Annotated in this window: 55 protein-coding genes, 2 pseudogenes and 1 riboswitch (1 of these 58 running past the window's edge); of the genes and pseudogenes, 29 read left to right on the forward strand and 28 right to left on the reverse strand. The window is 75.5% G+C overall.

Translation table 11 applies throughout. The features are described from left to right. Positions 1 to 1456 (reverse strand): MFS transporter (locus ACI79I_RS15790; RefSeq protein WP_456993266.1); only part of this gene is annotated, 1456 nt, incomplete at its 3' end. 548 nt (positions 1457 to 2004) lie between these two features. Here ACI79I_RS15790 and ACI79I_RS15795 point away from each other — a divergent pair. The 3 genes from ACI79I_RS15795 (at position 2005) to ACI79I_RS15805 (ending at position 4626) form a co-directional block, all read left to right on the forward strand. After that, positions 2005 to 2760, forward strand: a complete 756-nt coding sequence (locus ACI79I_RS15795) for a 3-hydroxybutyrate dehydrogenase (RefSeq protein ID WP_456993267.1) — start codon at positions 2005 to 2007, stop codon at positions 2758 to 2760. Positions 2761 to 2893: 133 nt separating this feature from the next. Continuing rightward, positions 2894 to 3799: a 3-methyladenine DNA glycosylase gene (locus ACI79I_RS15800; RefSeq protein ID WP_456993268.1), complete on the forward strand. Its 906-nt coding sequence runs from the start codon at positions 2894 to 2896 to the stop codon at positions 3797 to 3799. Then, positions 3796 to 4626, forward strand: coding sequence for a tyrosine-protein phosphatase (locus ACI79I_RS15805; protein WP_456993269.1), 831 nt, complete (start codon positions 3796 to 3798; stop codon positions 4624 to 4626). The genes ACI79I_RS15800 and ACI79I_RS15805 overlap by 4 nt, the downstream gene beginning before the upstream one ends. A gap of 13 nt (positions 4627 to 4639) precedes the next feature. Here the strand turns inward: ACI79I_RS15805 and ACI79I_RS15810 are convergent, their stop codons facing one another. Beyond that, a complete protein-coding gene (locus tag ACI79I_RS15810) occupies positions 4640 to 6700 on the reverse strand; it encodes a diguanylate cyclase domain-containing protein (protein WP_456993270.1) in 2061 nt (686 codons plus the stop codon). Between the two features lie 213 nt (positions 6701 to 6913). Between ACI79I_RS15810 and ACI79I_RS15815 the strand changes: the two genes are divergently transcribed. After that, the gene (locus tag ACI79I_RS15815; protein ID WP_456993271.1) at positions 6914 to 7405 is read left to right on the forward strand and encodes a DUF4396 domain-containing protein; all 492 of its coding nucleotides are present in this window, start codon (positions 6914 to 6916) and stop codon (positions 7403 to 7405) included. A gap of 97 nt (positions 7406 to 7502) precedes the next feature. On the opposite strand, the gene ACI79I_RS15820 is transcribed toward ACI79I_RS15815, so the two are convergent. Then, positions 7503 to 7643: a hypothetical protein gene (locus ACI79I_RS15820; RefSeq protein WP_456993272.1), complete on the reverse strand. Its 141-nt coding sequence runs from the start codon at positions 7641 to 7643 to the stop codon at positions 7503 to 7505. 404 nt (positions 7644 to 8047) lie between these two features. Between ACI79I_RS15820 and ACI79I_RS15825 the strand changes: the two are divergent. Together ACI79I_RS15825 and ACI79I_RS15830 are read left to right on the forward strand one after the other, a co-directional pair. Further along, positions 8048 to 8203 (forward strand): annotated as a pseudogene (locus ACI79I_RS15825) (D-cysteine desulfhydrase family protein); the annotation flags it as partial. Positions 8204 to 8312: 109 nt separating this feature from the next. Beyond that, positions 8313 to 8939 carry a pyridoxal-phosphate dependent enzyme gene (locus ACI79I_RS15830; protein WP_456993402.1) on the forward strand — a complete coding sequence of 209 codons (627 nt, stop codon included), beginning with the start codon at positions 8313 to 8315 and terminating at the stop codon, positions 8937 to 8939. Between the two features lie 96 nt (positions 8940 to 9035). On the opposite strand, the gene ACI79I_RS15835 is transcribed toward ACI79I_RS15830, so the two are convergent. Continuing rightward, on the reverse strand, positions 9036 to 10748 hold the full coding sequence (locus ACI79I_RS15835; protein ID WP_456993273.1) for a putative PEP-binding protein: 1713 nt from the start codon (positions 10746 to 10748) through the stop codon (positions 9036 to 9038). Positions 10749 to 10898: 150 nt separating this feature from the next. On the opposite strand from ACI79I_RS15835, the gene ACI79I_RS15840 reads away from it, so the two are divergent. Genes ACI79I_RS15840 through ACI79I_RS15855 form a run of 4 tightly spaced genes read left to right on the forward strand, consistent with a single transcriptional unit; the run spans position 10899 to position 15180 of the window. Further along, entirely contained in the window at positions 10899 to 11666 is a 768-nt protein-coding gene (locus tag ACI79I_RS15840; RefSeq protein WP_456993274.1) for a DeoR/GlpR family DNA-binding transcription regulator, read from the forward strand. Continuing rightward, positions 11663 to 12712: a 1-phosphofructokinase family hexose kinase gene (locus ACI79I_RS15845; RefSeq protein WP_456993275.1), complete on the forward strand. Its 1050-nt coding sequence runs from the start codon at positions 11663 to 11665 to the stop codon at positions 12710 to 12712. The genes ACI79I_RS15840 and ACI79I_RS15845 overlap by 4 nt, the downstream gene beginning before the upstream one ends. 21 nt (positions 12713 to 12733) lie before the next feature. Continuing rightward, entirely contained in the window at positions 12734 to 14869 is a 2136-nt protein-coding gene (locus ACI79I_RS15850; protein ID WP_456993276.1) for a PTS fructose transporter subunit IIABC, read from the forward strand. Positions 14870 to 14919: 50 nt separating this feature from the next. Then, positions 14920 to 15180 carry an HPr family phosphocarrier protein gene (locus ACI79I_RS15855; protein ID WP_456993277.1) on the forward strand — a complete coding sequence of 87 codons (261 nt, stop codon included), beginning with the start codon at positions 14920 to 14922 and terminating at the stop codon, positions 15178 to 15180. Between the two features lie 128 nt (positions 15181 to 15308). Here ACI79I_RS15855 and ACI79I_RS15860 read toward each other — a convergent pair whose 3' ends face one another. From ACI79I_RS15860 to pdhA, 4 genes are all read right to left on the reverse strand, one after another. Beyond that, positions 15309 to 15776 (reverse strand): SRPBCC family protein, encoded by a 468-nt coding sequence (locus ACI79I_RS15860; protein WP_456993278.1) that lies wholly within the window; start codon positions 15774 to 15776, stop codon positions 15309 to 15311. 122 nt (positions 15777 to 15898) lie between these two features. Further along, positions 15899 to 17371: a dihydrolipoamide acetyltransferase family protein gene (locus tag ACI79I_RS15865; RefSeq protein ID WP_456993279.1), complete on the reverse strand. Its 1473-nt coding sequence runs from the start codon at positions 17369 to 17371 to the stop codon at positions 15899 to 15901. Between the two features lie 4 nt (positions 17372 to 17375). Then, positions 17376 to 18356, reverse strand: a complete 981-nt coding sequence (locus ACI79I_RS15870; protein WP_456993280.1) for an alpha-ketoacid dehydrogenase subunit beta — start codon at positions 18354 to 18356, stop codon at positions 17376 to 17378. Beyond that, positions 18356 to 19495 carry a pyruvate dehydrogenase (acetyl-transferring) E1 component subunit alpha gene (gene pdhA, locus ACI79I_RS15875; RefSeq protein WP_456993281.1) on the reverse strand — a complete coding sequence of 380 codons (1140 nt, stop codon included), beginning with the start codon at positions 19493 to 19495 and terminating at the stop codon, positions 18356 to 18358. Before pdhA ends, ACI79I_RS15870 begins: the two co-directional genes overlap by 1 nt. Before the next feature lie 215 nt (positions 19496 to 19710). Between pdhA and ACI79I_RS15880 the strand changes: the two genes are divergently transcribed. Continuing rightward, positions 19711 to 20184: an Lrp/AsnC family transcriptional regulator gene (locus ACI79I_RS15880; protein ID WP_456993282.1), complete on the forward strand. Its 474-nt coding sequence runs from the start codon at positions 19711 to 19713 to the stop codon at positions 20182 to 20184. Positions 20185 to 20251: 67 nt separating this feature from the next. On the opposite strand, the gene ACI79I_RS15885 is transcribed toward ACI79I_RS15880, so the two are convergent. Further along, a complete protein-coding gene (locus ACI79I_RS15885; protein ID WP_456993283.1) occupies positions 20252 to 20503 on the reverse strand; it encodes a DUF3253 domain-containing protein in 252 nt (83 codons plus the stop codon). A gap of 125 nt (positions 20504 to 20628) precedes the next feature. Between ACI79I_RS15885 and ACI79I_RS15890 the strand changes: the two genes are divergently transcribed. Genes ACI79I_RS15890 through ACI79I_RS15900 form a run of 3 tightly spaced genes read left to right on the forward strand, consistent with a single transcriptional unit; the run spans position 20629 to position 22797 of the window. After that, positions 20629 to 21144: a hypothetical protein gene (locus ACI79I_RS15890; protein ID WP_456993284.1), complete on the forward strand. Its 516-nt coding sequence runs from the start codon at positions 20629 to 20631 to the stop codon at positions 21142 to 21144. Positions 21145 to 21178: 34 nt separating this feature from the next. After that, complete coding sequence (locus tag ACI79I_RS15895) at positions 21179 to 22252, forward strand: M42 family metallopeptidase (protein ID WP_456993285.1); 1074 nt, start codon at positions 21179 to 21181, stop codon at positions 22250 to 22252. A 26-nt stretch (positions 22253 to 22278) separates the two neighbouring features. After that, positions 22279 to 22797: a hypothetical protein gene (locus ACI79I_RS15900; RefSeq protein ID WP_456993286.1), complete on the forward strand. Its 519-nt coding sequence runs from the start codon at positions 22279 to 22281 to the stop codon at positions 22795 to 22797. Between the two features lie 10 nt (positions 22798 to 22807). On the opposite strand, the gene ACI79I_RS15905 is transcribed toward ACI79I_RS15900, so the two are convergent. From ACI79I_RS15905 to ACI79I_RS15915, 3 genes are read right to left on the reverse strand one after another with little or no spacing between them, the layout of a single operon-like run. Next, positions 22808 to 24133: a serine hydrolase domain-containing protein gene (locus ACI79I_RS15905; RefSeq protein WP_456993287.1), complete on the reverse strand. Its 1326-nt coding sequence runs from the start codon at positions 24131 to 24133 to the stop codon at positions 22808 to 22810. Between the two features lie 31 nt (positions 24134 to 24164). Continuing rightward, entirely contained in the window at positions 24165 to 24491 is a 327-nt protein-coding gene (locus ACI79I_RS15910; RefSeq protein WP_456993288.1) for a DUF3817 domain-containing protein, read from the reverse strand. Further along, positions 24488 to 24673, reverse strand: a complete 186-nt coding sequence (locus tag ACI79I_RS15915) for a hypothetical protein (RefSeq protein ID WP_456993289.1) — start codon at positions 24671 to 24673, stop codon at positions 24488 to 24490. The genes ACI79I_RS15910 and ACI79I_RS15915 overlap by 4 nt, the downstream gene beginning before the upstream one ends. Before the next feature lie 27 nt (positions 24674 to 24700). On the opposite strand from ACI79I_RS15915, the gene ACI79I_RS15920 reads away from it, so the two are divergent. Next, entirely contained in the window at positions 24701 to 25246 is a 546-nt protein-coding gene (locus ACI79I_RS15920; RefSeq protein ID WP_456993290.1) for a hypothetical protein, read from the forward strand. Here ACI79I_RS15920 and ACI79I_RS15925 read toward each other — a convergent pair. After that, entirely contained in the window at positions 25224 to 25601 is a 378-nt protein-coding gene (locus ACI79I_RS15925; RefSeq protein ID WP_456993291.1) for a YrdB family protein, read from the reverse strand. The two genes, ACI79I_RS15920 and ACI79I_RS15925, sit on opposite strands and share 23 nt — an antisense overlap. 174 nt (positions 25602 to 25775) lie before the next feature. Next, on the reverse strand, positions 25776 to 26819 hold the full coding sequence (locus ACI79I_RS15930; RefSeq protein WP_456993292.1) for a C40 family peptidase: 1044 nt from the start codon (positions 26817 to 26819) through the stop codon (positions 25776 to 25778). A 15-nt stretch (positions 26820 to 26834) separates the two neighbouring features. Then, positions 26835 to 26979: riboswitch (cyclic di-AMP (ydaO/yuaA leader) on the reverse strand. Positions 26980 to 27183: 204 nt separating this feature from the next. On the opposite strand from ACI79I_RS15930, the gene ACI79I_RS15935 reads away from it, so the two are divergent. From ACI79I_RS15935 to ACI79I_RS15945, 3 genes and pseudogenes are all read left to right on the forward strand, one after another. After that, entirely contained in the window at positions 27184 to 27360 is a 177-nt protein-coding gene (locus tag ACI79I_RS15935) for a hypothetical protein (RefSeq protein ID WP_456945775.1), read from the forward strand. A 28-nt stretch (positions 27361 to 27388) separates the two neighbouring features. After that, positions 27389 to 28945 (forward strand): phytoene desaturase family protein, encoded by a 1557-nt coding sequence (locus tag ACI79I_RS15940; protein WP_456993293.1) that lies wholly within the window; start codon positions 27389 to 27391, stop codon positions 28943 to 28945. 72 nt (positions 28946 to 29017) lie between these two features. Continuing rightward, positions 29018 to 29800, forward strand: a pseudogene (locus ACI79I_RS15945) (YhjD/YihY/BrkB family envelope integrity protein); the annotation flags it as partial. Between the two features lie 23 nt (positions 29801 to 29823). Here the strand turns inward: ACI79I_RS15945 and ACI79I_RS15950 are convergent. Together ACI79I_RS15950 and ACI79I_RS15955 are read right to left on the reverse strand one after the other, a co-directional pair. Continuing rightward, positions 29824 to 32316, reverse strand: a complete 2493-nt coding sequence (locus ACI79I_RS15950; protein WP_456993294.1) for a transglycosylase domain-containing protein — start codon at positions 32314 to 32316, stop codon at positions 29824 to 29826. A gap of 103 nt (positions 32317 to 32419) precedes the next feature. After that, the gene (locus ACI79I_RS15955) at positions 32420 to 34444 is read right to left on the reverse strand and encodes a HelD family protein (RefSeq protein WP_456993295.1); all 2025 of its coding nucleotides are present in this window, start codon (positions 34442 to 34444) and stop codon (positions 32420 to 32422) included. A 45-nt stretch (positions 34445 to 34489) separates the two neighbouring features. Here ACI79I_RS15955 and ACI79I_RS15960 point away from each other — a divergent pair, with 45 nt between their 5' ends. Continuing rightward, a complete protein-coding gene (locus ACI79I_RS15960; RefSeq protein WP_456993296.1) occupies positions 34490 to 35500 on the forward strand; it encodes a zinc-binding dehydrogenase in 1011 nt (336 codons plus the stop codon). 75 nt (positions 35501 to 35575) lie between these two features. Here the strand turns inward: ACI79I_RS15960 and ACI79I_RS15965 are convergent, their stop codons facing one another. Continuing rightward, complete coding sequence (locus ACI79I_RS15965; protein ID WP_456993297.1) at positions 35576 to 36244, reverse strand: acVLRF1 family peptidyl-tRNA hydrolase; 669 nt, start codon at positions 36242 to 36244, stop codon at positions 35576 to 35578. Between the two features lie 128 nt (positions 36245 to 36372). On the opposite strand from ACI79I_RS15965, the gene ACI79I_RS15970 reads away from it, so the two are divergent. Further along, entirely contained in the window at positions 36373 to 37422 is a 1050-nt protein-coding gene (locus ACI79I_RS15970; RefSeq protein WP_456993298.1) for a nitronate monooxygenase, read from the forward strand. A gap of 7 nt (positions 37423 to 37429) precedes the next feature. Here the strand turns inward: ACI79I_RS15970 and ACI79I_RS15975 are convergent, their stop codons facing one another. From ACI79I_RS15975 to ACI79I_RS15995, 5 genes are all read right to left on the reverse strand, one after another. After that, entirely contained in the window at positions 37430 to 37834 is a 405-nt protein-coding gene (locus tag ACI79I_RS15975) for a rhodanese-like domain-containing protein (protein ID WP_456993299.1), read from the reverse strand. Beyond that, positions 37831 to 39045 (reverse strand): MFS transporter, encoded by a 1215-nt coding sequence (locus tag ACI79I_RS15980; protein ID WP_456993300.1) that lies wholly within the window; start codon positions 39043 to 39045, stop codon positions 37831 to 37833. Before ACI79I_RS15980 ends, ACI79I_RS15975 begins: the two co-directional genes overlap by 4 nt. Positions 39046 to 39258: 213 nt before the next feature. Further along, positions 39259 to 41073 carry a phosphoenolpyruvate carboxykinase (GTP) gene (locus tag ACI79I_RS15985; protein ID WP_456993301.1) on the reverse strand — a complete coding sequence of 605 codons (1815 nt, stop codon included), beginning with the start codon at positions 41071 to 41073 and terminating at the stop codon, positions 39259 to 39261. A 241-nt stretch (positions 41074 to 41314) separates the two neighbouring features. Continuing rightward, positions 41315 to 41836, reverse strand: coding sequence for an SRPBCC family protein (locus tag ACI79I_RS15990; protein WP_456993302.1), 522 nt, complete (start codon positions 41834 to 41836; stop codon positions 41315 to 41317). Continuing rightward, positions 41833 to 42189: an ArsR/SmtB family transcription factor gene (locus ACI79I_RS15995; RefSeq protein WP_456993303.1), complete on the reverse strand. Its 357-nt coding sequence runs from the start codon at positions 42187 to 42189 to the stop codon at positions 41833 to 41835. Before ACI79I_RS15995 ends, ACI79I_RS15990 begins: the two co-directional genes overlap by 4 nt. Before the next feature lie 73 nt (positions 42190 to 42262). Here ACI79I_RS15995 and ACI79I_RS16000 point away from each other — a divergent pair, with 73 nt between their 5' ends. Beyond that, positions 42263 to 42481, forward strand: a complete 219-nt coding sequence (locus tag ACI79I_RS16000; RefSeq protein WP_456993304.1) for a hypothetical protein — start codon at positions 42263 to 42265, stop codon at positions 42479 to 42481. Between the two features lie 76 nt (positions 42482 to 42557). Further along, a complete protein-coding gene (locus tag ACI79I_RS16005; protein WP_456916527.1) occupies positions 42558 to 42800 on the forward strand; it encodes an acyl carrier protein in 243 nt (80 codons plus the stop codon). Between the two features lie 93 nt (positions 42801 to 42893). On the opposite strand, the gene ACI79I_RS16010 is transcribed toward ACI79I_RS16005, so the two are convergent. The 4 genes from ACI79I_RS16010 to ACI79I_RS16025 all read right to left on the reverse strand — a co-directional run bounded on the left by ACI79I_RS16010 (position 42894) and on the right by ACI79I_RS16025 (position 46709). Beyond that, positions 42894 to 43586, reverse strand: a complete 693-nt coding sequence (locus ACI79I_RS16010; protein WP_456993305.1) for a DsbA family oxidoreductase — start codon at positions 43584 to 43586, stop codon at positions 42894 to 42896. A gap of 30 nt (positions 43587 to 43616) precedes the next feature. Continuing rightward, complete coding sequence (locus ACI79I_RS16015; RefSeq protein ID WP_456993306.1) at positions 43617 to 44621, reverse strand: cation diffusion facilitator family transporter; 1005 nt, start codon at positions 44619 to 44621, stop codon at positions 43617 to 43619. Positions 44622 to 44929: 308 nt separating this feature from the next. Beyond that, on the reverse strand, positions 44930 to 45307 hold the full coding sequence (locus ACI79I_RS16020; protein WP_456993307.1) for an FKBP-type peptidyl-prolyl cis-trans isomerase: 378 nt from the start codon (positions 45305 to 45307) through the stop codon (positions 44930 to 44932). A gap of 88 nt (positions 45308 to 45395) precedes the next feature. Further along, positions 45396 to 46709: an MFS transporter gene (locus ACI79I_RS16025; RefSeq protein ID WP_456993308.1), complete on the reverse strand. Its 1314-nt coding sequence runs from the start codon at positions 46707 to 46709 to the stop codon at positions 45396 to 45398. 131 nt (positions 46710 to 46840) lie between these two features. Between ACI79I_RS16025 and ACI79I_RS16030 the strand changes: the two genes are divergently transcribed. Next, positions 46841 to 47230 carry a VOC family protein gene (locus ACI79I_RS16030; protein WP_456993309.1) on the forward strand — a complete coding sequence of 130 codons (390 nt, stop codon included), beginning with the start codon at positions 46841 to 46843 and terminating at the stop codon, positions 47228 to 47230. A gap of 125 nt (positions 47231 to 47355) precedes the next feature. Further along, positions 47356 to 49062 carry a glycoside hydrolase family 13 protein gene (locus tag ACI79I_RS16035; protein ID WP_456993310.1) on the forward strand — a complete coding sequence of 569 codons (1707 nt, stop codon included), beginning with the start codon at positions 47356 to 47358 and terminating at the stop codon, positions 49060 to 49062. 21 nt (positions 49063 to 49083) lie between these two features. Here the strand turns inward: ACI79I_RS16035 and ACI79I_RS16040 are convergent, their stop codons facing one another. Next, entirely contained in the window at positions 49084 to 50376 is a 1293-nt protein-coding gene (locus ACI79I_RS16040; protein ID WP_456993311.1) for an MFS transporter, read from the reverse strand. 209 nt (positions 50377 to 50585) lie between these two features. On the opposite strand from ACI79I_RS16040, the gene ACI79I_RS16045 reads away from it, so the two are divergent. Both ACI79I_RS16045 and ACI79I_RS16050 read left to right on the forward strand, forming a co-directional pair. Next, entirely contained in the window at positions 50586 to 51062 is a 477-nt protein-coding gene (locus tag ACI79I_RS16045; protein WP_456993312.1) for a hypothetical protein, read from the forward strand. A 112-nt stretch (positions 51063 to 51174) separates the two neighbouring features. Continuing rightward, positions 51175 to 51966, forward strand: coding sequence for an alpha/beta fold hydrolase (locus ACI79I_RS16050; RefSeq protein ID WP_456993313.1), 792 nt, complete (start codon positions 51175 to 51177; stop codon positions 51964 to 51966). Positions 51967 to 52025: 59 nt separating this feature from the next. Here ACI79I_RS16050 and ACI79I_RS16055 read toward each other — a convergent pair whose 3' ends face one another. Continuing rightward, on the reverse strand, positions 52026 to 54035 hold the full coding sequence (locus tag ACI79I_RS16055; RefSeq protein ID WP_456993314.1) for an acetoacetate--CoA ligase: 2010 nt from the start codon (positions 54033 to 54035) through the stop codon (positions 52026 to 52028). A 202-nt stretch (positions 54036 to 54237) separates the two neighbouring features. Here ACI79I_RS16055 and ACI79I_RS16060 point away from each other — a divergent pair, with 202 nt between their 5' ends. The 3 genes from ACI79I_RS16060 to ACI79I_RS16070 all read left to right on the forward strand — a co-directional run. Further along, positions 54238 to 54642, forward strand: coding sequence for a DUF2237 family protein (locus ACI79I_RS16060; protein ID WP_456945799.1), 405 nt, complete (start codon positions 54238 to 54240; stop codon positions 54640 to 54642). Positions 54643 to 54731: 89 nt separating this feature from the next. Next, complete coding sequence (locus tag ACI79I_RS16065) at positions 54732 to 55226, forward strand: glutathione peroxidase (protein ID WP_456993315.1); 495 nt, start codon at positions 54732 to 54734, stop codon at positions 55224 to 55226. Beyond that, positions 55223 to 55493, forward strand: the beginning of a protein-coding gene (locus ACI79I_RS16070; RefSeq protein WP_456993316.1) for a mycothiol-dependent nitroreductase Rv2466c family protein. Its footprint extends 452 nt past the window's final position; the window shows 271 of its 723 coding nt (coding positions 1-271); the start codon lies at positions 55223 to 55225; the stop codon falls past the right edge of the window. The genes ACI79I_RS16065 and ACI79I_RS16070 overlap by 4 nt, the downstream gene beginning before the upstream one ends.

A 55493-nucleotide genomic window follows, 5' to 3' on the forward strand; every position in this document is an offset into this window, starting at 1 on the left:
CCCTAGCGAACCGACAGGCGCCCGGTCCCCCACCCCCCCCCCCCCGCCCCCCGCCCACCACCCCCCCCCGCCCCCCCCCCCCCCCCCCCCCCCCCCCCCCCCCCCCCCCCCCCCCCCCCCGCTCGGCTGCGGGGTCCCGCGTCAGGTCGCTGCGCGCGGTCTCCCGGCTGAGCACGACGGCGATCGCGGTGAGTACCGCGGCTCCGGCGAGGTACAGCGAGATCGGGAGGGAACTGCCGTACTCAATGAGCAGCGCGGTCGCGATGATCGGCGCCAGGCTCCCGGCCACGATCGAGGACACCTGTCCCGCCACCGACAGGCCGCTGTAGCGCACCTGGGTGGAGAACAGCTCGGAGAAGAAGGACGCCTGCGGCCCGTACATCGCTGCGTGGAAGACCAGGCCGATCGTGCCGGCGACCGCGAGCAGCAGGAACGACTGCGAGTCGTACAGGGCGAAGAAGACGAAGCCCCACACCCCGACGCCCACGGCCCCCGCGAGGTAGACCGGCCGGCGGCCGAACCGATCGGACAACGCACCCATCACGGGGATGGCACCGAAGTGGATCGCGGAGGCGACGAGCGCCGCATTCAGCGCCGTGCCGCGCGATGTGCCCGCCTCACCGGTGGCATAGGCCAGCGCGAACGCGGTGAAGATGTAGTAGCCGATGTTCTCCGCCAGGCGGGCGCCGATCGCCAGGATGATCTCCCGGGGGTACTGGCGCAGCACCTGGACCACGGGCAGCTTGGGAGCTTCCTCCGCCTGGGCGGACTGCTCCCGGGCGGCCCGGAAGACCGGCGACTCCTCGATCGAGACCCGGATCCACAGGCCCACGGCCACCAGCACCGCGCTGAGCAGGAACGGGATGCGCCAGCCCCAGGACTCGAACTGCTGGGCGTCGGTCACCGCGGAGACCAGGGCGAGGACGGCGACGGCGAGGAGGTTGCCCGCCGGCGCACCGGCCTGCGGCCAGGAGGCCCAGTACCCGCGTCGCTCTGGCGTGCCGTACTCGGCGGCCATCAGCACCGCCCCACCCCACTCCCCACCCAGAGCGAAGCCCTGCACCAGCCGGAGCAGGATCAGCAGGATCGGCGCCCAGACGCCGATCGCCCCGTAGGTCGGCAGCAGGCCGATGAGGAACGTCGCGCCGCCCATCAGCATCAGCGTGATGACCAGCATCTTCTTGCGCCCGACCTTGTCACCGAAGTGACCGAAGATCACTCCACCGATCGGCCGGGCAGCGAAGCCCACCGCGTAAGTGGCGAACGCGAGCAGCGTGCCGACGAGCGGATCGAAGTCGGGGAAGAACAGCTTGTTGAAGACCAGCGCGGCAGCAGAGCCGTAGAGGAAGAAGTCGTACCACTCCACGGTCGTCCCGACGAGGCTGGCGCCGACGACCTTGACGATGGGCGTGCGCGACCCCGGCGGGACAGCGGCTTCCTGGTGAGACCTGGACAATGCTCATCCCCTCTCCGTGTGCAGGATCTGGTCAGGTTCCGGATGTCTCCGGCCGAAGGGCGCGAGCCCCCCGGTGATCGAGGGGCCGGCCGCTCACAGGTGGCCGGCTCAGCGTTCGGAACTGGTGCAGCGCCGGCGCGAGAGGCGGCCGGACGACAGGCCAGAGACGGTCCACAGGACCCGGAGCACGACCCCGCGAAGGCCGGCGTGCGGGTGGCCGTCGGCGGTACGCGTCCCAGCGCCGCACGGCAACGGGCAGGGCCCACGGACGACGGTGCAGATCCACGGTCCCCCCTTGCTGCCGGAGCTCCGGCCACAGCATCCCCGGGTTGCCGCAGATCGGCGAGTTGCGGGGGATCTGGATCCGGTGACCGGCGACGCCGGCGTTGCGGGCCACCCCTGTGGACCCACCACACCGGGGCGCCCCGGCGGGTCCGCCCGCCATCCCCGGGTCCCGCACCATCCGGTGCCGGTGGCCGCCACCGCGCGGAATCGGGGTGTGGCGCACGACGTGCAGCACCGCGAGCCCCCGGCCTACGGTGACGGCCATGGACGCAGCGGGCGGGCTGGCGGGACGGCGGGCGCTGGTGACCGGCGGTGCCTCGGGGATCGGGCGGGCCTGCGCGGCCCGGCTGGCCGCGGCCGGCGCCTCGGTGGTGGTGCTCGACCGGGACGGCGAGGCGGCGAAGGCCGTCGCCGCGGAGGTGGGCGGCACCGCGCTGGCGGTCGACCTCACCGACCTCGACGGCCTCGACGCCCTCGACCTCGACGTCGACGTCCTGGTCAACAACGCCGGGCTGCAGCACGTGGCCCCGGTGCACGAGTTCCCGGTGGACCGGTTCTCGCTGATCCTCCGGCTCATGCTGGAGGCGCCGTTCCGGCTGGTCCGCGGCGCGCTCCCGCACATGTACGGGCGCGGCTGGGGGCGGATCGTGAACATCAGCTCCATCCACGGGCTGCGCGCCTCGGCCTACAAGAGCGCCTACGTCACCGCCAAGCACGGCCTCGAGGGGCTGTCGAAGGTGGTCGCCCTGGAGGGAGCGCCGCACGGGGTCACCTCCAACTGCGTCAACCCCGCCTACGTGCGCACCCCGTTGGTGGAGGGGCAGATCGCCGACCAGGCGAAGGCGCACGGCCTGTCGGAGGACCAGGTCGTGGAGCAGGTGATGCTCGCACCCGCGGCGGTGAAGCGGCTGATCGAGCCGGAGGAGGTCGCCGAGGCGGTGGCCTACCTGTGCTCGCCGGCGGCGGCCTCGATCACCGGCAGCTCGCTGGTGATGGACGGCGGGTGGAGCGCCCACTGAGGGATGCCGCGCCGGCGACCCCGGGTGGTGGGCACTCCCGGCGCGGTCCCGTGACGGGACGCGCTCCGACCGCACACCACCGGGCCGGCGAGCGCGGGACGGGGTTCCCCTGCGCCCCTCCTACCCTGGACCGGTGCGCGCCGACCGACTCCCCCGCGAGGTGTGGACCGCGCGGTCGGCGGCGCACGCGGAGCGGGCCGACGCGCTGACCGCCGGGCACCGGGCCCGCCGGGCCACCGGGGAGCGGCACCCGGTCGAGGACTTCCTCTACGAGTACTACTCGACCCGCCCGTCGGTGCTGCGGCGCTGGCACCCCGGTGCCGGGACGGCCCTGGAGACCCCCGCGCCGCACGCCGCCTGGCGGTGGTACCGCGACGACGGGGACGGCGTGGTCCTGGACACCCCCGCCTACCTCGCCGACCGCGGGGACACCGTCGCCTTCGTGCACCGGCTGCTGGCCGCCACCGCGGCCCGGCCCGCGTTCACCGGCTGCTTCGGCCTGCACGAGTGGGCGATGGTCTACCGCCAGGACGAGCACCGGCACCCGCTCCCGCTGCGGCTGGGCCAGGCCGGCACGGACGCCGTCGTCGAGGCGCACCCGATCCGCTGCACGCACTTCGACGCCTTCCGGTTCTTCACCCCCGCGGCGGTCGGGCTCAACCGGCTGCAGCCGACCCGGGCCACCCAGCCGGACCTGGAGCAGCCCGGCTGCCTGCACGCCACCATGGACCTCTACAAGTGGGCGACCAAGCTCGGCCCCGCCGTCCCCGGCGAGCTGCTGCTGGACTGCTTCGAGCTGGCGCGGGACGTCCGCGAGCTGGACATGCGCGCCTCGCCCTACGACCTGCGTGCCTCCGGGCGGGAGCCGGTGCGCATCGAGACCGCCGCCGGGCGGGCCGAGTACGCCGCCCTGCAGCGGGGGTTCGCCGCCCGCGGTGCGGCCCTGCGCGCCGGCCTGCTGGACGTCACCGCGGCGTTGCTCGGCGCTCCCCCGGCCGACCCCGCCCCGTCGCCGGCAGGTCGTACCGTCGGAGGGTGACCTCCACCGCCACCGACCGCTGGCTGACGCTCGACGGGACGACGAACACCCGCGACCTGGGCGGGCTGCCCACCTCCGACGGCGGGAGGACGCGGCGGGGCCGGATCCTGCGCAGCGACAACCTGCAGACGCTCAGCGACGCCGACGTCCGGCGGCTGGTCGACGAGGTGGGGCTGCGCGAGGTGATCGACCTGCGGACGACCGCGGAGGTGCTGCTGGAGGGCCGCGGTCCGCTGCGCGCGGTGCCCACGGTGACCCACCGGCACTTCAGCCTGCTGCCCGAGCGCGGCCACCACACCGACGTGTTCGCCGTCGAGGAGGCCGACCTGCCCGAGCTCCCGGCCGGCTGGGCCGAGTCGATCCTGCCGCGGCAGGTGGCCGAGGGCGACCAGGGCGAGCCGCCGGCGGTGCGCTCCTACCTGGGCTACCTGGCCCACCGGCCGGACAACGTGCTCGGCGCGCTGCGCGCCCTGGCCGCCGGCACCGAGGGCGCGGCCGTGGTGCACTGCGCGGCCGGCAAGGACCGCACCGGGGTGGTCGTCATGTTCTCGCTGGCCGTCGCCGGCGTGCCGCACGAGGAGATCGTCGCCGACTACGCGCTCACCGCCGAGGTGATCGACGCGCTGGTGGCCAAGCTGGCGACCTCGCCGACCTACGCGGAGGACATGACCACCCGCGGCGTCGCCGTCCACACCCCGCGTGCGGAGACGATGGACCGCCTGCTGACCCTGCTCGACGAGCGGCACGGCGGCCCCGTGGGCTGGCTGACCGAGCACGGCTTCGGCCCCGGGGAGCAGGAGGCGCTGCGCGCCCGCCTGCGCGCCTGAGCGAGGGCCGCGGTCAGGCCTCCGGGCCCTCCCGGTCGGCGTGCTTGTGCCGGTACATCGCCGCGTCGGCGGCGCGCAGCAGGTCGTCGGCGACGCCCCACTCCCCGCTGTGGACGGCGACCCCGACGCTGGTGCCGACGGCGACGGCCGTGCCCTCCAGCCGGAAGGTCTCGTCGAAGCACCCGAGCACCCGGGCGACGACGCGGTCGGCGTCCTCGGGCCGGGTCAGGCCGGGGAGCAGGACGGCGAACTCGTCCCCGCTGAGCCGGCCCACCGTGTCGCCGGGCCGCACCGCCGACCGCAGGCGGGCCGCGACCTGGCGGAGCAGCTCGTCGCCGGCGGCGTGGCCCAGGGAGTCGTTGACCGCCTTGAACCGGTCCAGGTCGCAGAACAGCACGCCCACGTGCTGCTCGGGGGCGGCCGCGGCGAGGGCACTGCCGACCCGCTCGAGGAACAGCACCCGGTTGGGCAGCCCGGTGAGCGCGTCGTGGGTGGCCTGGTGTCGGACGGTCTCCAGCAGCCGGGCCTTCTGCAGCGCCGTCGAGGCCTGGTCGCCGACACCTCGCAGACGGGTCAGCACCTCGCCGTCCAGGCCCGCCGGTGACCGGCCGGCCGCCCAGCTCGCGGTCGCGACGCCGAGGAACGTCCGGCCGGCGAGCAGGGGGACGGCGACCGCGTGCGTGACGCCGAGCGCGGTGAGCATCCGCGCCAGGCCGGCGCTGCAGGTGGCGGCGTCGAGGACGCGCGGCCCGCGGTCGGTGAGCATCCCGACCAGCTCGGGGGTGTCCTCGGCGCGCAACGGGGTGGCCAGGAGTTGCTCGCGCCGGGACTGGTCGGGACCGGCGACGGCGGCGGCGAGCAGGGCGCCGTCGGCGGGCTCCCACAGCAGCATGGTCGCGCTGTCGGACCCGACGATGCGCGGCAGGGCGTCGGCCACCACCGCGCAGACCGCCGCGGCGTCCCCGGCCTGGGCCAGCTCGTGGGCCAGAGCCAGCAGCGCACCGGCCCGCTGGGCCTCCCGCCGGGCGCTCTCCAGCGCCATGAGCAGGTCCAGCGTCGCCGCCGCGTGGCCGGCGTACGCGGACAGCAGCCCGCGCTCGTGCCCCAGGCCGCCGTCGCCCGGGCGGTAGACCGCCGCCAGGCGGCCGTGCGTGCGGCGGGCGGAGGCGACGTCCACGGCGACGACGTTCGGACCGGGGTCGGCGCCGCCGAGCAGGGTCGCGGCCAGCCCGTGGACCGTCTCGGCCGGCAGCCCGGCGCCGTGCACCAGCGGCGGTCCGCCCTCGGGGTCGGTGACCGCGAGCACGTACCCGGGGGCCAGGACCGCCTCGGCGGCCCGCGCGACGATGCGCCGCAGCACGGTGTCCACGTCGTCGCTGGCCACCAGGTCGGCGGCCGCGGACTGGAGCACCCGCAGCTGGTCGTGCAGGGCGGACAGCTCCGGCTGGGCCTGCGCGGCGGTGACCCGCGGGCGGCGCCAGCGGCGGCGGTGCTCCCAGGTCAGGTGGTAGACGCAGGCGGGGTGCCCGTCGGACTCGCACTCGTCGTGCAGGACGTCGGCCGGCGGCAGCCCGAAGACCGCAGGCACCATGCCGACCAGGCCCTGCGCGTACTGGCAGTCCAGCCGGGAGTGCGCGTAGCCGGGACGCAGGGTGAACCGGATGGTCGCATGGCCGCCACCGACCTCCAGCATCTCCATCGTGGAGGTGGTCGAGAACTTCGCGACCGCCCGCGGCAGCTGCCGGTACACCTGCCCCGGCGAGCCCATCGCCCGGACCAGGAGGACCAGCGCCGGGCTCAGCCCGTGGGCGAGCGCCTCGCGCCCGACGCGGAACATCGTCGCCGGGTCGCCGAGGACCTCGGTGGCCGCGGCGAACAGCCGGATGCGGGTCTCGTAGCTGGTCCAGTGAGAGGGGCTGGCCAGCTGCTCGGCGGGCGTGGACACCCCGGCCCTGCGCAGGACCTCGCTGACGGCGGCGTCCCCGGCCTGGCGCCGCACGTAGCCGAGGACCAGGCCGGTGGTGGCCCCGGAGGTCTCGCGGGGCTCGGGCGACGGCGCGGGAGCGGTCACCATGGGTCCCCTCCTGCCTGAGCGCGTCGTAGGGGGCACGTCCGGCCCGATCTCCTCACGCCTGCTCGATCGGCATCCCCGGCGGTGCGGTTGAGGACAACGCCCCGAAGGGGGTACCCCGGTCCCGCGGGGCGGAGGCCCTTGCGTGCCGCCGTCCGGGGGTGTACCAACGGTCTGTACCCCTAGGGGGTACGGGTACAGCGACGGGGAGGGCCCATGGACGCCACCACGCACCACCACACGGGGCACACGGAGCCGGACGCCGCACGTGGCCGGACCTCCTGGGCCACGGCCGCCTCCGCGACGCTGCACTGCCTCACCGGCTGCGCGATCGGCGAGGTGCTCGGCATGGTCATCGGCACGTCGCTCGGGCTGCACGACGCGGCCACCGTCGCCCTGGCCGTCGCCCTGGCCTTCGTCTTCGGCTACGCGCTCACCATGCGCGGCGTGCTGCGCGCCGGCCTGCCGTTCCGGCGGGCGCTGACGGTGGCCCTCGCGGCCGACACCGTGTCGATCGCGGTCATGGAGGTCGTCGACAACGCCGTGGTGCTGTCGGTCCCCGGCGCCATGGAGGCGGGCATCACCAGCGCCCTGTTCTGGCTGGCCCTGGCGGGCGCGCTCGCGGTCGCCTTCGTGGTCACCCTCCCGGTGAACCGGTGGATGATCAGCCGCGGCAAGGGCCACGCCGTCGTCCACGGCCTCCACTGAGGCGGGGCCGCGTCCCGCTCGGGACGCGGCCGCGGACAGCAGACGACCCCGGTCTCCGGGGACGGAGGCCGGGGTCGCGCGTTGTCGGTGCGGCGCCTCAGCGGAAGGTGTACCCGCTGCCGTTCGCCATCGTCAGCAGCTCGTCCCGCATCGCCGGGCTGCTGGTGCGCGCGAGGGCGCGGTCGATCGCCCGGCGCGTCCGCGCCGCCTGCCGACGAAGCCGCCAGCTGGAGGTCACGCTGTTCATCGTCCGTTGCCTTCTTCCGGTGTCGTCGAGAGGTCGTACCCGTAGCAAGCCAGGTACGAGGTCGATTATTCCGAAGGAACGCAGGCGGACGGCGTGACACGGCGACGATTGCTCACCCCGGAGGGTGAGTTCGGCCTCAGTCGACGCCGGGCTCGGCAGCGAGGGGTGACATCGGTCGGGATGTCGTCACCGTGCGTCGGACTGCTCCGGCGTCTCTGCGGAGCAGCCCTGCAGGGGCCGCCCGCTGTCGAGCGCCTGCGGGCGCGAGGCCGGCCTCGGGGCGGGGTCAGGACGCAGCGAGGTGCCATGATCACCGCGTGACGTCCCAACCGCGGCGGGTGCGGCTGGCGACCTGGCCGACGCCGCTGGAACCCGCGCCACGCCTGGCCCGCGCGGTGGGGCTCGCCGGGGGCGACCTGTGGCTCAAGCGCAACGACCTGGTCGGCCTCGGCGGCGGGGGCAACAAGGTGCGCAAGCTGGAGTGGCTCGTCGGCGCAGCCCTGGACGACGGTGCCGACGTCCTGGTGACCACTGGCGCCGCACAGAGCAACCACGCCCGGCTGACCGCGGCCGCCGGGGCCCGGCTCGGCCTCGACGTCGTCCTCGTGCTGGCGGGGCGATCCCGGGGCGGCCTCGTCGGGCAACCTGACCCTGGACGGGCTGCTCGGGGTCCGCGTCGTCTGGGCCGGGGAGGCAGACCACGCCGGGCTGGCCTCCGCTGCCGAGGAGGTCGCCGCCGACCTGGTCCGCGACGGTCGCCGGCCCGCCGTCGTCCCCTTCGGCGGCTCCAGCGCTCTCGGCGCCCGCGGCTACCGGGAGTGCGCCGAGGAGCTGCTGGTGCAGGCGCCGGACCTGCGCACGGTCGTCACCGCCCTCGGCTCGGGCGGCACGATGGCCGGCCTGGTCGCCGGGCTCGGTGTGGAACGGGTGCTGGGCGTGCACGTCGGCGCGGTCGCCGACCCCGCGCGGACGGTCGCGGCCCTGGTCAGTGAGCTGACCGACGAGGAGTGCGACCCCGGCGGTCTCCGGCTGGACCGGGACCAGGTGGGCGAGGGCTATGCGACGCTCCCGGAGCCGGTCGTGGCCGCACTGGCCACCGCCGCCCGGTGCGAAGGCGTCGTCCTCGACCCCGTCTACACCGGGCGCGCGCTGGCCGGGCTGGCGGCCGCCGTCGCCGCCGGGGACGTGCGGCCAGGTGAGCGAACGGTGTTCCTGCACTCCGGTGGCCTGCCGGGCCTCTTCGGCTCGGCGGCTGCGGTCCGGCGAGCGGAGGCGATGCTCGGCTGATCCCGGGCCCCGTCCCGGCTGCCGAGCCGGGCCGGCACCGCCCCGGCCCGGGTCGTCGTCAGGCCGCTCGCCGGGGCACGCTCCGTGCTTCCGAACTCAGTCCACGCCGAGCACCGCCCGGACGGCGGCGCGGGCGCCGTGCGGGTCGTCGGCGGCGAGGGCGGCCTCGGCCGCCTGTCGGCAGGTGTCGGTGTCGACCGTGGCCAACCGCGCCCCGACCCCGGCGATGGACGACGCGGCACAGGACAGCGAGGTCACCCCCAGTCCCACGAGCACGCACGCCAGCAGCGGGTCGGCCGCGGCCTCGCCGCAGACGCCGACCGACCTGCCGGCCCGGCGGCCCGCGTCGGCGGTGACCCGCACCAGGCTCAGCAGCGCCGGCTGCCACGGGTCGGTGAGGTCGGCGAGGTCGGCGGAGAGCCGGTCGGCCGCAAGGGTGTACTGCGAGAGGTCGTTGGTGCCGATCGACAGGAACTCCACGTGCTGGAGCAGCCGGTCGGCCAGCAGCGCCGCGGACGGCACCTCGATCATCACGCCGGGCACCAGGCCCCGGTCGCGCACCAGCCGGCCGAACTCCGCCGCCTCGGGGACGGTCGCCACCATCGGGGCCATCACCCACGGCTGCGCACCGGTCCGCCGCGCCGCCTCGGCCACCGCGTCCAGCTGCCGCTCGAGCAGGCCCGGGTCCCGGCGGGCCACCCGCAGGCCGCGGACGCCGAGGGCCGGGTTGGCCTCGTCGGGCATCGTGGCGAAGGCCAGCGGCTTGTCCGACCCGGCGTCCAACGTCCGGACGACGACCCGCCGGCCCGGGAATGCCTCGAACACCTCGGCGTAGCCGCGGGCCTGCTCCTCCACCGACGGCTCCTCGGCGCGGCTGAGGAACGCCAGCTCGGTGCGCAGCAGGCCGACCCCCTCCGCGTGCGCGGCGGCCGCCGCCCGGGCTCCCGCGCCGTCCTGCACGTTGGCCAGGACCTTCACCTCGACGCCGTCCCGGGTGCGGCCCGGCCCCCGGTACCCGGCCAGGGCCGCGGCGGCGGCACGGGAGGCCTCCACGCGGGCACGTGCCTCGTCGGGCTCGGGGTCGACGGTGACCGTGCCGCGCTCGCCGTCGAGCAGCACGGTGGCGCCCGCCGGGACGTCGTCGAGCCCCCCGACCGCGACGACGCAGGGCAGCCCGAGCTGGCGGGCGATGATCGCGGTGTGGCTGGTCGTCCCGCCGAGGCGGGTGGCCAGGCCCACCACCCGGGCCGGGTCGAGGCCGGCGGTGTCGGCGGGCGCGAGGTCCTCGGCCAGCAGCACCGACGGCACCTCGGGGCGGGGCACGCCCGGCTCCCCCTGCCCGGTGAGCTCGGCGACGATCCGGTCGCGCACGTCGCGCACGTCGGTGACCCGCTCGGCCATCAGCCCGCCGAGCGAGGTAAACAGGTCGATGAACTGCTGGGCGGCCTGCACCGTCGCGACGGCGGCCGGCGTGCCGGCGTCGATCCGCTGCTCCACGGCCGAGAGCAGGCCGCGGTCGCGGGCCAGCCCCGCGGTGGTGGCCAGCACCTCGGCACTGACCCCGGTCGCACCGGCGGCCCGCTCGGTGAGCCGGTCGGCGACGACGGTCGCCGCGGCGACGAAGCGCTCGCGCTCCCCCGCGCGACGGTCCTCGGGGACGACGGCGCCCTCGTCGGCGGGCAGCTGCACCGCCCCTGACGGTCGGACGACCGGGCCGAGCACCACGCCGGGCACGACCGGGGTGCCGGGCAGGACCACGGGCCCACCGGTCGGCGGCAGGGCGGCGGTTCCGGGTGCGGTGGTGGACATGGGTACCTCGCCTCGGTTCGGGGGTCGGAGGAGCAGGACGACCGGTGACCAGCGTCACGAAAAGGTGTTGACTTGTCAACGGATCGGACGTAGAACAACAGCATTCCAACGCAAAAGCCACACGATCGGGCAACAAGAGGGGGAGCGTTCGTGTACCCCGAGGAGCGTCAGCAGGCCATCGCGGGGCTGGTGGCCGACCGGGGCCGGGTCGCGGTGACCGCCCTGGCCGAGCAGTTCGGCGTCACCACCGAGACGGTGCGCCGCGACCTCGCCGTCCTCGAGCGGGCCGGCACGCTGCGCCGGGTGCACGGCGGGGCCGTCCCCGCCGGGGCCCTGACCTACGTCGAGACGGCGCTGACCGAACGGCACGGCACCCGCAGCGAGCAGAAGCGGAAGATCGCCGCCGCCGCGCTCGACCTCGTGCCCGGCTCGGACGGCAGCGTGCTGCTCGACGGCGGCAGTTCCACCGCCGCGCTCGCCGACCTCCTGCCGGGCGACCGCCGGCTGCTCGTCGTCACCCACTCCGTGCCCATCGCCGCCCGGCTCGCGGCCGCTCCCGGCCTGGAGCTGCACGTGCTCGGCGGCCGGGTGCGCGGCATCACCCAGTGCGCGGTCGGTACCCCCGCCCTCGCCACGCTCGCCGACCTCCGCGTGGACGTCACCTTCCTCGGCACCAACGGCGTCACCCCTGAGCACGGGTTCACCACCCCCGACGACGCGGAGGCCGCCGTGAAGCGCGCCATGGCCCACGCCGGCCAGAAGGTCGTCGTCCTCGCCGACAGCAGCAAGCTCGGCCGCGAGCACCTGATCCGGTTCGCCGCGCCGACCGACGTCGACGTCCTGGTCACCGACGCCGACGCCGACCCCGCGAACGTCGCCCGGCTCGAGGACGCCGGTGTCGAGGTCGTGATCGCGTGAGCGCCGTCGTCACCCTCACCGCCAACCCGAGCCTGGACCGCACGCTGGCCCTGCCCGGCCCCCTCCAGCGCGGCAGCGTGGCCCGCCTGGGGCCGAGCTCCACCGAGCCCGGCGGCAAGGGGGTCAACGTCGCCCGCGCGCTGGCCGCCGCGGGCGCCGACGTGGTGACCGTGCTCCCGGCCGGGGACGACGACCCGATCGTGGGCGCGCTGCACCGGCTCGGGCTGCCGCTGGCCGCGGTGCCGATCGGGACGCCGGTCCGCACCAACTACACCCTCGCCGAGCCCGACGGGACCACCACCAAGCTCAACGAGCCCGGCGCCCCGCTGGACGCCGCCACGCGCGCCGCCCTGGTCGCGGCCCTGCACCGGCACGCCGAGGGCGCCCGCTGGGTGGTGCTCTCGGGCTCCCTGCCGCCGGGCACCCCCGTCGACTGGTACGCCGAGCTGGTCGTCTCCCTGCGCGACACCGGCGCGCGGATCGCCGTCGACACGTCCGAGGCGCCGCTGCTCGCCCTGCTCGCCGCCGGGCCGGAGGCGGCTCCGGACCTGCTCAAGCCCAACTCCGAGGAGCTCGCCCAGCTGGCCGGCGTGCCCGAGGCCGAGCTGACCGCCGACCGGGACGCGGCGCTGGCCGCCGTCGCCACCCTGCACGGGCGCGGCGTGGCCGAGGTGCTGCTGACCCTCGGCGCCGACGGCGCGCTGCTGTCCGCGGCCACCGGAGGGGTCTGGTCGGCGGCCCCTCCCCCGATCGCCGTCCGCAGCACCGTGGGCGCCGGCGACTGCAGCCTGGCCGGCCACGTGCTCGCCGACCTCGCCGGCGCCGACCCGGCGAACCGGCTGCGCAGCGCGGTCGCCTACGGCGCGGCCAGCGCGTCCCTGCCGGGGTCGGCCGTCCCGACCCCGGCCCAGGTGGACGGCGAGGCCGTCCGCGTCACCGTCGTCCGGGACCCCGAGGGCCCCGCCTCCGGATCCCGCTCCGCTCCCGGCACCACCGCTGCACCCGGCACCACCCCCGTCCCGGCCGCCGGCCGCGACGTCCGCTGACGCCTCCCGGAGAGGTCCGCCATGCCCGCCCTGATCACCCCCGACCTGGTCGTGCTCGACGCCGACCTGGGCACCGACAAGAGCGCCGTCGTCCGCCGGCTCGCGGCCCTGGTGGCCGAGGCCGGCCGGGCCACGAGCGCCGACGGCCTCGCCCAGGACGCCCTCGCCCGGGAGGCCCAGGCCGCCACCGGCCTGCCGGGCGGGATCGCCATCCCGCACTGCCGCTCCGAGGCGGTCACCGAGGCGTCGCTGGCCTTCGCCCGCCTGTCCCCGGAGGTGGACTTCGGCGCGCCCGACGGCCCGGCCGACCTGGCCTTCCTCATCGCCGCGCCGGCGCACGGCGACGCCGACCACCTCACCCTGCTCACCGCGCTGGCCCGGGCCCTGGTGCGGCCGGAGTTCGTGGCCTCGCTGCGGGCGGCGGGGTCCGACGCCGAGGTCGTCGCGCTCGTGCAGGAGGTCGTCGCCCCCGAGCCGGCGGCAGCCCCGATCGGCTCCCCCGCCGGCGCGCCGGCGCCGACCCCCGCCCCGACCCCGGCCCCCGCCGCCGCGGCGGAGACCCAGGCCGGCACGCGCAGCCTGGTCGTGGTCAGCGCCTGCCCGACGGGGATCGCGCACACCTACATGGCGGCCGACAAGCTCACCGCCGCCGGGCAGGCCGCCGGCGTCGACGTGCACGTCGAGACCCAGGGTTCCTCGGGCTCGACGCCGCTGGACCCGTCGGTCATCCGCGCCGCCGACGCGGTGATCTTCGCCGTGGACGTCGGTGTCAAGGACCGCGAGCGGTTCGCGGGGAAGCCGGTCGTGCAGTCGGGCACCAAGCGGGCCATCAACGAGCCCGACGTGATGATCCGCGAGGCGCTGGCCGCTGCCGACGACCCCAACGCCCGCCGGGTGCCGGGCGGCGCTGCGGATGAGACCGCCGCCGCGTCGTCCGCGGGCCGGCCGGGCACCGGCTCCGAGGTCCGCCGCTGGCTGCTCACCGGCGTCAGCTACATGATCCCGTTCGTCGCGGCCGGCGGCCTGCTCATCGCGCTGGGGTTCCTGCTCGCCGGCTACCCGGTCGCGCTGACCAACCCCGACTCCGGCAACTCCTGGGCGCAGGACTGGGTGGTCAACAACTCCCTGTTCGACCTGCCCACCAGCACGGTCGCCGACCTCAACGGCGGACTGGCCGGCTACCTCGGCGCGATGCTGTTCTTCATCGGCTCACTGGCGTTCTCCTTCCTCGTCCCGGCACTGGCCGGCTACATCGCCTACGCCATCGCCGACCGGCCGGGCATCGCGCCCGGCTTCGTCACCGGCCTGGTCGCCGTCCAGGTCAATGCCGGCTTCCTCGGCGGACTGATCGGCGGCGTGATCGCGGGCTTCGCGGCGCTCTGGCTGAGCCGGCTGAAGGTCGGCCGCGTCGCCCGCGGGCTGATGCCGGTCGTGGTCATCCCGCTGTTCGCCACCCTCTTCGCCAGCGGTCTGATGGTGCTCGTCCTCGGCCGTCCGCTCGCCGCGGCCATCACCGGGCTGACCAACTGGCTCAACGGCCTCTCCGGCACCTCCGCGGTGCTGCTCGGGATCCTGCTCGGCCTGATGATGGCCTTCGACATGGGCGGCCCGGTCAACAAGGCCGCGTACGCCTTCGCCACGGCCGGCCTGTCCAGCTACATCGCCAACCCGACGGAGAACACCGGCCCGCTGGTGATCATGGCGACGGTCATGGCCGCCGGGATGGTGCCGCCGATCGCGCTGTCCCTGGCCACCGTCGTCCGGCCGAGGCTGTTCACCCCGGCCGAGCAGGAGCAGGGCAAGGCCGCGTGGCTGCTGGGCCTGGCGTTCATCACCGAGGGCGCGATCCCGTTCGCCGCTGCCGACCCCCTGCGGGTCATCCCCTCGATCATGCTCGGCGGCGCGACCACCGGCGCGATCGTGGCGGCCGCCGGCGTCCAGGCGCAGGCTCCGCACGGCGGCATCGTGGTGTTCTTCGCGATCAACGGGTTCCTGATGTGGCTGCTCGCGATCGTGGTGGGCACGATCGTCGGCGCGGCCGCCGTGATCGTCGCCAAGAGCATCGGCCGGAAGAGGGCCGAGGCCGTGCCCGAGGACGCCGTGGACCTGGCCCACGCGCACACCGCCGCCCCCGTCACCCAGCCGGCTCGCGCCTGAGCCGCCAGGCTGTACCCCGACCCCGAACCCCAGAGCGAGGGAGATCCCCCATGCCCAGCCAAGTCGTCACCGTCGGTTCCCGCGTCGGCCTGCACGCCCGGCCGGCGGCGCTCATCGCCGAGGCCGTCGGCAAGGCCGGGGTCCCGGTCACGCTGGCCACCGCGGGCGGCCACCCGGTGGACGCCGGGTCACCGCTGATGATCATGACGCTCGGCGCGAAGCAGGGCATGGAGGTCGTCGTCTCCAGTGACGACCCGGCCGTGCTCGAGCAGATCGCCGGCCTGGTCGCCCAGGACCTCGACGCCGAGTGACGGAAGGCCCCGCCGGGGGCCACCACGGACGACGGCGCCCGTCCCCTGCAGAAGGGGGCGGGCGCCGTCTCGTCCTCGGCCTCGCTGCCCCACCCCGAGCGTGCGAGGGGTGGGGCAGCGAGGGCCGCTCAGGCCTGGTCGGGGCGGGAGACGTCCCCGCGCCAGGCGCCGGTCTCGGTGCCCCGACTCTCGATGAACTCCTTGAACCGCTTGGCGTCGGCCTTCACCTGGCGGTCGTCGAAGCCGAGCGCCGCGCCGGCCTTCTCGACCAGGCCCGTGGGCTCCCAGTCGATCTGGATCATGACGCGGGTCTTGGTGTCGTCGAGCCGGTGGAAGGTGACCACACCGGCGTGCTTGGCCTCGCCGCCGGTGCTGGTCCAGGCCACCCGCTCCTCGGGGTGCTGCTCGGTGATCTCGGCGTCGAACTCCCGCTTGACGCCGTCGATGTTGGTGACCCAGTGGGTGTGCGTGTCATCGAGCTGGGTGATCCGCTCCACCCCGCCCATGAACTGCGGGAAGGACTCGAACTGGGTCCACTGGTCGTAGGCGACCCGGATCGGGACGTCGACGTCGATGGATTCCTGCACGCTGGCCACTGCCTGCTCCTCTGCTCGGGTGGTCGGTCGTGCACGACGTACCCCTGCGAGCCGGACCGAACACGTCCGTAACGCCGGGGTCGGTGCCCGCCGCCGGGCCGGGCCGGCGGCGGGCGGGTCGTCTAGAACGCCAGGGCGGTGCCGGGGTCGGACAGCAGGGCCCCGACGTCGGCGAGGAACCGGCTGCCCAGCTCCCCGTCGATGATGCGGTGGTCGAACGACAGGGCCAGCTGGGTCACCTGCCGCGGCCGCACCTTGCCCTTGTGCACCCACGGCATCTCGCGGACGGCGCCGAACGCCAGGATCGCCGACTCGCCGGGGTTGAGGATCGGCGTCCCGGTGTCGACGCCGAACACCCCGACGTTGGTGATCGTGATCGTGCCGCCGGTCATGTCCGCCGGGGCGGTGCGGCCGGCCCGCGCGGTCTCGGTCAGCTCGGCCAGCGCCGCGGCCAGCTCGGTCAGCGACAGGCGGCCGGCGTCCTTGATGTTCGGGACGACGAGCCCGCGCGGGGTCGCCGCGGCGATCCCGAGGTTGACCTGGCCGTGGACGACGATCTCCTGCGCCGCCTCGTCCCAGGAGCTGTTGACCATGGGGTGCCGGCGCGCCGCCAGCAGCAGCGCCTTGGCGACGAACAGCAGCGGGCTGACCTTGACCCCGGCGAACTCGGGCCGCGCCGCCAGCCGCGTGCGCAGCTTCATCACCCGGGTGACGTCGACGGTGAGGAACTCGGTCACGTGCGGCGCGGTGAAGGCGCTGGCCACCATCGCCGCGGCGGTGTGCTTGCGCACCCCCTTGACCGGGATCCGCTGGGTCTCCCCCGCCGGGAGCGCGACGACCGGGGCGGGCGCGGCCGCGGCGTCCGGAGCCGGTGCACGGCCGGCGGCGGCCTCGACGTCCGCACGGGTGATGACCCCGCCGGCGCCGCTGCCGGTCAGCGCGGTCAGGTCGACCCCGAGGTCCTTGGCGAGCTTGCGCACCGGCGGCTTGGCCAGCGGCCGCAGCCGCCCGCGCCCGGGGGCGGCCACGAGCGCGGTCGCCGCCTCCTCGGCCGCGGCGTGCGCCTCGGCGGCCCGGCCGACCTCCAGCCCGCCGTGCCGCACCGGCTTGGTCCGGGCGTCGGGGGCGGTGGTGAGCAGCGGCGTCCCGCGGGAGTCCTCGTCGGCGGACCCGGCCAGCGGCGCCGGCGCCGGGTGGGGGTGGACGGCGCGGCGCGGCCGCCGGCGGGCCTCGGTGGTGCGCGGGCCGTAGCCGACGAGCACCGCGGTGCGCCCGCCGGGCGCCTCGCCGCCGATCAGGCCCGCGGCGGGCTGCTCTGCGGTGCCGTCGCCCGCCGGGGCCGGCGCGGCGTCCCCACCGGTGTCGATGGTGATGATCGGCGTGCCGACGTCGACCGTCGTCCCGGCCTCGTGCAGCAGCTCGGTCACCGTGCCGGCGTACGGGGAGGGCAGCTCGACGGCGGCCTTGGCCGTCTCCACCTCGCACAGCGGTTGGTTGACCGTCACCGTGTCGCCGACGGCGACCAGCCACTGCAGGATCTCGCCCTCGGTGAGGCCCTCGCCGACGTCGGGCAGCCTGAACTGTCGCAGCGACATGGCCTCAGAACCCCATCGCGCGGTCGACGCCGTCGAGCACCCGGTCGAGGTCGGGGAGGTACTCCTCCTCGAGCTTCGACGGCGGGTACGGCGTGTCGTAGCCCCCGACCCGCAGCACCGGCGCCTCCAGCGAGTGGAAGCAGGTCTCGGTCACCCGGGCGGCGATCTCCGCACCGAGGCCGAGGGTCACCGGGGCCTCCTGGACGACGACGCAGCGGCCGGTGCGGCGCACCGAGTCGAACACCGGGTCCAGGTCGAGGGGGCTCAGCGTGCGGAGGTCGACCACCTCGAGGGAGCGGCCCTCCTCCGCCGCCGCCTCGGCCGCCTGCAGCGCCGTCTTCACCATCGGGCCGTAGGCGCACACGGTGACGTCGTCCCCGCCCCGCACCACCCGGGAGGCGAACAGCGGACCGGGCGTCGCGTCGGTGTCGACCTCGGCCTTCTCCCAGTACCGGCGCTTGGGTTCGAGGAAGACGATCGGGTCGGGGTGGGCGATCGCCTGCTGGATGGCCCAGTAGGCGTCGACCGGGTTGCTGACGGCGACCACCTTGAGGCCAGGGGTGTGCGCGAAGTAGGCCTCGGGACTCTCGCTGTGGTGCTCGACCGCGCCGATGCCCCCGCCGAACGGGATGCGGATGACGATCGGCATGGTCAGCTTCCCGCGGGAGCGGGCGTGGATCTTGGCGACCTGCGTGACGATCTGGTTGTAGGCGGGGAAGACGAACCCGTCGAACTGGATCTCGCAGACCGGCCGGTAGCCGCGCATCGCCAGGCCGACGGCGGTGCCGAGGATGCCCGCCTCCGCCAGCGGGGTGTCGACGACGCGGTCCTCGCCGAAGTCCTTCTGCAGGCCGTCGGTGATGCGGAAGACGCCGCCGAGCCGGCCGATGTCCTCACCCATGAGCACGACCTTGGCGTCGTCCTCCATCGCCTTGCGCAGGCCCAGGTTGAGCGCCTTGCCGATGGTGAGGGTCTGCGCGGCCATCAGTGCTCGCCCCCCTCGAAGGACGCCTGGTACGCCTCGAACTCCGCCTGCTGCGCGGCCAGGGGCGGCGTCTGCTCGGCGTAGACGGCGTCGAACATCGCCGTCCCCGGGGGGTCGGGCATCTCGACGGTGCCCTTCCGGATCCGCGTGGCCAGCTCGTCGGCCTCGGCCTCGACGGCCGCGAAGAAGTCGTGGTCGGCGACTCCGCTCCGGGAGAGGTACGCCTTCAGCCGGGCGATGGGGTCGCGCAGCTTCCACTCCTCCAGCTCGCTGGCCAGCCGGTAGCGCGTCGGGTCGTCGGAGGTGGTGTGCGCGCCCATGCGGTAGGTGAACGCCTCGATGAACGTCGGCCCCTGCCCGTCGCGGGCGGCGGCGAGCGCCGCGCGGGTCACCGCCAGGACGGCGAGGACGTCGTTGCCGTCGACCCGCACCCCCGGGAAGCCGAAGCCGGCGGCCCGCTGGTAGAGCGGCACCCGCGACTGGCGCTCGAGCGGGACGCTGATCGCGTACTGGTTGTTCTGGCAGAAGAAGACGACCGGCGCGGAGAAGCTGGCCGCCCAGATCATCGCCTCGTTGACCTCGCCCTGGCTGGTCGCGCCGTCGCCGAGGAAGGCCAGCGCGGCCGACTCGGCGCCGTCGCGCTGCAGGCCCATCGCGTAGCCGGTGGCGTGCAGGCACTGCGCCCCGATGACGACGGTGTAGAGGTTGAACCGGGTCTCGACCGGGTCCCAGCCGCCGTTGTCGACGCCGCGGAACAGGCTGATGACGTGCAGCGGGTCGACCCCGCGCGTCCACGCCACGCCGTGCTCGCGGTAGGTCGGGAAGGCCATGTCGTCGGGGTGCAGCGCGCGGCCGGCGCCGATCTGGGCGGCCTCCTGGCCCAGCAGCGAGGCCCAGATGCCCAGCTCGCCCTGGCGCTGCAGGGCGGTGGCCTCGACGTCCCACCGGCGGACCAGGACCAGGTCGCGGTACAGGCCGCGGAGCTCCTCGTCGCTGACGTCGACCGAGTACTCGGGGTGCTCGACCCGCTCGCCCTCGGGGGTCAGCAGCTGCACGAGGTCCGGCTGCTGGGGCAGGTGCGGGGCCCCGGCCCCGGGTACGGGGTCGACCACCTCGGTGGTCGCGCTCGACACGCTCACGGGCATCTCCTCGCCGTCGGCCGCAGCGGCCGGGGTCGCCGGCGCTGGCGGTGCTGGACGTCTCGCGGCGCCGGGGTGTGGCGCCACTCACACATCGTGGCACGACCGGGCCTCCCGTGGAGCAGACACCCCTCGCGCGATCTGCGCAAGATCCCGTCGCGGTCCTGCGCACGATGCCCGGTACTAGGACGTCCTCGCATGTCAGACTGAGCAACGTGCCGGCCCTCGACGCCACCGACGCCCGCCTGCTCCGGGCCCTCACCGAGGACCCGCGCGCGAGCGCCACGGCGCTGTCGCAGCAGCTCGGTCTGGCGCGCAACACCGTGCAGGCCCGGCTGGCCCGGCTGGAGGCCAGCGACGCCCTGGCGCCGTTCGACGCGCGGGTGCGGCCGGAGGCGCTCGGTTACCGGCTCGGGGCCTACGTCACCGTGCAGGTCGTGCAGCGCAGCCTGGCCGACGTGGGCGAGGCGCTGGCCCAGATCCCCGAGGTGCTCGAGGTGACGGCGCTCTCCGGCGTCGCCGACCTGCTGGTGCGGGTCGTCGCCACCGACGCCGACCACCTGTGGCGGATCACCGAGCACGTGCTGACGATCCCCGGCGTGCAGCGGACCGACACCGCCCTCGCCCTGCGCCGACTGGTGGACCACCGGTTGACCCCGCTGCTCGACCGCGCTGCCGGGACGGACTGACCCGCTGCTCGACCGCGCTGCCGGGACGTACCGACCCAGCCTCCGGCGCCGGCCGTCCGCGTCTCCCTCAGCCCGGTCGGCGGATGCGCACGGGGCCGCGGGCGGTCGCGACGTCCACGACCTCGCCGGACTGGGTGACCTCGGCACGGCCGGCGACCGCGAGTCGCCCGGCTGCGGCCCGCGCTTCCGGCATGAGGGCGCGCCACTCCGCGGGGGCGACCGCACGCGCGGCCTCCGAGGGACAGATCGACGTGCCGGCCCGCCGGGCATCGAGGAGCTCCTCGATGGCCCGCTCCAGCCGCACGCCGACGTCGTCCACGGCTCCAGCCTGCGGACGGTGCCGCGTCGCCGCCACTGGTCGCGGACGAGGTGCCCGCGAGATGCTCGCGCCGTGCGCCGGACGACGACCTGCCTGCTCAGGACCGTGGTACGACGGGCAGCGCGGTGACCGATCCCCGCGCCCACCGGCTGGCCGTGCTCGCCGCGATCGAGGCCGTCCTCGCCGAGCCGGCCCGGTTCGTGCAGGTGTTGGCGGACGCGGAGGACGACGCGGCCGCGGTCGACGGTCTGCGGGCCGCGTTCGGGCTGACACCGGACGGCGCCGCCGCCGTCCTGGACCAGCAGTTCCGCCTGCTCACCCGCGAGCGCCGGGCCCGGCTCGCCGGCGAGGTCGCGGTGCTCCGGGCCGAGTGGGGAGGGCCCCTGGAGGCGCTGCTGCGCTTCGACGGGACCCGGTCCGCCGTCCTCGAGCTCGAGGGCACCGGACGCGCCTTCCGTGCCCACAGCACCAACGGCGTCCTGGACGAGGTACGGGTGTTCCTCTCCGGCGAGGTCGCCCGGCCCCGGCTGCGGCCGGTCGTCGTCCGGGTGGAGGGGGCGGCCGCCGGGCCGGGCCGCATGGTCGTCGACCCGGGCGGCACCACCCGGTACGAGGGGTACCCCGAGGACGCTCCGGGGTAGGCGGCGGGGCCCGCGCCCCGACCAGAGGAGTCCCGTGTCCCCCGACGACCGCGCCCTGCTCCAGGACCTGCTCGCCGCCTACGGGCCCGGAGGCCAGGAGGACGACGTCCGCGAGGTCTGCCGGGCAGCACTGGCCCCGCTGGTCGACGAGCTGTCCGTGGACCCCGCCGGGAACCTCGTCGCCCTCCTGCGGGGCGCGGGTGAGCCGGACGCGCCGGTGGTGCGGGTGATGGCCCACCTGGACGAGCTCTCCATGATCGTCAAGCGGGTGGAACCGGACGGCACCCTGCGGCTGTCCCAGCTCGGCACGATGTACCCAGGCAACTTCGGGCTCGGCCCCCTGACCGTCCTCGGCGACGAAGAGCAGTTCACCGCGGTCCTGCTGCTCGGCTCCGAGCACACCACCCAGGAGACCAGCCAGGTCTGGCGCACCAAGCCCGACGGCGGCGACCAGGCCATGCAGTGGAGCGACGTCTACGTCTTCACCGGCCGCGGCGTCGAGGAGCTCGAGGCCGCCGGCGTCCACCCGGGCACGCGCGTCTGCGTGCACGCGAGCCGGCGGACCCTGGTCCAGTTCGGCGACTACGTCGGCTCCTACTTCCTCGACGACCGCGCCGCCCTCGCCGCGCTCGTCGGCGCCGCCCGGCTGCTGCACGAGCAGGGCCGGCGCCCTCCGGCGGACGTCTACCTGGTCTGCACGGTCGGGGAGGAGATGGGCGGCATCGGCGCCACCTACGCCAGCCGGACCCTGCCCGGGGACGTCACGCTCGCCCTCGACGTCGGGCCGGTCGAGGCCGAGTACCAGGTGCCGGCCGACTCCGGCCCGGTCGTCGCCTACGCCGACGACGCCGTCGTCTACGACAAGGCCCTCTCCGACCACCTGCTGGCGCTCGGGCGCGAGCTGGGGCTCGGCGCGCGGGCCGCCGTCTGGGAGTCCTTCGACTCCGACGCCTCGCAGGCGCGCGCCAGCGGCCAGACCGCGCGGGCGGCACTGCTGTCGCTGCCGACGCTGAGCACCCACGGCTACGAGGTCCAGCACCGCGAGACCGTCGGGCGGTGCGCCCGGCTGGTGGCCGAGTTCCTCTGCCGGCCGGTCCCACGCGTGTGAGCAGCGCAACGGGGTAGGGCGCGGCCATGGCGAAGCGCACCCCGGTGGGGACGATCGGCAAGGGACGGCGCGGGATCAGCGTGCCCGGCTGGGCGCTGCGCGGCGCCGCGGCAGGAGCGGCGGCCAGCACCGCGCTCAACGCCGTCACGTACCTGGACATGGCCGTCCGGGGCCGCGGCACCAGCTCCACCCCGGAGCAGACCGTGGAGGAGCTGGCCGCGAAGGCGCACGTGCCGATCCCCGGCGAGGGCGAGACCCGCGACAACCGGGTGCAGGGGCTCGGGCCGCTCACCGGGCTGGTGGCAGGCGTCGGTGTCGGCGTCGTCGTCGGGCTGGTGCGGGCCGCCGGCTTCCGGTCCCAGCCCCTGGTCGGCACGCTGCTCACCACGGCCGGGATCCTGGTCGCGGCCAACGGCCCGATGACCGCGCTCGGCATCACCGACCCGCGCAGCTGGTCGGCGACCGACTGGGTCAGCGACCTGGTCCCGCACCTGGTCTACGGCGCGGTGGTGAAGACGACGATGGACGCCTTCGACCGGCCCTGACCCGTGCGGCTCAGTGTCGCCAGCCCTCCTCGTCGACCCCGCCGGGCACCGGGGCCTCGGGGTCGTAGGGCGTGCGGGTGAAGACGAAGGTGCCCAGGTCGAGGTGGTCCGGGGCGATCCGCAGCGGCTCCCCGGCGTAGTAGCCGTCCAGCCCGAGCCAGGTGCCGTCGTCCCGGCGGGCGAAGCGGCTCGCGCGCCCCGCCCGGCCCGGCAGCGGCCCCAGGTGCAGCAGCCCGCCGTGGAGCGCCCGGAGCACGTGCGGCGACGGACCCCAGAACCAGATGCCGAGGTGCTCCAGCGGGACGGGGGACGGCGCGGGGGTCCACGGCTCGACGATCCGCGGCTCGGCGGCCCGCAGGTCGGCCAGCAGCCCGAACACCACCGGCTCGGGACCGCTCGTGGCGTTGGCCAGGGACACCGCCCCGGTCCGCTCGTCGCGGTCGACGAACACGCCGGCGAGGAAGCCCGGCATCGACCCGCCGTGCCCGACGAGGGTGCGCCCGTCGACGCGCATCACCTGCAGGCCCAGCCCGTAGGCCGACCACCCCGGCACCGAGGAGTCCACCCCGCCGGGGATCGTCATCTCCTCCAGCGTCGCCGGGTCCAGCACGTCGCCGGTGTCGCCCAGCAGGAAGACGGCGAACCGGGCGAGGTCGGCCAGGGTCGCCCAGAGCTGACCCGCGGCGGCCATCACGCCCGCGTCGTGCTCCGGTTCGGGCAGGACGACGTCGGCCCACGGGTGCACGGCGTGGCCCTCCGCGGCCGGGGCGACCGGACGCGGCGTCGTCCGGGTCATGCCGAGCGGGGCCAGCACCTCGTCGCGGACGACGTCCCCCCACGCGCGTCCGCGCTGCCGGGCCACCAACTCGCCGAGCAGGCCGAAGCCGAGGTTGGAGTAGTGGAACCGGCGGGCGGCCCCCAGGACCACGTGCTCGTCGTCCAGGCCCAGGTCCTCGAGCGACCCGCCCGGCGTCCGCTCCCACCAGCCGCCCGGGCTCTCCGCCGCCGCGCCGCCGAGGTGGGCCAGCAGCTGGCCGACGGTGCGGTCGCCCATCGGCGTCCCGGGCACGTGCCGGTCGAGCGGGTCGTCGAGGTCCAGCCGGCCCTCGTCGCGCAGCCGCAGCACGGCGACCGCGGTGACCGTCTTGCTGATCGAGCCCAGCCGGTACTGCACGTCCGTGTGCGGCTCCGGGACGTCTCCTCGCCCGGCCGACCACACCAGGCCGTCCTCGCGCACGACGCCGGCGACCAGGCTGGGGGCTCGGCCCTCACGCTGTGCCCGGGCGGTGCGGGCGAGCAGGGTGCGGGCGGTGGAGGGCAGGACGGGCTCGGACACGCCCGCGACCGTAGCGAGCGGCCCCGGGCGGTCAGGAGGCCGGCGCGGGGTCCGGTAGCGGCAGCCGCTCGGTCCGGGTGGCCCAGCGGTCGAACCACAGGGTGGCCAGCGGGGGCACCGAGGCCGCCAGGGCGAGCCCGGTGGTGACCAGGTTCCACCGCAGCACCCGGCCGGCGAGCAGGGCGACCAGCACGTAGACGACGAAGATCCCGCCGTGGATCGGGCCGAAGATCTGCACGCCGCGCTCGGAGGTGGCGAGCACGTACTTCACGAACATGCCGAACAGCAGGCCCACCCAGGAGCAGGCCTCGGCGAGGGCGACGGCACGGAAGGCGAGGACGACGGCACGGGGGTTCATCGCGCCCCATCCTCCCCGATCCCGCGGCCGAGGTGGGCACTGCCCCGGGAGGAGAGCTCGTACCCGACCGGCAGGCTCCGGGTGACGCCGACCGGTCGCAGGCGGGGCCGGTCCCACCGGCGGAACGCCAGGGTGACCGCCCCGGCCATGATCCCGGCGGCGGTGGCCGGTGGGATGAGCACGGACGGGTGCTGGCAGGGTCGGGGGCCGTGCGGGGGCTGGCGCGGCGGGAGTTCTGCCTCGTGCTGCTGCGCCGCATGGCCGACCTGCGCCCCGACCTGGTCGCCGAGGCGCTCCCCCGCGTCGGCGCCACGCGGGCGGAGGCCCACGCCGCGCACACCCGGTGGCAGGCGCTGCAGCACTCGCCCCGCGCGCCTCGGGGACTGGCCCTGCGCACCGCCGTCCTCGGCCCCCCGGAGGAACTGGAGGACCGCCGGTTCGGCGACCTGGACCTGCAGGTCCGCCGCTGGCCGCTGCCGCTGTGGCCGCACCTGTGCTGGGAGGTGCTCTCCGGCCCCGGCGGCTCCGTGCTCGAGGAGCACCTGGTCCGCGCGCCGGGCTCGCCGGTGCCGCGCGCCACGGCCGGCCGGTTGCGGGTGTGGGAGCACGTCCTGGACGACGTGGTGGGCCTGCCCGGAGCGCGCAGCGTGGACCCCGGGGTGGTCACCCGCTGGGAGGTCCACCTGCCCGGGGACGTCCGGGCGCGCTTCGTCTGGGGGCTGCTGCAGCAGGTCAGCCGGCCGGCGCCGCGCTGACCGCGGCCTCCGACGCCGGTGCGGTCAGCGGCCCGGACAGCACGCTACCCAGCACCGCGGCGACGACCAGGACGGCGGCCAGGCGCGGTGACCCCACCGCCAGCAGCGCGGCGCCCGCCGCCCCGAAGACGGCCACCTTGGTGAGGACGGCGAGCACGGCGAGGTGCACCACGGCCTGCGGCGCGGCGAACAGCCCCCACAGGACCGCCGCGACGAGGGGGACGCCGAGGGCGAGGAGCCACCGCGCCGTCGCCGTCCCGCCGGAGGTCCACCCCCAGTAGCCGAGGGCGGCCAGCGCGCCCAGCTCGGTGGCGAACGCGACGCCCGCCCAGCTCCACTGCCACGCCTGGACCATCTCGCACCCTTCCTGAGATCACCGCTCCGTATAGAGAGCAGTGTTCACCAACCGGGCCGGACGGTCAAGACACGACGGAGCCCCCGGACGCGCATGGCGTCCGGGGGCTCCGGCTGGCCCCGTCCCGAGGCTCGCCGCGAGCCTGCGAGCGGTGAGGCGGACGGGGGTCCTCTCTCAGCTGGCGATGCGGTTGAACTTCGGGGTGGCGCCCATGGCGTCGACGCTGGCGACCTTGACCACGTCGCCGGAGGTCGGCGCGTGCACCATCTGGCCGTTGCCGAGGTAGATGCCGATGTGGCTGACCGGGCTGTAGAAGGCGACCAGGTCGCCGGGGCGGGCCTCGGAGCGGGAGACCTGCTGGCCCGTCGAGGACTGCATCCGGCTGGAGTGCGGCAGGCTGATGCCCGCGGCCTGGAACGCGTACTGGACCAGCCCGGAGCAGTCGAAGGAGCCGGGGCCCGAGGCGGCCCAGACGTAGGGCTTGCCGCGCTGGGCCATGGCCCGGTCGATGACCGCCTGGAGCGCGCCGCTCCCGGCGACGACGGGAGCCGACCCGGAGGACGGCGCCTCGCGCTCGCCGCGGCTGGCCCGCTCCCCGCCGCCGTGGGCGGTGGCCGCGGCCGCCAGGGCGGCGCGCCGCTCGTCGGCGCTCAGCCGCGCGTAGTCGGCCTGGTACGCGGCGATCTGCGCCTGCAGGTCGGCCTGCTGCTCGGCGACGGCGTCGTACTGCTGCTGCGTCTCCGCGGCGATCCGGTCGGCCTCGGCCTGGGCCGCCGCGGCGGCCTCGCCGGCGGCGACGGCCTGCCCGAGCAGGTCGTTCTGGTGACCGGCGACGGTCTCGAGGAGCGTCACCCGGTTCACGAACTCGTCGGCCGAACCGCTGGTCATCAGCGCCTGCAGCGACCCCATGCTCTCGCCGGTGAAGGCGCTCCGGGCGATGCCGCTCACGTGCTCCCGCGCGGCCGTCACCACGGCCTGCGCCTCGGCGACCTGCGCCGCCGCGGCCTGGGCGGCGGCCTGCTGGGCGGCGAGCGCCTCCCGCGCCTCGTTGAACTGCTCGGTGACGACCTCGAGGTCGTGCCCCCGGGCGGCGACGAGGGCCGCGGCCTCCTGGGCCGTGGCCGGCTCCTCCGCCCCGGCAGAGGTCGGGATGAAGGCGACGCCGAGGGCGGCGGCGAGGACGAGCGCAGCGCGGCGGGCGGCGCGGTGGGACGCCATGGTCTGGCGACTCTCCGTTCTTCCACGAGCCGCCTACCGGGTTAGCTGACGGGTTCGAGCGGGAAGGCGCCCGGCACGCCCGGCGCGGAGCCGTGCGTGCTTCACCCCAGTGCTGCGGTGGGTCCCCGGCCCGGCTCCCCCGGGGAGGAGGGAGCCGGCTCGACGGCGCCCGCGGGGTGTCACCCATTGCGGTGACGGAGCGCCCCGGCGGACACACACACCGTAAGGGCCGTGACGCTGCCGTGACAATTACCCAGATGTGATTTCGTGGACTCTCACCTCGACCCCGAGCGGTCGCCGAGACCCCTGGGACGGCCGGGGCGCGTGGGGTTTGCCGACGGTCCCCGGCGAGCACGTGCAGCCCATGGATCTCAAGCGCCCCCTGGTCGTGCTCGCCCTCGTCGGGGCGCTCGCCGGGTGCAGCAGCACCAACAACTCCAACACCGACCTCGACCGCAACGAGCAGGACTGCGGCACGGCCGAGCAGGCCCCGGGACAGGGCTGCGAGGAGAGCGAGGACGCCCCCACGCAGGGCGGCTGAGGACCCCGCACCCGCTACCGTCCGCCGGGTGAGCGCACGCAGCAGGTACGACGCCGTCGTCGTGGGGGCCGGCCACAACGGGCTGGTCGCCGCCGCCTACCTGGCCCGCGCCGGCTGGTCGGTGCTCGTCCTCGAGCGGCTGGAGCACGTCGGTGGGGCCGCGGTCAGCCAGCAGGTGTTCCCCGGGGTCGACGTCCGGCTCTCGGCGTACTCGTACCTGGTCAGCCTGCTGCCCGACCGCGTCGTCGCCGACCTGGGGCTGGAGGTGACCCTCGCCGACCGGGCGGTGGCCTCCTACACCGCGGTGCCCGGGTCGGCCGGGCTGCTGGTCGAGCGGGACGAGGGGCCGGCCACCGCCGCGTCCTTCCGGGACCTCACCGGCTCGGACGACGAGCTGGCCGGCTGGCGGCGCTTCTACGGCCGGCTGGCCGGCCTCGCCGAGGACCTCGCCCCGACGCTCACCGAGCCGCTGCTCTCCCCTGCCGACCTCGCCGGGCGGCTGCGCGACCCGCAGCTGTGGCACGACCTGCTCGAGCGCCCGCTGGCCGACGTGGTGGCCGACGACCTCGACCACGACGTCGTCCGCGGGGTGGCCCTCACCGACGGGCTGATCGGCACCTTCGCCGACGTGCACGCCGCCGACGGACTGGCCGGCCGCTGCTTCCTGTACCACCTGGTCGGCAACGGCACCGGCCGGTGGCGGGTGCCGGTCGGCGGGATGGGCGCGGTCACCGGTGCCATGGCGGCCGCGGCGCGGGGCGCCGGCGCGGAGCTGCTGACCCGGGCGACGGTCACGGCCCTGGACCCGCGGCCGGACGGCGTCACCGTGCACTGGACCGACGACGAGGGCACCGAGCGGGCCGCCGACGCGGGCGCGGTCGTCTGCGGCGCCGCACCGGCCGTGCTCGACCGGCTGTTCGGCGTCCCGGCACGGACGACGCCGGACGGCGCCCAGCTCAAGGTGAACATGGTGCTGGCGCGGCTGCCCCGGCTGCGGTCGGGCGTGGACCCGGCCGTCGCCTTCTCCGGGACCTTCCACGTCGACGAGACCGCCGCGCAGCTCGACGCCGCGCACGCCCAGGCCGCCGCCGGCCGGCTGCCCGACGTGATCCCGTTCGAGGTCTACTGCCACTCGCTGTCCGACCCGTCGATCCTCGGGCCGGCGGAGCGGGCGGCCGGCCACCAGACGCTCACGCTGTTCGGCCTGCACACCCCGGCGGCGCTGTTCCGGGAGGACCCGGTGGGTACGCGGCGGGAGGCGGTGCGCCGCGTGGTCGCCCAGCTCGACGCCCACCTGGAGGAGCCGCTGCTGGACTGCCTGGCCCGGGACGCGACCGGGGAGCCCTGCCTGCAGGCGGCCTCACCCCTGGACGTCGAGGCGTCCCTGGCGATGCCGGGCGGGCACATCTTCCACGGCGACCTGTCCTGGCCGGTCGCCGCGACGCCCGCGGAGGTGGGCACCTGGGGCGTGGCGACGGCGCACCCGCGGGTGGTGGCGGCCTCCTCCGGCGGAACGGTGCGGGGCGGTGCCGTCAGCGGCCTGGGCGGCTACGCCGCGGCCCGCTCACTGCTGGACCGGCGCTGACCGAGGACCCCCGGAGGACCCCCGGAACCGCTCCGTCCGGCGGGATCGGTCCCGACCTGGTGGCATGACCCGGTGGACCTGCGGCGGGAGACCAGGGACCTGATCCGCGGCGCGGCGCGCCGGCTGCAGGGTCGGGACCTCGCGCTGATCGCCGCCGGGCTGACGTTCTACGCCGGCATCGCGGTGGTGCCGCTGCTGCTGGTGGCCTTCTCGCTGACCGCCCTGCTCACCTCGCCGGACACGGTCACCGACCTCACCGGGCGACTGGCCGGTCTGCTGCCGGCACAGCTGGGCGCGCCGGAGGCCCTCCAGGCACTCGCCCGGGCCGGCGTGGGCATGAGCCTGCTGGAGTTCGTGCTCGCGCTCCTCCCGCTCTCCTTCTACGGCGAGGGCCTGCGGCGGGCGCTGCTCCGGTTCACCCCGCGCCGGGACACGCTGACCGGCTGGCGCGGCCGGCTGCTGGCGCTGCCGCTGGTGGTCGCCACCCCGCTGCTGCTGTACCCGCTGCTGGTGGCGGCCTCGGCGATGGTCGGGCTGACCGAGCGGGGCGCCCGGCTGGGCAGCCTGGCGGTCGGTTACTACTCGGTGCTGGCCGCGCTCACCGTGCCGTTGTTGTGGGGGTTCGGCGTGATCGCCGCCGGCCGGCTGCGGTGGCCGGCCCTCGTGTCCGGCGCGCTGTTCACCGCCGCCTGCCTGTCGGGCTTCCTGCAGGGCTTCGTGCTCTTCCTGTCCCTCCCGCTGGCCCTCGGGGCGCCGTTCGGCGGGCTGACCGTGGTCGGCGCGGTGGTGGCCATCAGCCTGTGGCTGTTCCTGCTCCACCTGGTGCTCATCGGCGGTTGGCTGCTGACCCAGTCCCTCGACGAGCGGATCCGCCGCGGTCAGCCCTCGTCGTCCTCGAAGTCCTCGCCGGAGTCGAAGTCCTCGCCGGAGCCGAAGTCCTCGTCGGAGCCCCCACCGCCCTCGTCGGAGTCGCCGCTGCGGTCCTCATCCCCGGAGTCGCCTCCGGCGGAGTCCTCCGGCGCCGGCTCGGGTGCCGGCTCGGCCTCCTCCTCCGCCGGTGGCGGTCCGGTCGGCTCCTCCGGGGCGGGCGGGTCCTCCGCCTCGCGGGCCGGCGGCTCGTCGGGCTCCGACCGGCGTGGGGGAGCCGGCTCCACGTAGTCGGCGCCATTGCTCACCAGGATCGAGACGAGCTGGCCCGGCACGGCCCGGCCGCCGCGCGGCGGGCTGGTGCCCAGCAGCGTGCCGGCCCCGCGGGAGCTGTCCACCCGCACGGTCGTGTGCTGGAACCCGGCGTCGGCCAGGGCCGCCTGGCAGGCCCGGACCGACGAGCAGCCGGGCACCGGGCGGGTGTTGCCGTTCTGCACGACCTCGTCGGCCGGCGGGAACTGCCCGCTCCCCCGAGCCTCCAGGATCGGCGCCATGGCATCGCGCCAGACCGTGGCGGCCTTCCCGCCGCCGAAGCCGCCGACGTTCTGCTTCGTCTTGGGGTTGAGCACCATGACGCTGGCGGTGATCTCGGGGGTGTAGCCCACGAAGGCGATCGAGTCGTTGTCCTGGGACGTACCGGTCTTGCCGGCGATCTGGTGGCCGGGGACGTGCGCGCGGGCGCCGGTCTGGCCCGGGTTCCCGGGTGCGACGTCCTTGACCAGCATCTGGTTGAGCGTGGTGGCCACGCCGGGCGGGATCGCCTCGGGGGTGCACCGGTCACCCACGGCGAGCGGCTCGCCGTCGGCGCCGAGGGCCGGCTGCCCGTGCTGGTCGAGGACGGCGGTGACCGGGACGACGTCGCACTGCGTGCCGCTGGCGGCCAGGGTGGAGTAGGCGCTGGCCAGCGCCAGCGGGCTGGTCGCCTCGGCGCCGAAGGTGAACGAGCCGCGGTTCTCGTCGATGATCTGCTGCGGCAGCGCCGGGTCGCTGAACTGGAACAGGCCCATCCGCTCGGCCATGCGCACCGGTTCCTCGACGCTGCCCAGGGCGTCCTCCAGGGCGAGGAAGTAGGTGTTGGAGGACTGGTACAGCGCGGTGGTGAGGTCCAGCGTCGACCGGTAGCGGCCGGCGTTCTGGACGTCGTAACGGCCGGTGCCGTCCCGGTAGACCCGGGAGACGTAGGGGTCGGACGTGGACAGCGTGTAGTAGCTGGAGTAGCCGCGGGCCAGCGCCGCAGCGGCGGTGAACACCTTGTACGTCGACCCGGACCCCTTGCTGGGTGCGACGTTGAGGTTGAACGACTCCTGGGCCGGGTCCTCCTTGTCGTACCCGAACACCCGGTTGACGCTCATCGCCAGCAGGTGCCCCGTGCCCGGCTCGACGGCGGTGAACATGGCCGCCAGCGAGTCGCCCATGGGCAGGGTCTCGACGACGGCCGCGTCGCCGGCCCGCTGCAGGTCGACGTCCAGCGTGGTCTGGATGACGTAGCCGTCGTTGTCCAGCTGCTCCTGGGTGAGCCCCAGCTCCTGGATCAGGTACCGCTGGACGAAGTCGCAGACGAACGCGCCGACGACGGCCTCGACGCAGCCGCGGCGGGGCGCCGGGCCCGGGGCCAGCCCCAGCGGCGCGGCCTGGGCCGCCGTGCCCTCGGCCGGGGTGACGTAGCCCTGCTCGACCATCCGGGAGAGGACCTCGTTGCGCCGCTCGGTGGCCGCCTCGGGGTTGGTGAACGGGTCGTCGGCGGCCGGGCTCTGCGCCAGCCCGGCGAGCAGCGCCGCCTGGGGCAGGGTCAGCGCGGCGGCGTCCACGCCGAAGAACGCGCGGGCGGCGGGCTGCACGCCGTAGGCGTTCTGCCCGAAGTACACGATGTTCAGGTAGCGGGCGAGGATCTCGTCCTTGGAGTAGGCGTCCTCGAGGGCCAGCGCCAGCCGGGCCTCGCGCAGCTTGCGGCCCACCGTCTGCTCCGTGGCCGCGCTGCGCTCCTCCGGCGTCCGGGCGGTCTGCAGCAGGGTCTGCTTGACCAGCTGCTGGGTGAGCGTCGAGCCACCCTCCTGCACCCCGCCGGCGGCGATGTTGGTGAGCAGCGCCCGCAGCGTGCCCTGGACGTCGAGGCCGTGGTGGTCGTGGAAGCGGGCGTCCTCGATGGCCACCATCGCCTGCTTCATGACCTCGGCGATCTGGTCGCCCGCCACCGGCGCGCGGTTCTCCTCGTAGAAGTACGTGATCGGCTCGCCGTTGGCGGCCAGCAGCACCGTGTTGCCGGCCGGGGGGTCGATGCCCAGCTCGGTGGGGAGGTCGCCCAGCAGGCTGGTCGACTGCTGGGCGGCCAGGGCCGGCCCGCCGACCCACGGGAAGAGGACCGCCGCGACGAGGGCCCCGGCCGCGACGACCGTGGCGGCCAGCTTGAGCAGCGTCCTGACCCGTGCATCCGTGCGCAGGTCCATGGGCCCCCTTCCGTGACGGGGCTCACTGGAACAGGAAACGTGACCGTCCACAACCACCCGCGCCGCGCACGCCCGGCCTGTACGCCCCTCCGTGACCGGGTGTTCACCCCGCGAGGAGGTCGGGCAGGTCCCCGCGGTGCAGGACCACCAGCGTGCTCACCGCCCGGGTGAGGACGACGTAGAGCCGGTGCAGCCCGCGCGGCTCGGCGGCGGCGATCGCGGCGGGGTCCACGACGACGACCGCGTCGAACTCCAGCCCCTTGGCCAGCGACGCCGGGACGACGGTCAGGCGGCCCGCCTCTCCGTCGTCGGTGAGCACGGGTGCCCGGAGCCCGGCCGCGGCCAGCGCGGCGGCCACCTCGGCGGCGGAGGCGTCGGTGCAGACGACGCCGACCGAGCCCGGCTGCGCGGTGAGGTCGGCGACGACGTCGGCCAGGACCCCGTCGGGCTGGATGCGCAGCGCCCCGGCGCCCCGGCGCACCGCGGTCGCCGGGGCCAGGCCGGGCGCGATCGCCGGCAGCAGCCGGTTGGCGTAGTCGAGCACCTCCCCCGGCACGCGGTAGCCGCGGGTCAGCGGGCGGACGACGGTGTCGGGGCGGCCCAGCGCGGCCAGCGTCCGGCTCCAGTCGGTCGCCGACCAGGGACTGGTCGCCTGGGCCAGGTCGCCCAGCACCGTGAGCGAGCCGGCCGCCAGCCGGCGGGCCACGGCGCGGCACTGCATCGGCGAGAGGTCCTGGGCCTCGTCGACCACCACGTGCCCGTAGCCGGGGGTGCGCTCCAGCGAGCCGGCGACCTCGTCGACGAGCACCGCGTCGGCCGCGGTCCACGGCGCCGAGCGCAGGGGTCCGGCCGGGCGCAGCAGCAGGGCCTGCTCGTCGTCGGAGAGCACGCCCCGCGCCGCCCGCCCCAGGCGTGCCGGGTCGGTGAGCAGGCCGTGCACGAACCCGGCGGGGTCCTGGGCGGGCCAGGTGGCGTCGCAGAACGCCCGGACCTCGGGGCTGCGCGCCGCGCGCCGCGTCTCGGCGTCGGTCGGGCTGCCCCCGCCGGCCTCGGCCTGCCTGCGGGCGTCCTCGGCGAGGCTCATCGCCAGCCGATCCCGCCCGGCGGCGTGGTGCAGCCGCTGCTGGTCGTCGCCGGCACGGCCGCGCCGGCGCAGGTCGTCGACGGAGCGCTTGAGCCGCTCGACCGGCACCCGGTACCGGCGCCCGCACAGCGGCACGAGCACGTCCTCGGCGGGCTTGGCGATCGACCCCCACAGCGCCCGGTCCAGCACCTCGGCCATGCGCGCGTCGCCCTTGAGGACGGCGACCGGGGGCGGGTCGACCGCGCGGACCGGCACCCGCGCGGTGAGGTCGGCCACCGTGGTCTGCTCGACGTCGACCTCCCCGAGGGTGGGCAGCACCTGCTCGATGTACCGCAGGAAGGCGCGGTTGGGGCCGACGACGAGGACGCCGGTGCGGGTCAGCTGCCCGCCGTGGGTGTAGAGCAGGTAGGCGGCCCGGTGCAGGCCCACCGCCGTCTTGCCGGTGCCCGGCGCGCCCTGGACGCAGATCGACTCCGCCAGCGGCGCGCGCACGATCGCGTCCTGGTCGGGTTCGATGGTGGCCACGATGTCGCGCATCGGGCCGCTGCGCGGGCGCTCGATCTCCGCCCGCAGCACCCGGCTGTCGGCCTGCTCGCCGGCACCGAGCAGCTCGTCCTCGTAGCCGGTGAGCTCGCCGCCGGAGAAGCCGAACCGGCGACGGCGCACCAGGCCCTGCGGATCGGCGGCGCCGGCCTGGTAGAACAGCCGGCTCATCGGCGCCCGCCAGTCGATGACCACCGGCGTCCCGTCCGCGTCGCGGACGTGCCGGCGGCCGATGTGGAAGGTCTCGATGCCCTCCCCCGCCCGCCCGTCGGTGCGGCCGAAGAAGGCCGGTACGCCCGGGTCGTCGGCCAGCGCCCGCAGCCGCTCGGCGCGGGCCGCGCCCAGCCGCTCGGAGGCCCAGGCGTCGACCCCGGCGTCCACGACGGCGGTGGCCGCCGCGCGCATCCGGGTCAGGCAGTCGGCCGCGTGCGCCAGGTGGGCGCGCTCGGCGAGGAGGACGGGATCGGGGGCGGTGGTCGTCGCGCTCGTTGCGGAGGACACGGTCGGGAGACGTTACGCGCGGCGGGAACCGGGGAGGAAGGGGTCGTGCCCGAGACGATGCTCGCCGGACGGTTGGACGTGCGCACCCGTGACTTCGCGGTGAAGGAGGTGCCCCGGCCGGTGCCCGGGCCCGGGGAGGTGCTGATCCGGGTCGCGGCGGCGGGGATCTGCCTGTCCGACGTCCACCTCGTCGAGGGGCAGCTGTCCCCGCTGTTCCTGGCCGGCGACGAGGTCACCCTCGGCCACGAGGTGGCCGGCACCGTCGCCGAGCTCGGTCCCGGTGTGGCGGGCTGGGCCGAGGGGCGGCGGGTGCTCCTGCAGGCCGGGGAGCGCAGGAACGGGGTCGTGCACACCCGCGGCGTCGACTACGACGGCGGCTGGGCGGAGTACGCCCTGGCGACCGCGGAGACGCTGGTCGCCGTCCCGGACGGGCTGCCGCTGGAGCAGGCGTGCATCGTGCCCGACGCCGTCTCGACGCCGTGGGCCTCGATCGTGAGCACCGCCGGGGTGCGGGCGGCCCAGCCGGTCGGGGTGTGGGGCATCGGCGGCCTGGGCGCCCACGCCGTCCAGCTGCTGCGGCTGGCCGGGGCGGCGCCGATCGTCGCCGTCGACCCGGTGCCGGAGGCGCGCGAGCGCGCGCTGGCCTTCGGTGCCGACCTGGCGCTGGACCCGGGCGAGGACGTCGGCGCCGCGATCCGCGAGGCGACCGCCGGCGCGGGGCTGGCCGTCGCGTTCGACTTCGCCGGCGTGGCGGCGGTGCGCGAGCAGGCGGTCCGCACCCTGGCCGCCGGCGGGTCGCTGGTCCTCGTGGGCCTGACCGACCAGCCGCTGACCATCCGCAACGGCACGCAGTTCAGCTACTTCGGACAGCGCGTCCTCGGGCACTACGGCTCCGAGCCGGAGCACGTCGTCGAGCTGGTGTCGCTGGTGCGGCACGGCCGCCTGGACCTGTCCCGGTCGGTCTCCGGGACGCTGCCCCTGACCGAGGCCGCCCGCGGGATCGAGCGGCTGGCGCACAAGGAGGGCAACCCGATCCGGCTGGTCCTCCAGCCCTGACCTGGCCGGAGCTCCGGCGTGAGCACGACGCGGGAGACGCATCGTCAGTCCACGTGTCCGACACTGCGCCGCCGGTCAGGCCGAGCGGTCGCCGGGCTCCACGAGGTGCACGGCGACGGCCCGGAACTGCTCGGGGGTCGCCAGCAGCGCTGCCTTCGTCGGCTCCCCCACCTCCAGCGGCGGCACCCGGCGCTCCGCGGCCAGCGCCCCCAGCCGGGGGTCGGCCAGGACGGCGTCGACCAGCCCGCGGTCGCCCCCGGTGAACAGCCCCTCCACCTCGCCGGCGTGCGGGAGGAGGACCCGGACGGCGGTGTCGGCGGCGGCCGCGACGACGGCGTCGGTCTGGTTCGCCCGCCGGCGGGCGAACCGCTGCTGGCTCCACCCGCCGGCAGCGGTCCGCCCCTGGACCAGCCGGGTGTCGACCTTGGAGACGAGCAGCTCGGCGCCGTCGAAGACGCCGACCGCCCAGCGCCCGCGCCGGACCAGCAGCACCGCGGCCCGGTGCGGCTGCCGGGCCGCGGCGGTGAACGCGCTGAGCAGCGCCGGACCGGGCCGCCAGGGGAACGGGGCGCGCAGGACGACCGTCGTCGTGTCCGCGCAGGTGATCCGCAGCGCGCCCTCGTCGAGCTCGACCGCGCCCAAGGCCCCGTGCCGGGCGGCCACGCCGTCGAGCCAGCGGCCCAGCCGCTCCGGCGACACGCGGAGCAGGCGGCCGCCGCCGGCCGCGGGGCGGGAACGGGTCACCGGGGCGGGCGGGACGGCGGCACAGCGGGGGCGGCGGCGTGGCAGGGACCCACGGCGCGGATCGTAGGACGTCCGGCGGGCACCCCCCGGCTTGTCCCGCCGTCCCCTCGGGCGGCAGGGTCACCGGCGTGCCCCTGCCACTGCCACCGGTCCCCGCCCGCATCGTCTGCGCCCCCATGGCCGGAGGGCCGTCCACCCCGGCGCTGGCCACGGCGGTGGGCGAGGCCGGCGGGCTGGGCTTCCTCGCTGCCGGCTACCGCACGCCGGAGCAGGTCGCCGCGGAGGTGGCCGAGGTCCGTGCCCGCACCGGGGCGCCGTTCGGCGTCAACGTCTTCGCCCCGGTGCCCGAGCGGCCGGAGGAGGCCGCCCGCCTGCCCGGCTACGCCGACCGCATCGCCGCCCGTGCCGCCCGCCTGGGCGCCACCCCAGGCGTCCCGGCGCGCTCCGACGACGGGTTCGCCGCGAAGGTGGAGCTGCTGCGGGAGCTGCGGCCGGCCGTCGTGTCCGTCGCCTTCGGGCTGCCGCCCGCGGACGCGCTCGACGCCCTGCACGACGCGGGGCTGCCGGTGTGGGTCACGGTCACCTCGCCGGAGGACGCGGCCACCGCGACGGCGGCCGGCGCCGACGCGCTCGTCGTCCAGGGGTGGGAGGCCGGCGGGCACCGCGGTGGGCTGTCGGACGAGGAACCCGCGCAGCTGGGCCTGCTGCCGCTGCTGGCCCTCGTCCGGCGGGTGTCCCCGCTGCCGCTGGTCGCCGCCGGGGGCATCGCCGACGGGGCCGGGGTGGCCGCGGTGCTGGCCGGCGGGGCGTCGCTGGCCCAGCTCGGCACCGCGTTCCTGCCCACGCCCGAGGCGGGCACCGCAGCGGTGCACGTGACGGCGCTCGCCGAGGGGCGGCCCACGACGGTCACCCGGGCGTTCACCGGCCGCCGGGCGCGGGCGCTGGTCAACGACGCGGTCCGGGAGCTCGGGGACTCCGCACCGGCTGCCTATCCGGAGGTGCACCTGCTCACCGCCCCGGTCCGGGCCGCGGCACGGGCCGCCGGCGTGGTCGAGGAGCTGCACCTGTGGGCCGGTCAGTCGGCCGCGCTGGCGCGGGCGGAGCCGGCCGGTGAGCTCGTCCGCCGGCTCGCCGCCGAGGCCCGGGCGGCGCTGGACGGGGCGGTGCGGCCGGGGTGAGCGGCGGTCAGTCGCGCGTCGTCGGCAGGCCCGCCGCCCGCCAGGCCTGGTAGCCGCCGACGACGTCGGTCGCCCGGTGCAGGCCCAGGGCCCGCAGCGAGTCGGCGGCGAGGCTGGAGGAGTAGCCCTCGTCGCACAGCACGATCACCTCGACGTCGTAGCCGGTCGCCTCGGGCAGCCGCGCGTCGCTGGCCGGGTCGAACCGCCACTCCAGGTGGTTGCGCTCGACGACCAGCGCCCCGGGCACCGCCCCGTCGGCGTCCCGCTGGAACGCCGGGCGGGTGTCGACGAGGACCGCGCCCCGCGCCGCGTGGGCGGCCGCCTCCTCGGGCTCGAGCCGGTGCAGGCGGGCGCGCGCCTCGGCCAGGACCTCGTCGATGGTCCTGGCGCCCGGAGGCCGTCCGGTGCTCACCGGACCATCGCCGGGGCGGCGGCGTGCTCGGCTGGGACGTGCAGCACGCGCTGTCCGGCGGCGACGACCACCGCGGCGACGAGGGCGGCGACGGTCGAGACCGCGAACGCGGCGTTGGCCCCGGCGACGTCGACCACCTTGCCGGCGACCGAGGCGCCGATCGCCACCCCGAGGCCGAGCGCGGTGCCGATCCAGGTGAAGGCCTCGGTGGTGGCCGACCGCGGCACGAGCAGTTCGGCGAGGGTGAAGGAGCTGATCAGCGACGGCGAGACGGCGATCCCGGCGACCACGACGAACGGGATCATGACCCAGATGCTCCCGATGAGCAGCAGCGGGACGCTGAGCACGGTGAGGGCGACCAGCACGACCGCCAGCCGGATCCGCAGCGGCGAGCGCCAGTGCACCGTGCCCCAGCCGATACCGCTGGCCATCGACCCCACCGCGAGGGCGGCGATGAGGACGCCGGACAGCGACATCGCACCGACCTCGTCGGCGAAGGCGACCAGCGCGATCTCCAGCGTGCCCAGGATGGCGCCCACGGCGGCGCCCACCACGAACAGCACCCGGATCCCGGCGCTGCGGATGGCCCGGGGACCGGTGCGCGCCTCGTGGCCGTGCGGCGGGGGCTCGGTGCGGCCCTGCGCGGCGAACAGCAGGCTGCCGATGACGGCGAGGGCGAAGGCGGTGACCACGCCGGAGGTCGCGTGCCCGGTGGTGGAGAGGAAGGTGACCAGCACCGGGCCGACGATGAAGACGAACTCGTCGACCACCGACTCCATGGCCAGCGCCGTCGGCAGCCGGTGGGTGCCGCGCAGCAGGTGCGTCCAGCGGACCCGGATCATCGAGGCGACCGGCGGGATGCAGGCGCCGGCGACCCCCGCCGAGGCGAACACGATCCAGCGCGGCCAGTCCTCCTTGACCGCGGGCAGGAAGACGCAGCCGGCCGCGACGAACACCGCCACCACCGGCAGCAGGGTCCGGCGCTGGCCGTGGGTGTCGGCCCACCGGCCGATCAGCGGCCCGGCGATCGCGGTGGTGACCGCGCCCGTGGCGGCGACCGCACCGCCGTAGCCGTAGGACCCGCTCTCGGAGGCGATCAGCAGCACCGAGCCCAGGCCGACCATGGACAGCGGCAACCGCCCGATGAACGCGGCCAGCACCATGGGGAGGGTGTGCGGCGTGCGCAGCACGTGCAGATACGGATTGGGCACGGGCGGTAGGGCCTGTCGTCGATTCGGCTCGGCGCTGAGCCGGGGAGGGGTACGTCGGGTCACGCTATCCGACCTGGGCGCTCCCGGCTGGGCGGCGCGGGTGCGTGGCTGCGGCCACCGGGCGGGATGCGACAGGCCCCGCCCCGGTCGCCGTCGACCGGGGCGGGGCCCATGGCAGCCCTGCAGCTCCTCGGCGAGGAGGAGGACCTCCGACTACGCGAGCCGGTGCTCGAGGATCGCCAGCTCGTCCCACATCGTGCTGGGGAGCTTGTCGCCGAACTTCTCGAACCACTCGGTGATCTGCGGGACCTCGGCGCGCCACTCGTCCTTGTCGACGGCGAGCGCCTTCTCCACCTGCTCGGGGGTCAGGTCCAGACCGGAGACGTCGAGCGCGTCGGCGGCCGGCACGTGCCCGATGGGGGTCTCGACGGCAGCCGCCGTCCCCTCCAGGCGCTCGACGACCCACTTGAGGACCCGGCTGTTCTCGCCGAAGCCCGGCCACAGGAAGCCGCCGTCCTCGTCGCGACGGAACCAGTTCACGTAGAAGATGCGCGGCAGCTTGGCGGCGTCGTGCGCCTTGCCGGTCTCCACCCAGTGCCGGAAGTAGTCACCGGCGTTGTAGCCGATGAACGGCAGCATGGCGAACGGGTCGCGGCGGACGACGCCGACGGCGCCGGTGGCCGCGGCCGTCGTCTCCGAGGAGAGCGTGGCCCCCATGAAGACGCCGTGGTTCCAGTCCCGGGCCTCGGTGACCAGCGGGATCGTGGTCTTGCGGCGGCCGCCGAAGAGGATCGCCGAGATCGGCACGCCCTTCGGGTCGTCGTACTCGGGCGCCAGGATCGGGCACTGGGTGATCGGGGTGCAGAACCGGCTGTTCGCGTGGCTGGAGGGCTCCCCGCTCTCCGGCGTCCAGTCCCGGCCCTTCCAGTCGGTGAGGTGGGCCGGCGGCTCGTCGGTCATGCCCTCCCACCAGATGTCGCCGTCGTCGGTCAGGGCGACGTTGGTGAAGACCGAGTTGCCCTTCTCGATGGTGCGCATGGCGTTGGGGTTGGTGTCCCAGCCGGTGCCCGGCGCGACGCCGAACAGGCCGTACTCCGGGTTGAGGGCGTAGAGCCGGCCGTCCTCGCCGAAGCGCATCCAGGCGATGTCGTCGCCGAGGGTCTCGACCTTCCACCCGGGGATGGTCGGCTCGAGCATGGCCAGGTTGGTCTTGCCGCAGGCGCTCGGGAAGGCCGCGGCGATGTAGTACGTCTTCTGCTGCGGGCTGGTCAGCTTGAGGATCAGCATGTGCTCGGCGAGCCAGCCCTCGTCACGGGCCATCACCGAGGCGATCCGCAGCGAGTAGCACTTCTTGCCCAGCAGGGCGTTGCCGCCGTAGCCGGAGCCGTAGGACCAGATGGTCCGCTCCTCGGGGAAGTGCACGATGTACTTGGTGTCGCTGCACGGCCAGGGGACGTCCTCCTGACCCTCGGCCAGCGGCGCCCCGAGGGAGTGCATCGCCGGCACGAACGGCCGGTCCTCGCCCATGGCCTCGAGGATCGCGCTGCCGATGCGGGCCATGACCCGCATGGAGACCACGACGTACTCCGAGTCGGTGAGCTCCACGCCGAACATCGGGTTCTCGGCCTCGACCGGGCCCATGCAGAACGGGATGACGTACATCGTCCGGCCGCGCATGCACCCGCGGTACAGCTCGGTCATGATCGACTTCATCTCGTCGGGGGCCATCCAGTTGTTGGTCGGCCCCGCGTCGGCCTCGTCGACCGAGCAGATGAAGGTGCGGTCCTCGACGCGGGCGACGTCGCGCGGGTCGGAGGCGGCCCAGAACGAGTTGGGCTTCTTGTCCAGGCGACGGAACGTGCCGGCGTCGACGAGCTGCTGCGTGAGGCGCTCCCACTCCTCGTCACTCCCGTCCACCCACACGACGCGGTCGGGGGTGGTCAGTTCGGCCATCTCCCGCACCCAGGCCAGCAGCCGAGCGTGCGTGGTGGGGGCGTTGTCGAGACCGGGGGTGGCCACGGAAGTCACGGCGTCTCCATCCTCTGGGTACGCCGGACGGGACGACCGCCGGCGCTGCTGGTCCTGCTCAGCTGACATCGGTCCGCCCGGGCGCCACGGGCGCCGACTGGGGGCCGGGTCCGGTCAGCGTACAAGCGGGGGCGTCCACTGTAACCGTGAGAGATGTTACGTATAAGACGTCTACCCGATGGGACGAAGGTCCCTGGTGGTCACCCGTGTCTCCGGCCACGCTCCGGGGCCCGGCCGGGGGTCAGCCGGCCGGCGTCGCGGCGCCGTAGCCCGGGCCGACCCCCGCCCAGAAGGCGTCCCACTCCCCCGGCCCCTCGCCCCCGGTGAGCTCGGCGTCGAGCTTGTCGAGGTACCAGTGCCAGCCACCGGCGACGTCCCCGACGGGGAACCCGGCACGGAAGACCTGGGTGAAGACCAGCGTGGTCGTCGTCCCGTCGGTGGAGAGGTCGAGCTCGACCCGCCAGGGCTCCTCCTCGAGGGTCCACTCCAGGACCAGCCGACGGGGCGGGTCGCACTCGACGATGCGCATGGCCTCGCTCGCCGGCTCCTGCTCGTGGGTCATCGTGAACGTGCCCGTGGCGCCGGGCCCGCGCTCCCCGTCGTAGCGGCCGATCCAGCGAGCCAGGCGCTCGGGCTCGGTCAGCGCCGACCACACGTCCTCGAGCGGGTCGGGCCAGGACCGGCGGAAGACCAGCCGCTGCCGTCCGTCGGGCTCGGTGGTGACCACGCCGCGGCGGGCGGCGGGCACGTCCTGCTGGGTCATGTCGGGTCTCCGCTCCGCGGGGGCGCCGGAGCCCCCCGCTCATCTCGGGCCCGCCGGCCGCGGGCGATCTCGGTGTCCAGTGCGTCCAGCCGCTGGGCCCACAGGTCGCGGTAGGGCTCCAGCCACGCGTCCAGCTCCCGGAGCGGGCGCGGGTCGAGCGCGTAGAGACGGCGCCGCCCCTCCTCCCGGCAGGTGACCAGCCCCGCCTCGCGCAGCACCCGCAGGTGCCGGCTGATCGCCGGGCGGCTCACCGGGAAGCGGCCGGCCAACTCGCCGGCCGCCCACTCGCCCTGCGCGAGCAGGGCGAGCAGCTCCCGGCGGGTCGGGTCGGCCAGGGCACCGAGCGCCTCCACGGCCGATGTGTAACACATCCGTTACGGGTCCGGCCAGGGGTTGCCGCCCGGCGGCGTGGGGCACCGGGCGGGCATGACCGTCACCGACCCCGACGTCCCGGACCCGCTCAACGACCCCCGCACGCTGCAGGCCGACCCCGGCGCCCACGGCCAGGGTGACGACCTCGCCTCCACGGCCGACGACCCCGCGGCCAGCGGCGAGGAGGAGCTGGCGGCCGACCGGACCGCGGCTGACGACGCCGCGGGAGGGGACGTGACCGGCGGGGCCTTCTCCGAGTCCCCGACCGACTGAGACGGAGCGGTCCGTTTCAGGTCCGCAGGGGCGGGAATCGGAAGGACCCCACCGTTCTGAGACGAGGAGGTCTGTCATGGCCACCGGTGAGACCGGGTTCGAGGACGTCACCTACGACCTGATCTCGGTGCAGTACCACTCGCTCAAGGCCGGGCACGACTACGGCCAGTACGTGCGCGACGCGGAGAACGCCGGGCTCCAGGACATCGCGGGGTTCTTCCGCGAGGTGATGGAGCAGGACTCGGCGCGCGCCAAGCGCTGCCACGAGTTCCTGCGGCAGATCTCCGGCACCGAGCAGGGCGGCCCCGCGACCCAGTAGGGCCGAGAACGACGACGGCCGCCTCCCCGGGTGCTCCGGGGAGGCGGCCGTCGTGCGTCCACGGCCTCGTCCGAGGCCCGCCGGGGTCCGTCCTCAGACCGCGCAGCTGTCGTCGGCGCAGCCCTCGGCCGGGGGCACCGTCTCCAGGGGCCGGGCGTCGGCCCAGGCCTTCTCCAGCACCTGCAGCAGCAGCTCCGCCGGCTGGGCACCGGCGGCGCCGTACCGGCGGTCGACGACGAAGAAGGGGACGCCGGTCGCGCCGAGCGCCTGAGCCGTCCGGCCGTCCTCGAGCACCGCGGGCCGGTGGCGGTGGTCGGCGAGCGCGGCGCGCACCTCGGCCTCGTCCAGGCCGACCTCGACGGCGAGCGCGGCGAGGGAGTCGACGTCGAAGACCGACCGCCCCTCCTCGAAGTGGGCGTGCAGCAGCCGCTCCTTCATCGCGCCCTGCAGGCCGTGCTCGGCGGCCAGGTGGATCAGCTCGTGGGCGAGGAGGGTGTTCCCGCTCAGGCCCTCGGCGAGGTGGTACTCCAGGCCCTCGGCGGCGGCGATCTCCTCGACCTGCCGCTGCATCTCCCGCATCTCCTCGACGCTGCGGCCGTACTTCGCGGCGAGTGCGGGCAGGGCCGGGTGGGTCTGCCCCTCGGGCGCCGTCGGGTCGAGCTGGAACGACCGCCAGACGACCTCCACCTGGTCACGGTGGGGGAACCGCGCGAGCGCGGTCTCCAGCCGGCGCTTGCCGATGAAGCACCACGGACAGACGACGTCGGACCACACCTCGATGCGCACGAACGCCCCCAACACCGGAGGCGGCGCGGGTCATCCCGGCCGGTGCGCCTCCGCCTGCGCCCGCCCGTTCCCGGGCGTCGGGTCGAGGAACACGTACCGGACGCCCTCGTGCCGGGCGACCAGCCGCCGCTCGGCCTCGTCGGAGGCCCGCTCGACGTCGGCGACGGTCGCGTCGTCGGCGAAGTCCACCTTGGCGGCGACGATCAGCTGACCGGGGCCGATGACCGTGGTGAACAGGAACGGGACGGCGGTGACCTGCGGCAGGGCGGCGATCTCCGCGCGCAGCTCCTCCTGGATGCGCGGGGACACCGACTGGCCGATCAGCAGCGACACGTTGGCCCGGGCGAGCGACCCGGCGACCAGCAGCAGGAGGACGCCGATGGCGATCGCGGCGACGCCGTCCCACGTGGGGTCGCCGGTGAGCTGCTCGAGGAACAGGCCGAGCGCGGCGAGGACGAGCCCGACGAGCGCGGCACTGTCCTCGAAGGTGACCGCCTTGACGGTGGTGTCGCTGGTCTCGGCGAGGTAGCGGCGGGGCGTCGTCCGCCACCGGCGCGCCGAGCTGCGCACCTGGCGCACCGCCTTGAGCCAGGAGGCGCCCTCGAGGACGAAGGAGACAGCCAGGACGACGTAGGCGATGACCGGGTCGCCCTGCTCCTCGCCCTCGAGGATCGTGGTGACGCCCTGGTAGAAGCAGAAGCCGGCGCCGAGGGTGAAGGTGGCCAGGCACGCCAGGAGCGCCCAGAAGTAGGTCTCCCGGCCGTAGCCGACCGGGTGCCGGGCGTCGGGTGCGCGGGTGCCGCGCTTGAGCGCGACGAACAGCAGGACCTCGGTGATCGTGTCGGCCAGCGAGTGGGCCGCCTCCGACAGCATCGCCGAGGAGTGGCTGATCAGCCCGCCGACGAGCTTGGCGACGGCGATGCCGAGGTTGGCCAGCCCGGCGACGACGACGGTGCCGGTGGACTCCCCTCCGGGCTCGCCCTCAGCGGCGTCCTTCGCCAGGGCGTGCTCGGTGGTGGGGGCCGGTTGTGTCATGCACCCGCCGGTGCCCCGCGCCGGTCACGCTCATGCGCCCCCGCCGTGTCTCCCCGACCGGGCCACGGGTGGGGAGACACGGCGGGGGGACGGCACCTGGCCGCGGTGCGGTCCGGTCGCGGGGCCCGGAGGGTCCCCGACCGGGACACGGGTGGGGGCTCGGCTCAGCCGGGGGACGGCACCTGGCCGCGGTGTGGTCCGGTCGCGGGGCCCGGAGGGTCCCCGACCGGGACACGGGTGGGGGCTCGGCTCAGTCGGGGGACGGCACCTGGCCGCGGTGTGGTCCGGAGGACCGCAGTGTCACCGCCTCAGCGCACGCCGACGAGGTCGACGACGAAGACCAGCGTGGCGCCGGGGGCGATGACGCCGCCGGCGCCACGGTCGCCGTAGGCCTTGTGCGCCGGGATGGTCAGCCGGCGGCGGCCGCCGACGCGCATGCCGGTGATGCCCTCGTCCCAGCCCTGGATGACCATGCCGACGCCGAGCCGGAACTCCAGCGGGTCGCCGCGGTCCCAGGAGGCGTCGAACTGCTCGCCGCCGTCGTGGGTGACGCCGACGTAGTGCGCGCTCACCAGGTCACCGGCCTTGGCCTCGGGGCCGTCGCCGACGACGAGGTCCTCGACGACGAGGTCGTTGGGTGCCGGGCCGGTGGGCGGTTCGACCTCGGGGCGGGTCAGCTCGGCCACGGTGCTCCCTCCTCGCACCGGGGATGTCCCGGCGCCGTCGCTCCATCCAATCAGCGGCCGGCGCACGCCGCAGACGCGGCCCGGCCGGTCAGACCCGGTCGAGGACCCCGTGCGCGGGCGGCTCACCGGCCGGCGAGCCGCTCGCGGCCTCGGTGTCGAGCGGGTGCGCGACCTCGTCGGCCGGCATCCGCGCGGCGAGGACCGCCACGGCCGCCAGCAGCGGAGGCGCCAGCCCCGCCACCAGGAAGGTCGCGCCCGACCCGATCAGCTCGCTGACGGGGCCGGCCAGCGCCATGGACAGCGGCATGAGACTCAGCGAGACGAAGAAGTCCAGGCTGGAGACCCGGCCGAGCAGGGCCGGCGGCACCCGTCGCTGCAGCAGCGTGCCCCAGATGACCGTCCCGGCCTCGAAGGCGGCACCCACCAGGGCCCCGGCCGCGATCATCAGCGTGAGGCTCGTGGACAGGCCGAACACGACCATCGGCACGCAGCCCAGCCCCCACAGGGAGACCATCACGGTGAGGTAGCGCCGGGGCAGCCGCAGCGACGCGACGACGAGGGAGCCGACCGCCCCACCGACCCCGAACGCGGCCAGGACGTAGGCGTGCTGCGTCGGCCCGCCGCCCGCGTCCTGGATGGCGAAGGGGACCAGGACCTCCAGCGGCCCCAGGAGGGCCAGCACCATCAGCGACGCGAACAGCAGGGTGGCCAGCAGCCACGGCGTGCGGAGCATGTAGGCGAAGCCCTCGCGCAGGTCCGCCAGCACGCCCGTCGCCGGGGCGCCGTCGTCGCCGGCCGCCCGCCGGACCGGGGTGACCGGCAGCGCCAGGACGTACGCGACGGCGAGCAGCGACACCGCCGCGGTGGCGGCCAGGGCCGCGCCGGGCGAGAGCGCGGCGACGAGGAACCCGGCGGCCGCGGGGCCGGCCGCGTTCTGCAGCAGCGGACGGACGGCACCCTCCAGCCCGTTGGCCGCCAGCAGGTCCCCCTCCGGCACGAGCGCAGGCAGCTGCGCCGAGTAGGCGGGGTAGTACAGCCCCGTCGCCAGCCCCACGGCCAGGGCGGCCGCGGCGAGCTGCCACAGCGACAGCAGCTCCATCAGCGACAGGACGGCGACCACGGCGACGGCGCCGGCCTGAACCAGCGCCACCGCGAGCAGGAGGTACCACTGCGGCACCCGGTCGGCCAGCACGCCGCCGAACAGGGTGCTGGCCAGCATCCCGCCCGCGGAGAGGCCGGTGACCAGCGAGAGCGCGGCCGGGCCGCCGCCGAGGGCCACGACCTGCCAGACCACGGCGACCGCCCACAGCCCGGCGCTGGTCAGCGACAGCGCCATCGACGCCGCCAGCAGCCGGTAGTGCCGGTGCCGCAGGGGCGCGAGTGCGCGCGGCAGGGCGACCATCGCGGAGCCTCCTCGGGGGACGGGGGTCCGACCATGGTCGGCGAGGGGTACGACGGAACGCACCCGATTTGCCGACCCCGGGCGCCGCAGCGGTGGCCGCCGTCCGCCGTCGGCCACTACGGTCCGGCGGCGTGATCGACCACCTGGGACTGCAGGCCGCGGACGTCCACGCCGCCGTGGCCTTCTACGCGCGGGTCTTCGCCCCGGTCGGCCTCCGCGAGGCGATGCGGTACGAGACGCCGAACGGCCCGGTCGTGGGGTTCGCCGGCCCCGACGGGCACCCGCAGCTGTGGCTCAGCCCGCTCGCCGAGGGCACCGACCGCCCGGTGCACCTGGCCCTCCGGGCGCCGTCCCGGGAGGCGGTGGACGAGGTCTTCGCCCTCGCCCGGGAGGAGGGGGCCGAGGTGCTGCACGAGCCGCGGGTGTGGCCGGAGTACCACCCCGGCTACTACGGCGCGTTCTTCCGCGACCCCGACGGCAACAACGTCGAGGCGGTCCACCACACCCCGCCGTCCGCCTGACGACAGCCCGGGAGCATCGCTGCGAGGAACGAGCGAGGCGCGGACCGGGCGCGGGGTCAGGCCGATGTCGCAGCCGCCGCAGGACTGACCGTGCGCCGTCCGGCCCGGCGTGCTGGGCTGGGTCGGTGCCCGACGCGCCCGCCTGGTGGACCCGTGCCGTCGTCTACCAGGTCTACCCCCGCTCGTTCATGGACTCCGACGGCGACGGGATCGGCGACCTCGGCGGCATCCTGCAGCGGCTGGACCACCTCGCCGACCTCGGCGTCGACGTCGTCTGGCTCTCGCCGGTCTACCCGTCGCCGCAGGCCGACAACGGCTACGACATCAGCGACTACACCGACGTCGACCCACTGTTCGGCAGCCTCGCCCAGCTCGACGAGCTGATCGCCGCGCTGCACGACCGCGGCATCCGGCTGGTCCTGGACCTGGTGGTCAACCACACCAGCGACGAGCACCCGTGGTTCGTGGAGTCCCGGTCGTCGAGGGACTCCCCCAAGCGGGACTGGTACTGGTGGCGCCCGCCGCGGGCCGGTCTGGCCGCCGGCGCGCCGGGCGCGGAGCCGACCAACTGGCACTCCTTCTTCTCCGGCTCCACGTGGCAGCTCGACGAGGCCAGCGGCGAGTACTACCTGCACCTGTTCGACCGCAAGCAGCCCGACCTCAACTGGGAGAACCCCGAGGTCCGGCAGGCGGTCCACGCGATGATGCGGTGGTGGCTCGACCGCGGGGTCGACGGGTTCCGCATGGACGTCATCAACATGATCAGCAAGGACGTCGCCCCGGACGGCTCGCTGCACGACGGCCCACCGCTGCCGGGTGTGCCCTACGGCGACGGGTCGGCGTCCTACCTGTGCGGGCCGCGCATCCACGAGTTCCTGCAGGAGATGCACCGCGAGGTCTACGCCGGGCACCGGGAGCGGCTGCTGCTGGTCGGGGAGATGCCCGGCGTCACGGTGGAGCAGGCGCGGCTGTTCACCGACCCGGCCCGCGCCGAGGTGGACATGGTGTTCCAGTTCGAGCACGTCGGGCTGGACTTCGACGGGTCCAAGTTCTCCCCGCGCCCCCTGCGGATGGCCGACCTCAAGGCCTCGTTCGGCCGGTGGCAGGCGGGGCTGGCCGACGTCGGCTGGAACTCCCTCTACTGGGACAACCACGACCAGCCGCGGGCGGTCTCCCGGTTCGGCGACGACTCGCCGCGGTACCGCCGCGACTCGGCCACGTGCCTGGCCACCCTGCTGCACCTGCACCGCGGGACGCCGTACGTCTACCAGGGCGAGGAGCTCGGGATGGCCAACGCCCCCTTCCCCTCGCTCGACGACTTCCGGGACGTGGAGTCACTCAACCACTTCGCCCAGGCCGTCGCGCACGGCGAGGACCCCGGCACGGTGCTGGCCGCGATGCGGCGGATGAGCCGGGACAACGCCCGGACGCCGGTGCAGTGGGACGCCTCGGAGAACGCCGGGTTCACCACCGGGACGCCGTGGATCGCGGTCAACCCCGACCACGTCGAGTGGAACGCGCAGGCCCAGCGCGCCGACCCGGACTCGGTGTTCGCCCACCACCGGCGGCTGATCGCGCTGCGGCACGAGCTGCCGGTGGTCGCGACCGGGGACTTCACCATGCTGCTGCCGGACCACGACTCGGTGTACGCGTTCACCCGCTGCCTGGACGGCGACCGGCTGCTCGTCGTCTGCAACCTGAGCGGGCACGAGTACCGGCTGGGCGAGCTGCTCCCGGAGGCCGCCGACGCCGGTCTGGTGCTGGGCAACCTGCCCGAGGACGACCCCGCCGTCCTGCGCCCGTGGGAGGCGCGGGTGCTCCGGCCGGTGTGATGCGGCGGGGATCGGTGCGCCTCACCCGGACGATCCCACTCCGCTCGGGTCCGGTCGGCGGTCCAGCGGGTGGGCGATCTCGTCGGCGGGGAGGCGCGCGGCCAGCAGGGTCCCCGCGGCGAGCACCGGGGGCACGAGCCCGGCGACCAGGAAGGTCGCGGTCAGCCCGATCAGCTCGCTGACCGGACCGGCCAGGGCCATCGACAGCGGCAGGAACGCCGTCGAGACGAAGAAGTCCAGGCTGGAGACCCGGCCGAGGAGCGCCGGGGGCACGCGGCGCTGGAGCAGCGTGCCCCAGATGACCATCCCGGCCTGCGCCGTCGCGCCGGTGACCAGCCCCGCGGCGATCATCAGCAGCAGCGACGTGGAGGTGCCGAAGACGACCATCGGCACGCAGCCGAGGCCCCACAGCAGGGTCATCACCGTGAGGTAGCGGCGGGGCAGCCGCAGCGAGGCGACGGTCGTCGACCCCACGGCGCCGCCGATGCCGAAGGCGGCCAGGACGAGGGCGTGCTCGACCGGCCCGCCGCCGGCCCGGTCCTTGATCGCGAAGGGGGCCAGCACCTCGAAGGGGCCGAGCATCACCAGCAGCATCAGCGAGGCGAACACCAGCGTGGCCAGCAGCCACGGGGTGCGCACCATGTATCGGAAGCCCTCGCCCATGTCCGCGAACAGCCCGCGCACGGGGTGCGCGAGCGCCGTCCCCGGCTCCCGGCGGACCGGCGTCGCCGGCATCGCTGCCACGCAGGCCGCGGCCCCCAGCGCCGCGGCAGCCGTGACCGCGAGGGCCGCCCCGGGCGAGGCCGCGGCGACCACCCCGCCGGCCAGCGCGGGCCCGGTGGCCTGGAAGAGGACCGGGCGCATGGTGCCCTCCAGCCCGTTGGCCGCCAGGAGGTGGTCCTCCGGGAGCAGGGCCGGGACCAGCGCGGAGTAGGCCGGGTAGTAGAGACCGTTCGCCAGGCCGCCCGCCAGCCCGACGGCGGCCAGCTGCCACAGCGTCAGGACGCCGGCGAGCGACAGCGCCGCGACCAGCGCGGTGCCGGCCGTCTGGACGAGCGCGACGGCCAGGAGGACGTGCCGCTGGGGGACGCGGTCGGCCAGCGCGCCGCCGAGGAGGGCGCTGGCCAGCATCCCGCCGGCGTGCAGGCCGCTGACCAGCGAGAGCTCGGCCGGGCCGCCGCCGAGGGCGACGACCTGCCAGACCACCGCGACCGCGAACGTGCTGTTGGTCAGCAGGGAGAACCCGAGCGACGCGGCGAGCAGGCGGTAGCGGCGGTACCGCAGCGGCGTCAGCGCACGCGGCAGCCCGGCCATCGAGCACTCCCCCGTCCACCCCGGTCGTCCCCGGACCTCGTCCCCGGACCTCGTCCCCGGCCCGCCCCACTCTCCCCGGCCTCCGCCGCGCCGCGTCGCGGAGCCGCGTGTTGCACGTGGAACAGCCGCCGGAACCGTCACACCCCCGGGGCATGGTGGCGGTGTCCCGGTTGTTGAACCCGGTGCACCTCCCCAGCAGGAGACACGTCATGCGCAGGCCCACCTTCCTGAGGGCGCCGGCCGTGGACGACCTCCGACGGGACGACGTCCGGCGTCGGGAGACGCCGGGCCCGACCGCCGTGCCGCACGACCCGTCCCCACCGCCCATCCCCGTCCGCGCGGCGACACCCGCGCCGCGAGCGGTGGCACCCGCGCCGGCCCCGCCGCCCCCGGAGCAGCACCCGGTAGCAGGCCGGCCGGCGCACTGGGCACCGCCGGACCCGCTCGGCGACATCCTGGCGGTCGCCTGGCGGCCGGGTGCCGCGCCGCCGCGGGAGATCCACGTCCGGCCCGAGGTGCGCGAGCGGATCCTCGCCCAGCTGCCCCCGGCCGACCGCACGCTCACCGAGGCGCGCGGCACCGTGGGCGGGCCGGTGCCCGTGCCGCTCGTCGTCGACGCGGAGCTGCCGGCGTTCCCCGGCTTCGAGGTCGTCCGGACCCGCCCGGACCGGCTCGCCGCCGCCTGACCGCCCGCCGGGCTGTCCCCGATCCCCCGCCGGGCCTACCGTCGACCCGCACGGGCTGGTCGGGGCGGGTCCGGCGGCGGCCGGTACCGCCTCGCGACGGAGGGCTGGGCCGATGGCGACGTTCGTGCTGGTGCACCCCGCCTGGTTCGGGGGCTGGTGCTGGCGGAGGACCACCCCGCTGCTGCGGGCGGCCGGGCACGAGGTGGTGACCCCCACCCTCACCGGGCTCGGCGACCGGGCGCACCTCCTCGACCACGGCATCGACCTGCTCACCCACGTCGAGGACGTCGTCAGCGTGCTCACCTACGAGGACCTCGACCGGGTGGTGCTGGTGGGTACCAGCTCCGGGGGCATGGTGGTCACCGGGGTCGCCGACCGGGTGCCGGAACGGGTGGCGGAGGTCGTCTACCTCGACGCCTTCGTGCCCGAGGACGGTCAGTCCGTGCTCGACCTCGTCACGCCCGAGCGCCGGTCCGGGATGACGGCGCTGGTCGAGCAGGAGGGCGACGGCTGGCTGCTGCCCCGGATCGCGCCGCCGCCGTGGGAGCAGATCCTCCCGCAGCTCTGGGAGATCACCGACCCGGCGGACCTGGCCTGGGTCCAGCCGCGGCTGCACGCCACGCCGGTCGGCCACTTCAGCCGGCCGGTCCGCCTGGTCAACGGAGCAGCTGGCGAACTGCCGCGCACCTACGTCCGCTGCACCCGCTTCCCGACACCGACCTTCGACCGGTACGCGCAGCAGGCCCGGGAGGCGCCGGGCTGGCGGTACCGCGAGCTCGACTGCTCCCACATCCCGTACGTGACCTGCCCCGACGCGCTGGCCGCCGTCCTGCTCGACGTGGTGACCGACTGGAACGGCCCCTCTCCCGGGTCACGCCGCGAGCCTGCGAGTGGTGGGGGGTAGGAGAAGGACCCCCTCCTCCCCACCCCTCGCACGCTCGGGGCGGTGCCCGGGAGAGGCCGTCAGCGGGTCCCGCGCTCCCGCGCGAGGGCGACGTAGTGCTCGACGGCGGCCGGGTCGTCGACCGCGCCGACGTTGAGCGCCCGGGCCGGGTCGACGCCCTGGAAGAGCCGCTTGAGCGGCACCTCCAGCCGCTTGCCGGTCCGGGTGTGCGGTACGCCGGGGACGGCGATGACCTCGTCGGGCACGTGCCGGGGACTGGCCTGCCGCCGGATGGCGTCCTTGATGGTCGCCGCCAGGTCGGCGGTGAGCTCCTGGCCCTCGGCCAGCTTGACGAACAGCGGCATCCAGTAGCCGCCGTCGCGCTGCTCGACGCCGAGGACGACGCAGTCGAGGACCTCGGGGATCGACTCGACGGCGGCGTAGATGTCCGCCGTCCCCATGCGGACGCCGCCGCGGTTGAGCGTGGAGTCCGACCGGCCGGTGATGACGCAGGTGCCGCGGTCGGTGACCTCCATCCAGTCGCCGTGCCGCCAGACCCCGGGCCAGGTCTCGAAGTACGCCTCGCGGTAGCGGCTGCCGTCGGGGTCGTTCCAGAAGTACAGCGGCATCGACGGCATGGGCTCGGTGACCACCAGCTCGCCCAGCTCCCCGACGACCGGCTGCCCCTGCTCGTCCCAGGCGGCCGCCGCGACACCGAGCATCGGCCGCTGGAGCTCGCCGGCGGTCACCGGGAGGAGCAGCGTGCTGCCCACGAAGCCGGTGGCGACGTCGGTCCCGCCGGAGAGGGAGCCGAGGAAGACGTCGCTCTCCACCGCGTCGTAGACCCATCGGAAGGCCGACGCCGGCAGCGGGGAGCCGGTGGAGCCGATGGACCGCAGCGCGGACAGGTCGTGGGTCTCACCGGGCCGGATGCCGGCCTTCTCGCAGGCGGTGAGGTAGCCGGCGCTGGTGCCCAGGTAGGTCAGGCGGGTCCGCGCGGCGATGGCGAACTGGGCGTCGATGGACGGGTACGCCGGGGCGCCGTCGTGGACCACCACGGTGGCACCGCAGAGCAGCGCGGAGGTGGCGATGTTCCACATGATCCAGGCGGTGGAGGCGTACCAGTAGAAGCGGTCGCCGGGGCCGACGTCGCCGTGCAGGGCGAGCTGCTTGCGCTCCTCGAGGGTGATCGCCCCGTGGCCGTGCACGATGCCCTTGGGCAGGCCGGTCGTCCCCGAGGAGTAGACGATCCACAGCGGGTGGTCGAACGGCACCTGCTCGAACCGCGGCTCCTGCTCGTCGGCGACGGCGTCGGCCCACGGCAGGACGTCGTCCGGCAGCGCGTCGGGGTGCAGCCGCGGGACGGCGATCGTCGTCCGCACGGTCGGCAGGGCGGCGCGCAGCTCGCGGACGACGTCGCGGCGGTCGTACTCCCTGCCGTTGAAGCGGTAGCCGTCGACGGCGACCAGCACGGTGGGCTCGATCTGGGCGAACCGGTCGAGGACGGCGCGGGTGCCGAAGTCGGGGGCGCACGAGGACCACACCGCGCCGATGGTGGCCGTGCCGAGGAAGGCCACGACCGCCTCGGGGACGTTGGGCAGGTACCCGGCGACGCGGTCCCCGCGCCGGACGCCGAGCCGGCGCAGGGTGGCGGCGAACGCGCCGACCCGGGCGCGCAGGGTGGCCCAGCTGACCTCGACCGGGTCGCGGTCCTCGGCGACGGCGACCAGCGCCGGGGAGTCGGCGGGCACCGTGCCGTCGGCGCCGGCCCGCAGCGCCTGCTCGGCGTAGTTCAGCGTGGTGCCCGGGAACCACTCGGCCCCTGGCATCTCCCGCCGGGTGAGGACCCGGTCGTCGGGGACGCCGGGGAGCACGCCCGACCAGGTGCCGATGTCACCCCAGAACTGGTCGAGGTGCTCGACCGACCAGCGCCAGATGGCGTCGTAGTCGAGCGGGTCGCCGAAGTCCAGGCCGCGCCGCTCGGCCACCCAGTCGGCGAACCGCCCGAGCTGCGTCGCGCGCGCCGACTCCGGGGTGGGACGCCACAGGACCGTCGGCTCGCTCGTCGTGTCAGCGCTCAGCTCGCTCACGGGGACCTCCTCGCCGGCGCTCGTCGGCCGCGTTCGCGGCGCTGCTCCGTCCACGGTGAGCTCGCCAGCTCGCTCACGCTGCGACCTTGCCACTCCCCGGCGGTCGGCCGCTGCCGGTCCGGCTCCGGTCAGCGCCGTTCGGGGCGGGCCCGCAAGATGGGCGGGTGAGCCGCTGCGCACCTCGCACGGGGATGGGGGCCGCATGAGCGAGCCCGGCAACGTCGAGCGGAACGTCCTCGGTGGTCCGCTCGAGCCCTGCAGCACCGACCCGATGACCGGCTTCTACCGCACGGGCTCCTGCAGCAGCGGGCCCGAGGACATCGGCAGCCACACCGTCTGCACGGTGGTGTCGGCGGAGTTCCTCGCGCTGCAGCGCGAGCTCGGCAACGACCTGTCGACCCCGCGCCCCGAGTACGGCTTCCCCGGCCTGCGTCCCGGCGACCGCTGGTGCGTGGTCGCCGCCCGGTGGCTGCAGGCCTACCAGGCGGGTGTGGCGGCCGGCGTCGTCCTCGCGGCGACCAACGCCCGCGCGCTCGACGTCGTCCCCCTCGAGGCCCTGCGCCAGCACGCGGTCGACGTCCCCGACGACCTCACCGGCCTCGACTGAGAGAGGACCCCCTCGCACCCCACCGCTCGCGAGCTCGCGGCGGGGCCCTGCGAGGGAGCCGCCAACCGCCGCACACGACGAGGAGACCCATGAGCGACCTGCTGGACCTGCCGGTGACCACCCTCCAAGGCGAGGAGACCACCGTGGGCGCACTCACCGGTGGCGGCCCGGCGCTGGTGGTGAACGTCGCCAGCCGGTGCGGCCTCACCCCGCAGTACACCCAGCTCGAGGCCCTGCAGCGGGAGTACGGACCCCGCGGGTTCACCGTCCTCGGCGCGCCGTGCAACCAGTTCATGGGCCAGGAACCGGGCACGGCCGAGGAGATCGCCAGCTTCTGCTCGGCCACGTTCGGCGTGACCTTCCCGATGACCGACAAACTCGAGGTCAACGGGCCCGGCGCGCACCCGCTCTTCCAGCGCCTGACCGAGGCTGCCGACGCCACCGGTGCGGCCGGCGAGGTCCAGTGGAACTTCGAGAAGTGGGTGGTCTCCGCCGACGGCGAGGTGGTCGCCCGGTTCCGCCCGCGGACGCAGCCCGACGCCCCCGAGGTCCGGCACGCCATCGAGCAGGTGCTGGGCCGGTGAGCGCCCCCGCAGAGCTGTCCTTCTGGTTCGACCCGGTCTGCCCCTTCGCCTGGATGACGAGCACGTGGGTCCGCCAGGTGTCCGCGCAGCGCGAGGTCGCGGTCGAGTGGCGGCTGATCTCGCTGCGGCTGCTGAACCGGCACGTCGACTACGACAGCCGGTTCCCGCCCGACTACGAGGCCGGCCACACCGCCGGCCTGCGCCTGCTGCGGGTCGCCGCGCGAGCCCGCGCGGAGCACGGCCCCGCCGTCCTGGACCCGCTCTACG

This window comes from Geodermatophilus sp. SYSU D01105 (genome assembly GCF_054050095.1).

Excerpts from the sequence above, each read along its gene's own strand:
- ACI79I_RS15925 (WP_456993291.1), bottom strand. The coding sequence starts at position 25,601 with ATGGTCCAGGCGTGGCAGTGGAGCTGGGCGGGCGTCGCGTTCGCCACC.
- ACI79I_RS15990 (WP_456993302.1), bottom strand. The coding sequence starts at position 41,836 with ATGACCCAGCAGGACGTGCCCGCCGCCCGCCGCGGCGTGGTCACCACC.
- ACI79I_RS16000 (WP_456993304.1), top strand. The coding sequence starts at position 42,263 with ATGACCGTCACCGACCCCGACGTCCCGGACCCGCTCAACGACCCCCGC.
- ACI79I_RS15815 (WP_456993271.1), top strand. The coding sequence starts at position 6,914 with ATGGACGCCACCACGCACCACCACACGGGGCACACGGAGCCGGACGCC.
- ACI79I_RS15855 (WP_456993277.1), top strand. The coding sequence starts at position 14,920 with ATGCCCAGCCAAGTCGTCACCGTCGGTTCCCGCGTCGGCCTGCACGCC.
- ACI79I_RS15900 (WP_456993286.1), top strand. The coding sequence starts at position 22,279 with ATGGCGAAGCGCACCCCGGTGGGGACGATCGGCAAGGGACGGCGCGGG.
- ACI79I_RS16060 (WP_456945799.1), top strand. The coding sequence starts at position 54,238 with ATGAGCGAGCCCGGCAACGTCGAGCGGAACGTCCTCGGTGGTCCGCTC.
- ACI79I_RS15865 (WP_456993279.1), bottom strand. The coding sequence starts at position 17,371 with ATGTCGCTGCGACAGTTCAGGCTGCCCGACGTCGGCGAGGGCCTCACC.
- ACI79I_RS16015 (WP_456993306.1), bottom strand. The coding sequence starts at position 44,621 with ATGACACAACCGGCCCCCACCACCGAGCACGCCCTGGCGAAGGACGCC.
- ACI79I_RS15835 (WP_456993273.1), bottom strand. The coding sequence starts at position 10,748 with ATGTCCACCACCGCACCCGGAACCGCCGCCCTGCCGCCGACCGGTGGG.
- ACI79I_RS16045 (WP_456993312.1), top strand. The coding sequence starts at position 50,586 with ATGCGCAGGCCCACCTTCCTGAGGGCGCCGGCCGTGGACGACCTCCGA.
- ACI79I_RS15850 (WP_456993276.1), top strand. The coding sequence starts at position 12,734 with ATGCCCGCCCTGATCACCCCCGACCTGGTCGTGCTCGACGCCGACCTG.
- ACI79I_RS16065 (WP_456993315.1), top strand. The coding sequence starts at position 54,732 with ATGAGCGACCTGCTGGACCTGCCGGTGACCACCCTCCAAGGCGAGGAG.
- ACI79I_RS16025 (WP_456993308.1), bottom strand. The coding sequence starts at position 46,709 with ATGGTCGCCCTGCCGCGCGCACTCGCGCCCCTGCGGCACCGGCACTAC.
- ACI79I_RS15910 (WP_456993288.1), bottom strand. The coding sequence starts at position 24,491 with ATGAACCCCCGTGCCGTCGTCCTCGCCTTCCGTGCCGTCGCCCTCGCC.
- ACI79I_RS16040 (WP_456993311.1), bottom strand. The coding sequence starts at position 50,376 with ATGGCCGGGCTGCCGCGTGCGCTGACGCCGCTGCGGTACCGCCGCTAC.
- ACI79I_RS16005 (WP_456916527.1), top strand. The coding sequence starts at position 42,558 with ATGGCCACCGGTGAGACCGGGTTCGAGGACGTCACCTACGACCTGATC.
- ACI79I_RS15795 (WP_456993267.1), top strand. The coding sequence starts at position 2,005 with ATGGACGCAGCGGGCGGGCTGGCGGGACGGCGGGCGCTGGTGACCGGC.
- ACI79I_RS15810 (WP_456993270.1), bottom strand. The coding sequence starts at position 6,700 with ATGGTGACCGCTCCCGCGCCGTCGCCCGAGCCCCGCGAGACCTCCGGG.
- ACI79I_RS15930 (WP_456993292.1), bottom strand. The coding sequence starts at position 26,819 with ATGGCGTCCCACCGCGCCGCCCGCCGCGCTGCGCTCGTCCTCGCCGCC.
- ACI79I_RS15870 (WP_456993280.1), bottom strand. The coding sequence starts at position 18,356 with ATGGCCGCGCAGACCCTCACCATCGGCAAGGCGCTCAACCTGGGCCTG.
- ACI79I_RS15950 (WP_456993294.1), bottom strand. The coding sequence starts at position 32,316 with ATGGACCTGCGCACGGATGCACGGGTCAGGACGCTGCTCAAGCTGGCC.
- ACI79I_RS16050 (WP_456993313.1), top strand. The coding sequence starts at position 51,175 with ATGGCGACGTTCGTGCTGGTGCACCCCGCCTGGTTCGGGGGCTGGTGC.
- ACI79I_RS15935 (WP_456945775.1), top strand. The coding sequence starts at position 27,184 with ATGGATCTCAAGCGCCCCCTGGTCGTGCTCGCCCTCGTCGGGGCGCTC.